This window comes from Ruegeria sp. CL5 (genome assembly GCF_056536485.1).
Window position 1 is genome coordinate 1 of record NZ_JBQFPS010000018.1, and the last position, 53,361, is coordinate 53,361.

The 53,361-nt window shown below is 54.4% G+C and carries 57 protein-coding genes and 1 pseudogene; 45 read left to right on the plus strand and 13 right to left on the minus strand.

Annotation, left to right across the window (positions count from 1 at the left end):
• Nucleotides 1-99: 99 nt before the first annotated feature.
• Nucleotides 100-207: pseudogene (locus ACR0IU_RS21045) on the minus strand (helix-turn-helix domain-containing protein); the annotation flags it as partial.
• Nucleotides 208-434: 227 nt separating this feature from the next.
• On the opposite strand from ACR0IU_RS21045, the gene ACR0IU_RS21050 reads away from it, so the two are divergent.
• Nucleotides 435-785 carry a hypothetical protein gene (locus ACR0IU_RS21050; RefSeq protein ID WP_170474391.1) on the plus strand — a complete coding sequence of 117 codons (351 nt, stop codon included), beginning with the start codon at nt 435-437 and terminating at the stop codon, nt 783-785.
• Here ACR0IU_RS21050 and ACR0IU_RS21055 read toward each other — a convergent pair.
• Nucleotides 723-1,139, minus strand: a complete 417-nt coding sequence (locus tag ACR0IU_RS21055) for a MerR family transcriptional regulator (RefSeq protein ID WP_170474389.1) — start codon at nt 1,137-1,139, stop codon at nt 723-725. The genes ACR0IU_RS21050 and ACR0IU_RS21055 overlap by 63 nt on opposite strands.
• Nucleotides 1,140-1,212: 73 nt before the next feature.
• On the opposite strand from ACR0IU_RS21055, the gene ACR0IU_RS21060 reads away from it, so the two are divergent.
• Entirely contained in the window at nt 1,213-1,848 is a 636-nt protein-coding gene (locus ACR0IU_RS21060; protein ID WP_170474386.1) for a cation diffusion facilitator family transporter, read from the plus strand.
• 484 nt (nt 1,849-2,332) lie between these two features.
• Here the strand turns inward: ACR0IU_RS21060 and ACR0IU_RS21065 are convergent, their stop codons facing one another.
• From ACR0IU_RS21065 to ACR0IU_RS21075, 3 genes are all read right to left on the minus strand, one after another.
• On the minus strand, nt 2,333-3,286 hold the full coding sequence (locus tag ACR0IU_RS21065; protein WP_170474383.1) for an autoinducer binding domain-containing protein: 954 nt from the start codon (nt 3,284-3,286) through the stop codon (nt 2,333-2,335).
• Nucleotides 3,287-3,494: 208 nt separating this feature from the next.
• Nucleotides 3,495-4,763: a helix-turn-helix domain-containing protein gene (locus ACR0IU_RS21070; RefSeq protein WP_170474380.1), complete on the minus strand. Its 1,269-nt coding sequence runs from the start codon at nt 4,761-4,763 to the stop codon at nt 3,495-3,497.
• A 366-nt stretch (nt 4,764-5,129) separates the two neighbouring features.
• Nucleotides 5,130-5,852, minus strand: a complete 723-nt coding sequence (locus ACR0IU_RS21075; protein ID WP_480717637.1) for a hypothetical protein — start codon at nt 5,850-5,852, stop codon at nt 5,130-5,132.
• A 155-nt stretch (nt 5,853-6,007) separates the two neighbouring features.
• On the opposite strand from ACR0IU_RS21075, the gene ACR0IU_RS21080 reads away from it, so the two are divergent.
• From ACR0IU_RS21080 to ACR0IU_RS21170, 19 genes are all read left to right on the plus strand, one after another.
• A complete protein-coding gene (locus tag ACR0IU_RS21080) occupies nt 6,008-6,364 on the plus strand; it encodes a hypothetical protein (RefSeq protein WP_170474374.1) in 357 nt (118 codons plus the stop codon).
• A gap of 48 nt (nt 6,365-6,412) precedes the next feature.
• Nucleotides 6,413-6,826, plus strand: a complete 414-nt coding sequence (locus ACR0IU_RS21085; protein WP_170474371.1) for a thermonuclease family protein — start codon at nt 6,413-6,415, stop codon at nt 6,824-6,826.
• A gap of 467 nt (nt 6,827-7,293) precedes the next feature.
• The gene (locus tag ACR0IU_RS21090) at nt 7,294-7,926 is read left to right on the plus strand and encodes a hypothetical protein (RefSeq protein ID WP_480522658.1); all 633 of its coding nucleotides are present in this window, start codon (nt 7,294-7,296) and stop codon (nt 7,924-7,926) included.
• On the plus strand, nt 7,923-8,348 hold the full coding sequence (locus ACR0IU_RS21095; protein WP_152460687.1) for a TSCPD domain-containing protein: 426 nt from the start codon (nt 7,923-7,925) through the stop codon (nt 8,346-8,348). The genes ACR0IU_RS21090 and ACR0IU_RS21095 overlap by 4 nt, the downstream gene beginning before the upstream one ends.
• Complete coding sequence (locus ACR0IU_RS21100; protein WP_480522656.1) at nt 8,345-8,989, plus strand: lytic transglycosylase domain-containing protein; 645 nt, start codon at nt 8,345-8,347, stop codon at nt 8,987-8,989. The genes ACR0IU_RS21095 and ACR0IU_RS21100 overlap by 4 nt, the downstream gene beginning before the upstream one ends.
• Nucleotides 8,986-9,267: an HAD family hydrolase gene (locus ACR0IU_RS21105; protein ID WP_152460685.1), complete on the plus strand. Its 282-nt coding sequence runs from the start codon at nt 8,986-8,988 to the stop codon at nt 9,265-9,267. Before ACR0IU_RS21100 ends, ACR0IU_RS21105 begins: the two co-directional genes overlap by 4 nt.
• 3 nt (nt 9,268-9,270) lie before the next feature.
• The gene (locus ACR0IU_RS21110; RefSeq protein WP_152460684.1) at nt 9,271-9,549 is read left to right on the plus strand and encodes a VirB3 family type IV secretion system protein; all 279 of its coding nucleotides are present in this window, start codon (nt 9,271-9,273) and stop codon (nt 9,547-9,549) included.
• Nucleotides 9,542-11,908 carry a VirB4 family type IV secretion/conjugal transfer ATPase gene (locus tag ACR0IU_RS21115; protein ID WP_480717638.1) on the plus strand — a complete coding sequence of 789 codons (2,367 nt, stop codon included), beginning with the start codon at nt 9,542-9,544 and terminating at the stop codon, nt 11,906-11,908. The genes ACR0IU_RS21110 and ACR0IU_RS21115 overlap by 8 nt, the downstream gene beginning before the upstream one ends.
• Nucleotides 11,905-12,042 carry a hypothetical protein gene (locus tag ACR0IU_RS21120; protein ID WP_170417970.1) on the plus strand — a complete coding sequence of 46 codons (138 nt, stop codon included), beginning with the start codon at nt 11,905-11,907 and terminating at the stop codon, nt 12,040-12,042. Before ACR0IU_RS21115 ends, ACR0IU_RS21120 begins: the two co-directional genes overlap by 4 nt.
• Nucleotides 12,042-12,788, plus strand: coding sequence for a type IV secretion system protein (locus tag ACR0IU_RS21125; protein ID WP_480717639.1), 747 nt, complete (start codon nt 12,042-12,044; stop codon nt 12,786-12,788). Before ACR0IU_RS21120 ends, ACR0IU_RS21125 begins: the two co-directional genes overlap by 1 nt.
• The gene (locus ACR0IU_RS21130; protein ID WP_152460681.1) at nt 12,785-13,285 is read left to right on the plus strand and encodes a hypothetical protein; all 501 of its coding nucleotides are present in this window, start codon (nt 12,785-12,787) and stop codon (nt 13,283-13,285) included. The genes ACR0IU_RS21125 and ACR0IU_RS21130 overlap by 4 nt, the downstream gene beginning before the upstream one ends.
• Complete coding sequence (locus tag ACR0IU_RS21135) at nt 13,282-14,337, plus strand: TrbL/VirB6 family protein (protein WP_152460680.1); 1,056 nt, start codon at nt 13,282-13,284, stop codon at nt 14,335-14,337. The genes ACR0IU_RS21130 and ACR0IU_RS21135 overlap by 4 nt, the downstream gene beginning before the upstream one ends.
• A gap of 26 nt (nt 14,338-14,363) precedes the next feature.
• The gene (locus ACR0IU_RS21140) at nt 14,364-14,999 is read left to right on the plus strand and encodes a VirB8 family type IV secretion system protein (protein ID WP_170624898.1); all 636 of its coding nucleotides are present in this window, start codon (nt 14,364-14,366) and stop codon (nt 14,997-14,999) included.
• Nucleotides 14,999-15,814: a TrbG/VirB9 family P-type conjugative transfer protein gene (locus ACR0IU_RS21145; RefSeq protein ID WP_152460678.1), complete on the plus strand. Its 816-nt coding sequence runs from the start codon at nt 14,999-15,001 to the stop codon at nt 15,812-15,814. The genes ACR0IU_RS21140 and ACR0IU_RS21145 overlap by 1 nt, the downstream gene beginning before the upstream one ends.
• Nucleotides 15,814-16,494, plus strand: a complete 681-nt coding sequence (locus tag ACR0IU_RS21150) for a hypothetical protein (RefSeq protein WP_152460677.1) — start codon at nt 15,814-15,816, stop codon at nt 16,492-16,494. The genes ACR0IU_RS21145 and ACR0IU_RS21150 overlap by 1 nt, the downstream gene beginning before the upstream one ends.
• Before the next feature lie 11 nt (nt 16,495-16,505).
• Complete coding sequence (locus ACR0IU_RS21155) at nt 16,506-17,339, plus strand: TraB/TrbI/VirB10 family type IV secretion system protein (protein WP_170575215.1); 834 nt, start codon at nt 16,506-16,508, stop codon at nt 17,337-17,339.
• 205 nt (nt 17,340-17,544) lie between these two features.
• Complete coding sequence (locus tag ACR0IU_RS21160) at nt 17,545-18,558, plus strand: ATPase, T2SS/T4P/T4SS family (RefSeq protein ID WP_152460675.1); 1,014 nt, start codon at nt 17,545-17,547, stop codon at nt 18,556-18,558.
• A 12-nt stretch (nt 18,559-18,570) separates the two neighbouring features.
• Entirely contained in the window at nt 18,571-18,729 is a 159-nt protein-coding gene (locus ACR0IU_RS21165) for a DUF4177 domain-containing protein (RefSeq protein WP_152460674.1), read from the plus strand.
• Complete coding sequence (locus ACR0IU_RS21170; protein WP_480717640.1) at nt 18,722-19,234, plus strand: type IV secretory system conjugative DNA transfer family protein; 513 nt, start codon at nt 18,722-18,724, stop codon at nt 19,232-19,234. Before ACR0IU_RS21165 ends, ACR0IU_RS21170 begins: the two co-directional genes overlap by 8 nt.
• 48 nt (nt 19,235-19,282) lie before the next feature.
• Here the strand turns inward: ACR0IU_RS21170 and ACR0IU_RS21175 are convergent, their stop codons facing one another.
• Nucleotides 19,283-19,966: an IS6 family transposase gene (locus tag ACR0IU_RS21175; RefSeq protein ID WP_480717641.1), complete on the minus strand. Its 684-nt coding sequence runs from the start codon at nt 19,964-19,966 to the stop codon at nt 19,283-19,285.
• A gap of 121 nt (nt 19,967-20,087) precedes the next feature.
• Between ACR0IU_RS21175 and ACR0IU_RS21180 the strand changes: the two genes are divergently transcribed.
• The 3 genes from ACR0IU_RS21180 to ACR0IU_RS21190 all read left to right on the plus strand — a co-directional run bounded on the left by ACR0IU_RS21180 (nt 20,088) and on the right by ACR0IU_RS21190 (nt 23,187).
• On the plus strand, nt 20,088-20,825 hold the full coding sequence (locus ACR0IU_RS21180) for a hypothetical protein (RefSeq protein ID WP_480717642.1): 738 nt from the start codon (nt 20,088-20,090) through the stop codon (nt 20,823-20,825).
• A 621-nt stretch (nt 20,826-21,446) separates the two neighbouring features.
• On the plus strand, nt 21,447-22,268 hold the full coding sequence (locus ACR0IU_RS21185) for a type IV toxin-antitoxin system AbiEi family antitoxin domain-containing protein (protein WP_394444460.1): 822 nt from the start codon (nt 21,447-21,449) through the stop codon (nt 22,266-22,268).
• Nucleotides 22,258-23,187 (plus strand): nucleotidyl transferase AbiEii/AbiGii toxin family protein, encoded by a 930-nt coding sequence (locus tag ACR0IU_RS21190; RefSeq protein ID WP_394444462.1) that lies wholly within the window; start codon nt 22,258-22,260, stop codon nt 23,185-23,187. Before ACR0IU_RS21185 ends, ACR0IU_RS21190 begins: the two co-directional genes overlap by 11 nt.
• A 183-nt stretch (nt 23,188-23,370) precedes the next feature.
• Here the strand turns inward: ACR0IU_RS21190 and ACR0IU_RS21195 are convergent, their stop codons facing one another.
• Nucleotides 23,371-24,321, minus strand: a complete 951-nt coding sequence (locus ACR0IU_RS21195) for a RepB family plasmid replication initiator protein (RefSeq protein WP_480717643.1) — start codon at nt 24,319-24,321, stop codon at nt 23,371-23,373.
• A 688-nt stretch (nt 24,322-25,009) separates the two neighbouring features.
• Here ACR0IU_RS21195 and ACR0IU_RS21200 point away from each other — a divergent pair.
• Both ACR0IU_RS21200 and ACR0IU_RS21205 read left to right on the plus strand, forming a co-directional pair.
• The gene (locus tag ACR0IU_RS21200) at nt 25,010-26,212 is read left to right on the plus strand and encodes an AAA family ATPase (protein ID WP_480717644.1); all 1,203 of its coding nucleotides are present in this window, start codon (nt 25,010-25,012) and stop codon (nt 26,210-26,212) included.
• Nucleotides 26,209-27,183, plus strand: a complete 975-nt coding sequence (locus tag ACR0IU_RS21205) for a ParB/RepB/Spo0J family partition protein (RefSeq protein WP_480717645.1) — start codon at nt 26,209-26,211, stop codon at nt 27,181-27,183. Before ACR0IU_RS21200 ends, ACR0IU_RS21205 begins: the two co-directional genes overlap by 4 nt.
• 378 nt (nt 27,184-27,561) lie before the next feature.
• On the opposite strand, the gene ACR0IU_RS21210 is transcribed toward ACR0IU_RS21205, so the two are convergent.
• A complete protein-coding gene (locus ACR0IU_RS21210; RefSeq protein WP_480717646.1) occupies nt 27,562-28,659 on the minus strand; it encodes a tyrosine-type recombinase/integrase in 1,098 nt (365 codons plus the stop codon).
• Between the two features lie 520 nt (nt 28,660-29,179).
• On the opposite strand from ACR0IU_RS21210, the gene ACR0IU_RS21215 reads away from it, so the two are divergent.
• Both ACR0IU_RS21215 and ACR0IU_RS21220 read left to right on the plus strand, forming a co-directional pair.
• Entirely contained in the window at nt 29,180-29,845 is a 666-nt protein-coding gene (locus ACR0IU_RS21215; protein WP_480717647.1) for a hypothetical protein, read from the plus strand.
• 838 nt (nt 29,846-30,683) lie between these two features.
• The gene (locus ACR0IU_RS21220; RefSeq protein WP_170717183.1) at nt 30,684-31,337 is read left to right on the plus strand and encodes a L,D-transpeptidase; all 654 of its coding nucleotides are present in this window, start codon (nt 30,684-30,686) and stop codon (nt 31,335-31,337) included.
• Between the two features lie 10 nt (nt 31,338-31,347).
• Here ACR0IU_RS21220 and ACR0IU_RS21225 read toward each other — a convergent pair whose 3' ends face one another.
• Together ACR0IU_RS21225 and ACR0IU_RS21230 are read right to left on the minus strand one after the other, a co-directional pair.
• Nucleotides 31,348-31,620: a hypothetical protein gene (locus ACR0IU_RS21225; protein ID WP_170474438.1), complete on the minus strand. Its 273-nt coding sequence runs from the start codon at nt 31,618-31,620 to the stop codon at nt 31,348-31,350.
• Between the two features lie 92 nt (nt 31,621-31,712).
• Nucleotides 31,713-31,985: a hypothetical protein gene (locus tag ACR0IU_RS21230; RefSeq protein WP_170474435.1), complete on the minus strand. Its 273-nt coding sequence runs from the start codon at nt 31,983-31,985 to the stop codon at nt 31,713-31,715.
• Between ACR0IU_RS21230 and ACR0IU_RS21235 the strand changes: the two genes are divergently transcribed.
• From ACR0IU_RS21235 to ACR0IU_RS21265, 7 genes are all read left to right on the plus strand, one after another.
• Entirely contained in the window at nt 31,975-32,565 is a 591-nt protein-coding gene (locus ACR0IU_RS21235) for a L,D-transpeptidase (protein ID WP_170474431.1), read from the plus strand. The two genes, ACR0IU_RS21230 and ACR0IU_RS21235, sit on opposite strands and share 11 nt — an antisense overlap.
• A 69-nt stretch (nt 32,566-32,634) precedes the next feature.
• The gene (locus ACR0IU_RS21240; protein ID WP_170474429.1) at nt 32,635-33,084 is read left to right on the plus strand and encodes a c-type cytochrome; all 450 of its coding nucleotides are present in this window, start codon (nt 32,635-32,637) and stop codon (nt 33,082-33,084) included.
• Between the two features lie 396 nt (nt 33,085-33,480).
• The gene (locus tag ACR0IU_RS21245; RefSeq protein ID WP_170474426.1) at nt 33,481-34,050 is read left to right on the plus strand and encodes a cytochrome c; all 570 of its coding nucleotides are present in this window, start codon (nt 33,481-33,483) and stop codon (nt 34,048-34,050) included.
• Nucleotides 34,051-34,059: 9 nt separating this feature from the next.
• Nucleotides 34,060-34,959 (plus strand): c-type cytochrome, encoded by a 900-nt coding sequence (locus ACR0IU_RS21250; protein ID WP_170474423.1) that lies wholly within the window; start codon nt 34,060-34,062, stop codon nt 34,957-34,959.
• Nucleotides 34,960-34,998: 39 nt separating this feature from the next.
• Nucleotides 34,999-36,369, plus strand: a complete 1,371-nt coding sequence (locus ACR0IU_RS21255; RefSeq protein ID WP_480717648.1) for a multicopper oxidase family protein — start codon at nt 34,999-35,001, stop codon at nt 36,367-36,369.
• Nucleotides 36,369-36,842 (plus strand): c-type cytochrome, encoded by a 474-nt coding sequence (locus tag ACR0IU_RS21260; protein WP_171724989.1) that lies wholly within the window; start codon nt 36,369-36,371, stop codon nt 36,840-36,842. The genes ACR0IU_RS21255 and ACR0IU_RS21260 overlap by 1 nt, the downstream gene beginning before the upstream one ends.
• A 1-nt stretch (nt 36,843) precedes the next feature.
• Nucleotides 36,844-37,572 carry a DsbA family protein gene (locus tag ACR0IU_RS21265; protein ID WP_414478956.1) on the plus strand — a complete coding sequence of 243 codons (729 nt, stop codon included), beginning with the start codon at nt 36,844-36,846 and terminating at the stop codon, nt 37,570-37,572.
• 37 nt (nt 37,573-37,609) lie between these two features.
• On the opposite strand, the gene ACR0IU_RS21270 is transcribed toward ACR0IU_RS21265, so the two are convergent.
• Nucleotides 37,610-37,807 (minus strand): heavy-metal-associated domain-containing protein, encoded by a 198-nt coding sequence (locus tag ACR0IU_RS21270; protein ID WP_170417905.1) that lies wholly within the window; start codon nt 37,805-37,807, stop codon nt 37,610-37,612.
• Between the two features lie 173 nt (nt 37,808-37,980).
• Here ACR0IU_RS21270 and ACR0IU_RS21275 point away from each other — a divergent pair, with 173 nt between their 5' ends.
• The 8 genes from ACR0IU_RS21275 (at nt 37,981) to ACR0IU_RS21310 (ending at nt 51,037) form a co-directional block, all read left to right on the plus strand.
• Nucleotides 37,981-40,491 (plus strand): heavy metal translocating P-type ATPase, encoded by a 2,511-nt coding sequence (locus tag ACR0IU_RS21275; RefSeq protein WP_480717649.1) that lies wholly within the window; start codon nt 37,981-37,983, stop codon nt 40,489-40,491.
• A gap of 15 nt (nt 40,492-40,506) precedes the next feature.
• Entirely contained in the window at nt 40,507-40,893 is a 387-nt protein-coding gene (gene cueR, locus ACR0IU_RS21280) for a Cu(I)-responsive transcriptional regulator (RefSeq protein WP_170474413.1), read from the plus strand.
• Between the two features lie 9 nt (nt 40,894-40,902).
• Nucleotides 40,903-41,436 (plus strand): hypothetical protein, encoded by a 534-nt coding sequence (locus ACR0IU_RS21285; RefSeq protein WP_170474410.1) that lies wholly within the window; start codon nt 40,903-40,905, stop codon nt 41,434-41,436.
• A 75-nt stretch (nt 41,437-41,511) separates the two neighbouring features.
• Entirely contained in the window at nt 41,512-43,707 is a 2,196-nt protein-coding gene (locus tag ACR0IU_RS21290) for an efflux RND transporter periplasmic adaptor subunit (RefSeq protein WP_170474407.1), read from the plus strand.
• The gene (locus ACR0IU_RS21295) at nt 43,704-46,883 is read left to right on the plus strand and encodes an efflux RND transporter permease subunit (protein ID WP_170474405.1); all 3,180 of its coding nucleotides are present in this window, start codon (nt 43,704-43,706) and stop codon (nt 46,881-46,883) included. Before ACR0IU_RS21290 ends, ACR0IU_RS21295 begins: the two co-directional genes overlap by 4 nt.
• A gap of 29 nt (nt 46,884-46,912) precedes the next feature.
• A complete protein-coding gene (locus ACR0IU_RS21300; protein ID WP_170474402.1) occupies nt 46,913-47,254 on the plus strand; it encodes a copper-binding protein in 342 nt (113 codons plus the stop codon).
• Between the two features lie 356 nt (nt 47,255-47,610).
• Nucleotides 47,611-49,896, plus strand: coding sequence for a copper-transporting P-type ATPase (locus tag ACR0IU_RS21305; RefSeq protein ID WP_480717650.1), 2,286 nt, complete (start codon nt 47,611-47,613; stop codon nt 49,894-49,896).
• 664 nt (nt 49,897-50,560) lie between these two features.
• Nucleotides 50,561-51,037 carry a DUF411 domain-containing protein gene (locus ACR0IU_RS21310; RefSeq protein WP_170474399.1) on the plus strand — a complete coding sequence of 159 codons (477 nt, stop codon included), beginning with the start codon at nt 50,561-50,563 and terminating at the stop codon, nt 51,035-51,037.
• Between the two features lie 211 nt (nt 51,038-51,248).
• Here ACR0IU_RS21310 and ACR0IU_RS21315 read toward each other — a convergent pair whose 3' ends face one another.
• Both ACR0IU_RS21315 and ACR0IU_RS21320 read right to left on the minus strand, forming a co-directional pair.
• Nucleotides 51,249-51,467 (minus strand): GDCCVxC domain-containing (seleno)protein, encoded by a 219-nt coding sequence (locus ACR0IU_RS21315; protein WP_247748072.1) that lies wholly within the window; start codon nt 51,465-51,467, stop codon nt 51,249-51,251.
• 4 nt (nt 51,468-51,471) lie between these two features.
• Nucleotides 51,472-51,795: a hypothetical protein gene (locus tag ACR0IU_RS21320; RefSeq protein ID WP_170474397.1), complete on the minus strand. Its 324-nt coding sequence runs from the start codon at nt 51,793-51,795 to the stop codon at nt 51,472-51,474.
• A gap of 145 nt (nt 51,796-51,940) precedes the next feature.
• Here ACR0IU_RS21320 and ACR0IU_RS21325 point away from each other — a divergent pair, with 145 nt between their 5' ends.
• Nucleotides 51,941-52,351: a MerR family transcriptional regulator gene (locus tag ACR0IU_RS21325; protein ID WP_170474394.1), complete on the plus strand. Its 411-nt coding sequence runs from the start codon at nt 51,941-51,943 to the stop codon at nt 52,349-52,351.
• A 357-nt stretch (nt 52,352-52,708) separates the two neighbouring features.
• Nucleotides 52,709-53,332, plus strand: a complete 624-nt coding sequence (locus ACR0IU_RS21330; RefSeq protein WP_480522662.1) for a transglutaminase-like cysteine peptidase — start codon at nt 52,709-52,711, stop codon at nt 53,330-53,332.
• Nucleotides 53,333-53,361: the final 29 nt, after the last annotated feature.

The following is a 53,361-nucleotide window of genomic DNA, read 5'->3' on the forward strand; positions in this document are numbered from 1 at the left end:
GTGGAAGGAAACCAGGTATCTATTCCTAAGAATACAGGACCCACTACACCCTGACCGTTGGGTTCAGGTTTTTAGCGGCTAAACCGTTGGGTAGACATTAGTTGCTTTCGAGCATTTCAACACACGTGCTATCTTTCGAACAGGGATTTTCGCGTGCCTCCAGCGCTCAATCCTACGCCGTTACTCAATGCCGAGTCGCGAATACACTGCGCCCGTGCTATGATCTACTCATTAGTTAACTCATTATTTTATGTAATTTTTGCTATTGGAAATAGCGCACTCCAGCTACGATTTATGACCCTCATAGGAATTTGTGGTAAATTCCACGATCTCTTAGCTCTCTATCTAAATACGGGATCAATTTCTCAAAGACGAAGGCGCGCAGTGGGAGAAAGCTCGACTACCTTCAACCTTCTGTTAGAAGCGACACTTGCTTGCCCATTGTTCCACGCATAACGCAAGCAATCGAAACGGTGAAAGCGCCAAGCTTTGCAGACAACCTCGGCAACCTCTTGATCCTGGTACTGATCAGCTCGGAAAGTGAGACCGAACTCGCCAACCTGGCGCGTCGCCTCTCACTTGACGAACTGGTCAACAGATTGATGCCGCTGTTCAGCGGCGAAAACGTAAAGATCAGTGTCCATTCGTTACTTGGGTCATTAACTGGCAAGAAGCGGACACAGCACCAATTCGCCATGTCTGTGCCAAATGCTGCTCTCGCGTTAGTGTTCGTGATTGCAAAGCTGGTGATCAGCCAAGGAAGCCAGTACGTAGCAGTCTTCTGACACTCCGTCACCGTCACAGCCTTTGGAAATCCGACCCAGCTCTTTTTCAAGTGCCCTAAGCCGTTTGATCTTGGCCCGGACATTGGCAAGCTGAGAAACTGCTATTTTTGTTGCGGCTCGGCACGAGCGATCTGGGTGGTCTTGCAATTCGATAAGTTCAGATATCGCCTCCAGCGAGAAGCCAAGATCACGCGCGTGCTTAATGAAACTAAGGCGTTCCATTCCCGCCGCATCATACCGTCGCTGATTGCCTTCGGTACGTTCTGGCGCACTGAGTAACCCCATTTCCTCATAGTAACGAATAGTTGGAATCTTGACCTTTGTGCGCTTGGACAGGTCGCCAATCGAAAACATCAAATTACCCCTTGAACCTCTAGTCACTAGAGACACTACACTATGCTAAAGACAGATTCAAAGAGGCCTCCCTATGTCAGGATGTTGCGGACACGACGCCAAGTTTGACGGTGTTTCAGATGATTACAAAAGGCGATTGTGGATCGTTATTGCCCTTAATGCTACGATGTTCGTGGTCGAGATGACCGCAGGGCACTATGCGAAATCTCAGGCACTACAGGCCGACGCACTCGACTTTTTGGGAGATGCCCTGACCTACGGTATCTCTCTGGCTGTCATTGGCGCCTCAATTCGCGCGCGCACCAATGCTGCCCTAGCCAAAGGCCTCAGTCTTTTTCTGATGGGTTCATGGGTGTTCGGGTCGACCGTATATCGGGTGTTCTACGTCGGAGTTCCGGAGGCTGAAATCATGGGGGTGGTGGGGTTCCTTGCACTGCTTACAAACCTTGCCAGTGTTCTTCTGCTCGTCAGGTACAAAGATGGAGACGCGAATGTCCGCTCCGTCTGGCTTTGTTCTCGCAATGACGCCATCGGGAACGTAGCAGTGATGTTCGCCGCTCTCGGCGTATGGGGCACAGCCACAGGATGGCCTGACCTCATCGTTGCGACGATTATGGCAGGATTGTTTTTGTCGTCATCTGTACAAATCGTGCGTCAAGCTCTGGCGGAGCGGCGTGATAACAAGCTCCATCAACAGATTAGCGCCTAGCGGAATGAAACTACTGACGCCAAATTGAGCCAGAGCAAGGATATTGTTTTGTCAGGCGTTAGCGTTTTGATTGACTCGTTCACCTTTCATTCAATTAGCCAGCCCCGGCAAAAGATGATCGCACAATTTAGAAGACCGTGTTGCCAGCACGAAAATCCGACAACACAACGAAACCCGATTTTCTGGCGGCGGCGAAAATAGCAAACGAACAACTCGGTGTGAATGCGGGCCGTGCGAAGTTGCTCCGATGTGCGGATCGCACCCTCGAGATAAGCCGCGGCTAGCCAGTAGATATCCGAAATTTAAGGATACAATATCGGGCCAAGTGTCTGCGTCCAGAAATTAACGGCACAATGACATGAGCCAAGTCAAATGCATGAATAACATGAAATAGATTAGGATCAGAATATGATCTGTAAGTGAAATTATTTGAAACTTGCGCCTGCGGTCTTTTCAAAGACAAAGCAGTGCGTTTTTGCCGAATTCAGAGATACCTAATCCGCAATCTTTGATCACGGTTACACGCAAGTTCCTCGACCACCTCGTTTGCACTCAAGTTAAACTCTCTCACGAGATCCGTGATCTGGACCGGCTGAAAGCTATCAGCGTTCCGAACCAGTCTGCCGTCTTCAAAAGCGATAAACTCGTGAGACCTGCCACCCCAACGGACGATCCCACCGCATAGTCGCTGACTTTCCATATTGACCAGTTCGGCCACAGGGTCGGCAAAGAAATCGCTCCACTTAAGAAATCCAGTACTGACTGCCCGCGCCACTGCCTGTTCAATCGTCCGGCTTTTAAGCTTGGTGGTGATCGAAGCAGTCAGTGCCTCTACCATTCGCGAAGAATGCCCTGTCTGCCTGGCAATGGCAGACGGAATCAAACCCGACGCAAGCATCTTCAACACATCCAGCTCATCGCCGGACAGGGAATCCGAGGGAAAGTTGAAAACGGTTTCAATGACATCTAGGGCAAGCAGGTGCAGAACCTGTGCTTCATGGCGCAGGGCAGGGAGCATGCTCCCGACCAAGGCGTCCCAGTCGGAACGGGGCAGGTTGGAGGTAACCGTAAAGACGCCACGCTCCCCAAACGGATTGATAACCGGAATGGATAGTCCGTGCTGACCCACACCAAACTTTCTGGCGGCGTCAAACAGCGGTGCGTGTTCACGCTGGTCGTCAAATACAGCCCAGTCAATTGGAGCAATCATTGCGGCGCCAAACCGAATGAGGGGATCGACCAAAACTAGGTCGTTTTCGACGTAGTGCCGGACCCATTCGGCTGAGAACGTGGTGCAGCCGTGGACAACATTATGATGTTTGTCGATATGGGCGTAGGAGGCGTTTTCAAACCCAAACCTTTGGCAAATCTCCTGAAGGCGCGCCTCCCCAGTTTGCCTGAAGTCCAGTTCAGAATTGCCAATATCCGCGATTTTCATTGATAATCTTCCTGTTCCGCGTCGCCTTCGCGACCAAGTAGCAACCTAAAGCTGAACAAACCACTCGGGAATTCCCGTAGCCAATCATAGATTTGTATACAGTTCTGTTCTGGAGGCGGAAACAGAGCAAAATCTTGCCGATGAGGCGCATGAATTTGCGAAGCTGGCAACATACCAACGGGCAGGGTTTGAACAACGATCTCGTGTCCTAGTGAAGTCCATCCTCATCCTCCCGCGCCCTTCGGGCCAACAAACCCATGAAACTGGAAATCAGGTTCAACTCCCCGCGCTCATCTGCGTGCACCATACCGCGCAGGTATGCGCCCGGATTAACCACTGGCGGCAACCGTGGATCGTTCAGCCTCGCGTCTGTGATCAACCCGGCAAGGATTGCACCCATCACGGTCAATCGGTCAATCGCAGTATGCCAAGCCGAGGCATTGGCGCCTATCTCCGACAATCGCGACCAAACGCCGGTCTCAATGGCGTAGAGCGACGGGCTGGAATTTTGATCTCCGCCACTGGCGATATCGATATGCATGCGCAGCTCGGGTGAGGCCAGTTCATACAGGATGCGATTGTTCACCCGAGGCAGATTTTGGGGCTTGTGTGATATCGGATCCGTCGGATGATTGCTTTCTAAGCAATGCACAGGGCCATCAGGCCCGGAGCCAAAACAATTTGGTTCCGAGGCTTCAGCCGAGGACATTGTCATTTCGCCATCGGCGTTACAGGACAGAATCTTATCTTCAATTTGGTCTTGTATATGGCACCCGAAACAGGCTTCGGGTTCACCCGAAATTCCAGCGTGTTTTGCGACATGATCTTCGATCCGTTTCCAAAGGTCATGAGCCGCCTGAACATGTGATCTGAGGGCATCCAATGACAGGTATTTTAGCTTGTCAGCGCGCGGCCAGGATTGAAGCTCCTCCATCATGTCTTCCAGGCTTTCAGGAGGGCAGGGGAGTAAGAGAAGCACAGCCAGACTATGTTTCACATATCGGTAAAGCCGTGATCGATCCCCGCGCAGCTCGTCATGCTCTTTCTTCTCAGACTTGCTTTGCACGTCCGCTTCGAGCATCTCTGGAATGAGGTTCAGGGCAGGGGTCAGGAAGAGGCCAAGCCCTTTGCGCTTACAGCGCCCCCCATTTGCCCCCAGCCTGCGGTCAATCAATCCAATGGCTTCTAGCTCACGTTCGTGATTATGGATTGTTCGATCTGTCACGCCACGTCCGGCAATCAGTGTTTCCTGGCGCGCGTAGCAAAAGGGTTCCTGGGACGGGTCTCGAAACGCGCAGGGCGAGATCATGTCGATGATGATCTCCAATGTGCGAATACACTGGGCCGATGCGCCCCTGATTTGCGCATAGCTCACACAGAGTTGCCGAAACCTGTCACGGTTCCAGCCCTCGGGAAGACCGTTGTGGAAGCGTATGTTTTCGTGGTGGCGGGTAGATGCGATCTGCCGCAAGCTCATTGTTTTGGCTTCCTTTAGCAATGGTCAGTGTCGATATCGCGGCTTCGCGGGGCAGGGTGTTCGGAATGGTTCAACGGTCTCATGGTCTGCTTCTCATTGGGGAAGCAAGGCAGGTTGAACCTCAGCGAATAAACACAGAAAAACCGTTCGCACAGATGCGTCTATCCTTGTCAGTAGTTTTGGATTTTCCTATAAATCAGGTGATCAAAAGTGACTTAGGAAGATCCCCGCTGAGGCCCCGCCTTGCGGGGGTTTTTTGTTTTGGGATAAGGATGTTCCTCTGGCCAAGAAGGCCTGGTTGCCAATGTGGCTGGCGCGTTCACTGGCTTCTGAGGGGCAACGCATTCATCCACTGTGAAAACAACGTCAGTATCGGATGAGCTCGTATTCGCTGAACCCGAATATGTCGTTCCACTCGACACCAACGCCACGGAAATAGCTGGGAGGTTCACAGCGATTGCCCAGTGGCAGCCAAGGAGGGATTGGGGCAGGAGCGCGCTCGGACCATTGAAAGCTTACGTTGTCGTCATAGCTGCCAACGACCAGATCAAGCGAACGCTCGCAGTCGCCCTCTCGCGAACGACGGCGATAGCTGTAGTGGCGCACATCCCAAACCCTGATGGACCTCACAACGTCGAAATCGGAAGAGGAAAGATCGACGCTGATTGGCGTGGCTTGAAGACCGTCACCGTATTGGTTGTGAAGTGACGGGATCGCTTCCATCGAGATCGCTGCATCTACCACTAAGGTCTCAGCGGTTTCGTCAGATGGAAGCTCTGGAATAGGACTGGCACTGTTGCGTTTGATGGCGCCCAACCTTTCCATAGGACTCACGCCTGAGGAGCTTTCTGACGCGTTCATCGGACAGCGCCAGAGTTGGAGCGGAGGTTCGACCGGATAGGGTGTGACGCGCCGAATGAACTCCGCCTTGGCAGCGACGCAATCAGGCGAATTTGGCCAACCTCCGGCGAGGCAAAGGAATATGGCGCAGTCAATTGGATAGGCACGAGCCTGCGTGGCTGGCAGTGCAGCGAGTGCAACTGCAAGGGCCTTCGCGCGAGTTCGATTTCCGGATTTTGAGTGTTTCAAGATGGTCTCTCCTGCATGTGAATCGCCTAAGCAATACTCGGCCAATATGCCCCTGACAATCTAATATAGTATATTGGCGTGTTTTCTTATATTGACGTAGATTGTGTTTTAGTCCACAACTTTTGGATGTAGAAGACGGCCCATAGGGGGTCGTCATGGCGGACAACAAGAGACAATACACTGTGGTAACCATCGAGATGGTCCGGGGCCTGAAAGAAGATCAGGTTCCATTTACATGCCGCTACGAATTTATCGGACTCGCTTCCCTTGGACGACCTAAGTACCACTGCATTTATAGCTCTCCGAACTATGTCGGAGCCTTGTGCAAGTCGAAGATCTCTCGAGCGGGTGCTGAGCCCAGGGAGTTCGATCTTTGGCCGGGCCTTTTTAAGCATCACCAGGAATTTGGCGACGGGCGCATTCTCTGCGTCAAATCTGACTACACGATCGAGTCAATCACGCCGGCGGGTCTTGAAGCGGCGCAAGCTCTGGACGCGAAATCTAAAACCTGATCGGTCACGTTCGAGAACCCGGCTTCTCAAAATACTGGGACAGGGCGCATGAAACGGCTCTTGTTTCTCAGCACTGCGCTCGCGCCTTTGTTCATTGCTGCAGTTTGGATTGAACCAACCAAGCGAACAGAGACACTGAGCGCATCTGAGGTGATCGCCGTTGACGGTGACACAATCGACCATGGTGACGACCGGTATCGGCTTGTTGGGTTTGATGCGCCTGAGACCTACCGGCCGCAGTGCCTTGCGGAAAAGACTCTGGGATTAGAAGCGAAAGCAAGGCTGACAGAGCTCATCCAGTCGGCGGACCAGATAGAGCTGGTCATCCAACCAGATCTGGACGCCCATGACCGCTTCCTAGCGGTTGGGCGTGTCGCTGGGCAGGAGGTCGGGTCCATCCTGATTTCCGAGGGTCTCGCGCGCCCATACTCCGGCGGCAAACGCCGGTCCTGGTGCGGCTGAAGGAAAGGATCAAACAACGATTTAATGACAACAGAACAAAACCACTGAGAAATAAGCAGTCCTGTCGATTGCGCCAACAATCGACAGGACAAGAAACGCCCCAAATCCATCCGGGCATTCCTCCAACATCAAGAGAGAACTGTACTATGGTAAAAACAGTAGTCCTAGATGCCGATCCTAGATCGGACAGCACCGCGCCAGAGTCAATGGGTGCGGACCCTGGACAACATATCTGCGCCTCCGACCGCTTAGCGCTGTCTGGCGATTGAGGCGAGCGGGACATCCCGACATTTCAGTCAGACCTTCCGGCTGATTGATCCGAGCTGAACGCTGGCTTTCTACGAAGCTAGCGAAGGGCTCAGTGCTGTGTTCCGGCATCCAATTTCCTGCTGCTCAGATGATCCGAAACCGAACCCCATAATAGTAATTATGTAAAAACTACTGACCTATTTTTGAAAGGCGGAAAGGTGATCACAGTGGCCTTCGACACTATCGAAAGCAAGATTGATCGGCGCTGGGTGCCTGCCGCCCAGAGCTTCGAGCAAGCCCGTAAGGACATTCTCACCGTAATCCGCCACCTTGCCGGAGAACGGCCAACCATCAAGCGCGCAATGCGCGAATACTGGCTGGAAAGCGATGCCCGCGCCACGGCTTTCGGGATCGCGCTCGAAATGTTCCATGTCCTCAATGATCTTGGGTATGTCCGTGCAAATCGGCTCTACAAAGCCTTGAAGCTGCACGCGGACGTTAACAAGGCGTTGGGTCCGAAAGAGCTGTTCCGCTTCGCTTCACCGGAAAAGGCCGCTGCGCTCATCCAAAGCAGCAGCCGAGCGGACTATGCCAGCTCATACGCAACCCTGAAATTCGGTTGCGACCTGTCAGGCACAATCGACGCCGACACAGCGCGCGACGTTCTGAACCGGCATGAAGCCCTTTGGTTCGTTTACCCAAACGCCACCTATCACGTTCACCTGATCCGCGAAGGTGTCTGGCTGGACATCGTTATGCCGCTTGAAGTGGTCGATGAGCTGCGCCTTGACGTGGATTTCGCAATGCAAATCCGACAAGCGGAACTTGATGCGCAGGGAGCTTTGTCATGAACAAGCCTGCGCGCAAAGTTCTTCCTGATCGTCGGCTGGCTGAAACACGCCGCGTTGAAACTCCGCAAGGGCACACTGCCTTTGTCACCATCGGGTATGATCCGGCGTCGCCAATCAAACCCCGTGAAGTGTTCTATAGCGGTGGTTTTCGCTCTGGCAGCGACCTCGAATACCATCTGCATGATCTGTGCGTTCTGATTTCGCTGTTGCTGCAGCACGGCGTAGCAGCTTCGTTTCTGTCGCGCTCTATCGCTCGCAAGACTTCGGCCCTTGGTGGCGAAGAATACGCAAGTCTCGCAGGCTGGTTGGTGGATGCTGTCAGCATTCCGCCGTCCTGGACTGATGAGTACGTGGCCGCGACCGGCGACGAACAGAACCCCTCCAATTCCTCGCCAACTCAAGCAAAGGAGAAATCCGAATGATCGCAGCAATGCGGCCCCTTCTGCTCGTCTCCACGGCATTTGTGGCGACCGGCGCAAGCGCCCAGGTCATCGAGTATGAACCGGATGGCAGCGTGTTTCTCAACGGTGCGCGGGCAGAAATCGTCAACGGCGTCGTTCGCCCAATCAAGATGCGTGAGTACACGCTTGACGAAAAACCGGAAGCGCCGAAGGCCAAGCCACAGGAAAAGATCGAGATTGCGGGCAAGGCACCGCGGCCTCGCAAATCCTCGGGCGGCTGGTCACAGGAGCGCATCGTCAAAGAAATCCACGCAGCGGCGGAACGGCATGACATTCCGGCCGAGTTGTTCATGGCACTGGTCTGGCAGGAAAGCCGGTATCGCGCTGATGCTCTGTCGCCCAAGGGTGCCTATGGCTTCGCACAGCTCATGCCCGGAACGGCAAAAGACCTGGGCGTGAATCCAAAGAACCCTGCAGAAAATCTCGACGGTGGTGCCCGCTATTTGGCGGCGCAGTACCGCGAGTTCGGAACCTGGAAGCTGGCGCTTGCCGCCTACAACGCCGGGCCTCACCGCGTCGTCGAATATGGCGGCGTCCCCCCCTTCACCGAAACCCGCAACTACGTGCGGATCATCCTAAGCAAAGTGAGTAAAGACCTATGAAAAGAACCCACTTCTACCAGCAGATGGCGTTTTTCGCGATCACTGCGTTCATCATCACAGCAGCGCCCGCCTCCGCTGGCTGGCTGCAAGATGCCATTGGCGATTTCATCAACGAAACGCTGGCCGACTCGAAGGTCGTTGGCGTCAGCCTTGCCGCTGTCGGCTTCATCTGGGGCTGTCTCGCCTACGTGTTCGGCTGGGGTTCGCTGAAAGGCCCGGTAATCGCTATCGTCGTCGGCGCTGTTATCGGCCTCGCTGATACATTCATCGGAGGCTGATTGATGCCGCGCCGCAATACGGTCTTTCGCGGCCTGAGCCGCCCCGCAGAATGGGGCGGCTTACCCGTGATCTATCTGCTGGTGATCCTCGGGATGACCATGCTTTCGTTCTTCATGTTCGGGATAGCACCAGCAATCATTGCGGGTTTTGTTTTCTATACCGGGCTTCGCCTCTTTTACGAATGGGAACCGGCTTTCTTCCGCGTCCTTTCCGTAACCCTTTCCAAAACTCCGCGCACCAAAAACCGCCAGCATCATGGGGGAGATTACTATAGTGCCTAAGCCTGCTGCACAGGATTTGTGGACCCTTGCCCGCTCGTTGATCGAGCCGAGCTGGCGCAAGGATGAAATGAGCCTCTTTCAGATGTTGCCGTATGGCTATGTCGTGGACGATGAGGTCATTTCCACACGCAACGGTGGCCTTATCGCCGCTGCAGAAATCACCGGAATCAACGCAAACACGCTGGACGAAAACGAGTTCGAGTTCCTGGCCGAACGGTTTGAGCGTGTGTTGCGCACAACACCTAATGAGGTGGCTTTTTATGTTCATCGACTGACCGTCCCGGCTGAGACGGGTCATGTCATCACAGATCCAACCGGCTTTGCCGGTGCAGTGGCGCAGGCCATGCGCTCAGCGTCCGTCGATGCAGAGTTGAAAGAACGCAAGATCATCATCAGCGCCATTCTGCAAAAGCGGCAGGATGAGCGGGCAAAACAGATGTTCGGCATGTCGTCTGGAACGATAGACGAGGAGCGCCGCGAAATGATCGAACAGCTCGACGGTGTTTTCACAACACTGGCGGGCACGCTGGGCGAAAGCCGGGTGCGCCGGCTGAAGCTCAGCGAGGGGCGTTGGCTCGGCTATTATGGAATGCTGTTGAACGGTCGGTATCAGCCGATCATTCACACGAACATTGCAGAACCCATCGCCTTCAACATGCCGCAAGAGGATGTGCTGTTTCAGGGCAAGACCGGCAAACTGGTCACGGGCGACGATCAGGAACGCTCCATTCGTGTCTATTCCCTGAAGAATTACCCGATGGCTTCGTTCCCCGGCATCTTCGACGGGCTGGACCTGCCGGTTGACGTTGTGATTTCGCAATCCTTCCTGCCGATCAGCCGCGCCCAGGCGCAGGAAATGGAACGCCGCAAGTCGGGACAAATGCGCTCGGCAGGCGACAAGGCAAAGTCTCTCGAAGAGGATTTGTCCATTCTGGCGGACGGCATTGCCTCCGGCACCATGTCACTCGGCAAGCACCACCTGTCGATCTGCGTGTTCGGGAATGAGGAAGATCTGAAAACCGCCGAAAAGCACATCGTCGGTGAAATTCAGATTACGGGTGGCACAGTGAAGCGCGAAGCGATGTCGGCCCGTGCGGTGTATTTCGCGCAGCACCCCGGCAATTTCGCATTCCGCCCCCGTGAAGAACTGATCACGGACCAAAACTTTGCGGACATGGTTGCGTTCCACATGCGGCCCAAAGGGCTGGAAGCTGAAAAGCTTCCTTGGCCGGGGCCGATGGCGACGTTCCCGACTACGCACGGGGACAGATACGATGTTTCGCTGCACCTTCCCAAGACGAGCAACGACCCCGAGAATCTGCCCTCCGGCCACACAATCGTTCTGGGACCAAACGGTTCGGGTAAAACCGTGATTGCGATGCTTTTGGCGACCACAGCCGTTGCTCAGGGCGCACGGATCATCGCATTTGATAAAGATCGGGCGATGGAAGCCCCGATGCGGGCGCTCGGCGCACAGTACACCCGCGTGCGGGTGGGCGAACCCACTGGCATGAACCCGTTCCAAACGGAAACGGATGAGGCCGGTCAAAGCTGGCTGGCAAATTGGGTTACAGCTCTGATGAGCTACGACGAAAAACTGACAGCCGAACAGAAAGACGAGATTACCCAGGCGTGTCAGGCAAACGCGACGTTGCCGCCGCAACTGCAGAACTTCGATTCACTGGTGGAGCGGTTCAGAGCCTTTGATGATGGTAAGAACCTCTTCAAGCGCGCGAGTGAATGGGCGGGCGACGGTCGGTTGTCCTGGATGTTTGGCGAGGGTGGCACAGATCCTTTTGCCTCTGACGATCGGCATCTTGTGTTCGATATTTCCGAGGTTCTGGATGACGAGTTGGTCCGGTTGGCGTGGATCAGCTACGTCATGCGCCAGATCGAACGCCGTTGTGCCGCGAGAGTGCCCACTGTCTTTGTGATTGATGAAGCCTGGGTGATTGCTGGCAATCCCTACGGCGCGAAAATCCTCAAAAACGCTTACACCACTTATCGGAAGCTGAACGTCATGATGATGATGATGACGCAGATCCCCGATCACATCCTGTCGTCAGCGGCAAGTAAGTCGATCCTGGAAAACACCAGCACGCAGCTCTTGTTCCCCTCTCGATCCGGCAATGAAGCGGATTACCGGGCAATCGGCTTGAACGATTCAGAGCTTGGTGCGCTGAGGGCGCACTTTGGCGACCGCGTAATGCTCATGAAGAAAGGTGATGAGAGTGTTTGGCTCGATGTCGATGTCGGCGCTCTCGGCCCGCTTCTTCGTGTTCTGAGTGGATCAGACGGGAAATCGTTCCCTGATCCTGACTGGCGACAAAACCCCAACTTCTGGAAGGAAATCACATGAAAACCCGCCTTGTAATCGCCCTTGTTGTTCTGGCCGCCGTCTCGGCCTGCACCAGCACCTATTCGGGCTATCGCAGCAAATGCGCCTGCGACTTTGAGCGCATGACCCCCCCTGAAAACTTGGAGCTTGTCTGATGAATATTTCAAAGAAATTCCGCACAACCATTGCTGTTTCAGTTCTGGCCGCCCTGCCAGTTATGACGGCAGCCCAAGGTGTTCCGACCATCGACGCCACGGCCATTGCACAGGACGCAGCCAATTCGGCCCGCGAAGTCGCGGAAATGGTCCGCCAATACGAACAGCTGATGCAACAATATGAGAAGCTCGAGCAGCAGAGGGCACTGCTCGAAAACTCCCTCAAAACCATCAGTGGTCTGACGGATCTGGACCAGTTCAACAGCCGCAGCTTTCTGAAACTGGCAACGGCAGCTGACACGCTTGGATACGCCTTGAACGCGACCGAAGATACGATTGGCGATCTTCCAGGCGTCGCCGGACTCGCGATGGAACGCCGATCAATCAGCCTGGGGCTGAACAATGGAATCCTTAAAGAATTCAGTACGTCAGACGTGCCAGCCCGGCGCATTCTCTCGGAGCGAGGTGGCGCTGGCTTGATGGCATCGGCCTTGGGTGAGAATGGCTATGACATGGCCGGTCAGCTCTCCGAAGATGCAGAAAAGCTGCGCGGTGAAATCGGTCAGCAAGAAGATCTGAAGGATGCAATCGACTACAATACGGCGGTTCTCCTTAAACTCCTTCAGGTTGAAATTGAAATCTTACGCGCAACCTCGGCTAATGCTCTGGCGTCGGGCACGGATCTGGCTGCAACCGCTGCCGATCTTTCGACACTCAGCAACTATGTACGAGGAACCTCACAATGAAACTCCGCTCAACTCTCATCCTGACCATTGCAGCCGCCGCCGTTATGTCGGGGGCTGCATCGGCACAGGTGAAGCTGCGCCCATCACCCAAGGTCGATATGCCGTTCGGTGAATATCGTAAGTGCCTTGGGTACTCGGGTGCGCGTGAGTACGGTCGTCAATTCGTCAAAAACGATCAAGCGCGCATGGCCGAAGCGGGCCAATCCGCAGACAAGCAGCCTCTTGTGACCAACTGGTCGGTGGTGATCCTGAATGAACAGGTCATCGCTGCGCACGAGGCCACCATCGAGCAATGCATTCTGCGCAAATCTGGCGAGACCTTCAGCACCGAATGTCCGCTGGGCGGTTTAAGCCGTGAGGACGCCGCCCAAAAGGTCGGAGCTGACCAAGACGAGTTTTGGACCCAACCGTCCGACAATCTTGCCGCGCTGAAAAAAGAGCAACGGACCCGTCTGGAAGCTCTGCGCCCTGCAATTGAGGAGGCTTGTGGGCCGTGATCCAAGATTTCGTCAGCTCGATTGAGGCTGCGCTAAATAACTTCTCGCAGCAAGCATACAACAGCCTGGCGGCGGATCTAGCATCCGCCCTCTGGGCAATAGCCGCGCTGATCTTCGTGGCAATGCTGATCAACGGTGTGCTTCAAATCCGAGAAATCGGGTTTGGTGGCTATGTCGGCTGGATCATTCGGGCGACGATCATCATTGGTATGGCTTCTAGCTGGAGCTTCTTTCAACCCATTTATCAGGGCATTTCGAGCCTCCCAGACACGATTGCCGGAGAACTGACCGGCACAACAAATGTCTGGGAAGCACTCGATGACATTGCGCTTCAGTGTTTCTTGATGGGCCAGCAGGCTATTGAAAACGCAACCTGGGGTCTGAGCATCACCGGGGCTATTCTCTGGGTTGTTGGGGCTGTCATCGTTGCTTTTGGCACCGGCATGGCGCTGATCGCAAAAGGCGGTCTAGCGGTCCTGCTGGGTCTAGCGCCTGTTTTCATCGCAACGCTGCTCAGCTCGGCAACAGCCAATATCTTCGCAGCCTGGGCGAAAACGACTGTTGGCCTGATCATGGTCATCGTCGTTCTGACAGGCATCGTTTCTCTTATTCAGGCCCTTTTCAGCTCCGAACTGACCGCTGTTGAGGATGTGAACAATATGGAGGCCAGTGGCCGGTTTTTGGCGATCTGCATTGTTTCAATCGTGATGCTCACGCAGATCCCGTCGCTCGCGGGCGGGATGTCGGGTGCAATCGTTTCGGCATCCTCGGGTCTTGCCGTGGCAACTGGTGCTGCAGCAGCCGCAAGAAGTGCATTGGGCACTGCAAGCGACGGCGCAAGGGGTGCAGTAGCCGGTGGGAAAACTGCCGCTGCTATGGCTTCCGCAGCACGTGACGGGACTGGCGTTCGTGACAGCGCGTCTCGCGCAATGCAAGCGCGTCGGGACATAGCGCACAGAGCCCGAAATCAGGATGGGGCAGCTCGTCAGAGCTACGCCGCTGACCGTTACCGGCAGAGCATTCGACAAGCTCGCGCCAATAAATCTTCATAAATCGAGGTACAGAGCAAATGTCACACGTGACAGATCACGAAAAAGAACTCTTTCTGGGCGCACGCCGCGATGCCTTCAAATGGCAGGTATTCGGCATGGTCGGCATGGCAATGGGCGTGGCCTCTATGATTGGCTGGGCGATGCTCCTTCCCCTGAAGGAAATCCGCGCGGTGCCATTCTCCATTGATCCGGACACGAAACTGCCGGTCCTGCTGACTGAAAAAGTCGAAGAACTGGAACCTTCTGAGGCGATGGCCTTCCGTGAAGTCGCAAATTATGTGCGCGACCGGGAAACCTATGATGTCCAGGACAACAACGAGCGCCTGAAATCGGTGCTGCGTCGTTCTGATGAGCTGGCCGAAACGTCCTACCGCGAACTGTGGGACGGTTCGAACGACAACCATCCTGACGAAATCTATACGCCCAAGACAAAGGTGCAGACCGAAATTCTGGGCGTCTCGCCGGTCAACGATGAGACGGTGCAGGTCGAGATCCGCAAGTCCCTGATCGTGCCAAACCAAGCAACGGCCTCAGCCCGCTACGTGGTCACTGTGACCTACGGGTTTGAGGAAAAAATCGTGACGTCGATGGATGAGCTTCTGGAAAATCCGTTCGGCTTCGTCGTCACCAACTACCGCGTAGACGCCATAGGGAAGGTCTGATGCAGCGTTCTTTCAAAACACTCACCGCCACCGCCGCAGCAGTTTTGGCATTCTCTACGCCTCTGCTCGCTGAAATCACACCGACGCCAGACGGAAAGAATGCGGATCATCGCATCACGCATTTCCATTACGTCGAGAACCAGGTGTACCGCATCACTGTAGGTGAACGCCTGATTACCTATGTTCACTTTCCGCAGGGCGAGACCGTCCGCAGCATTGGCGCGGGCGACACTGAGAGTTTTCAGATCACCCGCCTGCAGGAAGGTCGCGTTATTGCGTTCAAGCCAGAAATCCTGAACTCGGATTCAAACCTGACCGTCCTGACCAATCGCGGGACATACAACTTCTATCTGGTTCCGGCCGAGAGCGCCGCCGAACGCAAACGTGTTCCATTTCGGGTCACGTTCTACAACAAAAACAACAGCGGCGGGACCACAACGCGTCGCGGCACAGTCGCTCGGAGCGAGCCGAAGCCAACTGGCCGGTTTGTGAACCAGAACTATTCGCGCTCGGGCAAAGCGGACTTTGCGCCCACCGCCGTGTGGGATGATGGCGTTCACACCTATATGCAAATCCCGCAGGATGCGGAGTTGCCGGGGATTTTCCGTGTCCTGCCTGATGGCCGCGAGCTGATGGTGAACACCACAGTCAAAGAGCGCGGCATTATCCAGGTGCAGGGCCTTTCCGACCTTTGGACACTGCGCATCGAAGACACTTCGATCTGTGTACGAAACGATGGCGACGCGTTTCAGCAGGCGAGTGCAACGGGCAGGCCCGTTACTTCACAGACAGTTAAACCGGGGGGCAGCAAGTAATGGATCGCAATCAGACAATTGCGGCACGGGCGGCGGCTGAACAGCCGTCGCAACGTGTCCGGAAGAAGTTCGACCCAAAGAAGCTGATAACCGTTGCGATCGCAGGAGCGGTGTTCCTGGGCTTTGTATGGTTTGTCATGGGCCATGAAAACAAAAGCACGAACACGGGTGTCCGCGTTGACGCTTTGCAACAAGGTGGTGGCGAGCGATACGGGCTTTTGACCGCACGGGGACCAGAGGCCGATGAGCCGGAACCAGAGGCTTTGCCCGAGGAAATTGAGGTGGCAACACCGGCAACAGTGCCGCAGGTCGATTCCGAAGGGCTGAAACAAGCCTTGAAAACTATCGAGCAACAGAACGGTCGGATTTCCGATCTGCAAGACGAGCTGACGGACGCCAAAGTTTCGCTGTCCGAAAAAGACGGTGAAATCGCAACGCTGAACCTGACCAATGAACGCCTTCAGGTCAGATATGATGAGCGAGAGAAGAAGTTCCAGACGGAACTTGCCCAGGCCATCGCAGATGCGGAGGCCCGGGCACTTGCCAGCGTAAGCCACCTTCAGGCGCAAGGTCTGACCGATGACGAGCGGCGCAGACTCGAAGAACTGAAGAAGATGCGCCAGCGGCAGAACCAGTCGGACGGCATTGTGTTCGATGAAAACCCATACGGCAGAAACTGATGGAGCTGACGATGAACAGAACAGCACTCACCCTCGCCCTGGTCACGTTGGCCTCAAGCGCGATGGCACAGGACGCACCCGGTCAAAACTACCAGCCGATCAATGGTGGATCGCAGCCGGTCATTTTCCAACCCTTCCCTGCAGCGCCGCAGCCGGTTCAAGTCCAGCCAGACGACACCCGCCTGCCTGAAGATCAACGCGGCTATCAGGAAAACCAAAACACGACATGGCAAAACAATCTGGTCGAAGAATATCCCCCCATCGTCGGGGCCTCGATCATTGACGATCCGTCGCGCACCCTGACGCAAGGCACGGTTTTGTCGGCTGTGTTCGGTGGCGCGGTCAGCTCGGAGTTGCCCGGCAGTGTCGTGGCGACGATTACACGTGGCGTCTACTCGATGGACGGCACGCGTTTGCTTCTGCCGCGCGGATCGAAGCTCTTTGGCGAGTATCGAGCGGACACGACATTGGCGCAAACGCGCATCATGATCGTTTGGAGCCGTGTCATCACGCCTGACGGCCTGTCAACTCAGGTCGGATCGGCTGGTACGGACGGTCAAGGCCGGACTGGTGCGACCGGCAGGGTGAACACACACTTTGGGAAACGGTTCGGAACTGCAGCGCTGTTGTCCATCATCGGCATTGCGCCGGTGGCACTGGTCTCTGACAACGATAGCAACAACTCGGTTCGCACTGATCTGGCAACGCAAGTGGGGTCTAACCTGCAGAACGCTACGGCAGCGGCGCTTGATGAATACCTGCGCATTACTCCGACAGTCTTTGTCGATCAGGGCAGTCGCATCAACGCCATCCTGCAGCGCGACGTTGTGTTCGATAGCTTCTGAGCGCGAGCCAATGAGCCGACCGCCTCAGCAGTCTTTCCGGCCGCTGCCAGCATGATCGAGTGCGGTAGCGGCCTTTTTTGAAGCAAATTCAGCACTTTTTGGAAGCAATGAATCTTATGTGGATGCCTTCGTGTTCGAGGCAAAGCCGAGATGCAGCGAAGGCAACCTCCAGTGTTCAAAAAAGTGCTCTACCAAGGACAAGAACATGAGCGGGCGGAACGGCAATAGCCTTCTGGAATACTATACAGGCAAGATCGAGCATCTGTTGCACGATGAAAGCCTGAGCGAAATTTCTGTGAATCCTGACGGATCGGTCTGGGTCGAAGAAATGGGCACAACACACATGACCAGGACAGACATTACTCTGAACAGAGATGATGTGGAAAACATCGGGCGCTGCGTGGCCGGATTCAGCGATGTGACATTCGGAGAAAAGAAGCCGATTGCGACGGCCAACGTGCCGACACAGCAGGGTAAAGCGCGGGTGCAGGTTGTGATTCCGCCAGCAACAACCGGCGTGGGGTCCGTGGCGATCCGCCTGCTCCGCGTGAAAACCGTCGATCTGGGCGCGTTCAGCTTCGCCAGCAAAGAGGCGGCGTTGGCAGAAAACAATGATCACAGCGCGCTTGAAAAGGCTCGGGCTGCTCTCGCTGCCGGAACAATGAACTTTGACGAGCTGGCCGACCTTGCGATGCTAAGCAAATGGAACGTGATCATTGCCGGGGGCACCTCGTCTGGCAAAACCACTGTTCTCAATGCAATGCTGAAGCGCGTCGATCCTGGCGAACGGATCGTGACGATTGAAGAAGTGGCCGAGCTGGACATCGAGCAACCCAATTCTGTCGATCTACTTGCTGACCGTTCCGAAGAAGATGGCCCTCGATCACCAACAAAGCTGCTGGAATCGGCGCTGAGGTTACGGCCTGACCGCCTCGTCTGCGGTGAAATTCGGGGCGACGACGCAAATATGTTCCTGGAACTGGTGAACACCGGCCACGATGGTTCTGTTTGTACCATGCACGCCAACTCACCAGTAGATGCCATTGGACGTATGAGCAAGATGGTGCGTCGCGGATCTCCGACCGTTCAAAAGTCAGAAGTGGTCGATGACATCCGGGCCACCATTCACATGATCGTTCACATGAAGAAAATCGGTGACGAACGGAAGGTCAACGGAGTGATCTTCCCACCCCTGATGACCGCTGATCAACTTATCTGAAGGAGAAATAGAATGAAAAAATTTGAGTATCGTAATGTCTTGATGCGGGTAGAGGAAAATGCAGGCGAGAAGTTTGCGAAGCTCGGGCAAGACGGTTGGGAAATGGTCGGCGTCGTACCTGCCGAGTTTGGCATCGTGTGCTTCTTCAAACGCGAGCTGACCGATGGCTGAGTTTCAGGATCTACCCAAAGGCAAGAAGGTCGCGATAGCCGGTACTATGGGCTTTATCGCTACCTCGGCTTGCGCGGTGTTGGTGGTCGGGCTGGCTCTCGAATACATCAACACCAGAGGCTTTCGCGGGCTGGACATCTGGGCGATCCCAGAGAAGTTCATGGCACAGCCTGCAGAGACGCAGCAGATCATGGGTCTGGTGGCGGTGGTCGCAGTGGGTGTTTTGACCTTTGCATTTGTGGCGGCTGCGCTGCGTGGTCCCTCAACGAAATACGGTGATGCGACCTTTGCAAAGGCCCCTCAGCTCGTCCAGGAAGGCTATGCGTCGGTTCTGAAGCTCAAAGACAAATTGGATAGTGAAATCGTGTTTGCCAAATTTGGTGAGCCAAAGGACAAAAACGCGATCTACTATAAGCCCGGCCCCGGTGTCCAAAAGCCGCACGCGATGTTCATTGCCCCGTCTGGTTCGGGCAAAACCAGCGGCTTTGTGATCCCGAATGGGTAGTGTCGCAAACTTTTTGAACGACCAAAGCCAGCGATATGCTAGACGCAGTTATCCTGCGATCTCAGCAAACATCCGAAAGCCGGAAGTCGTATCACTAGAGAATTGCCGCTTCCGGATCATGTTGGCGACCTCGATGCCGTCCAAAGTGGCGGAAGCGGATTCGAACGACTTAAACCCACACATGTGCCGAACACGCCGCTTTATGAACCGATGGTCCTGTTCGATCATGTTGTTCAAAAATTTGGACCTAATCGTCTGTACTTTGGCTGGGCAGCCGAACCGCTTCAGGATCCTGTTCACTTCTCGAATGCCAGCTGCATTTGCGCCACTTTTGTCGATGACGATTTTGTTTGGGATCCCGTTTGACGACATTGCTTTGGCAAAGAACCTGGTGGCTGCTGGACGATTTCGTCGCTCAGACAACATGAAATCAAGGGTGTTTCCCGCTTTGTCGACTGCTCGATAAAGATACATCCACTTGCCGCGCACACGGAGATAGGTTTCGTCCATGCGCCAGGAACTCAGCGTTGGTCGCTTCTTCGATTGCGCGCTCGCGGCGATCATCGACGAATACTTAACGACCCACCTGTTGAGAGTGGCGTGGTCCACCTGCACGCCGCGTTCGGCCATGATCTCTTCCAAATCACGATACGACACTGTGTACCGCAAATAGAAATACACAGCGTAAAGAACTGCATCCTTGGGAAAGTGGCAGCCTTTCAGAGAAATCATACTTAAAACCTGTTCGAAAACTATTCGACGGGAAGAGACTGCGAAACCTGAGTGCTCGTCAATCTCCGTTCAAAATTTGCGACACAACCCGATCACCAATCCTGAATGGGATTACCTGTCGATGATCCAAATCATCGACGAGGCGCACTATACTCTTCACGTGCTCTACGCCGGAGAGAGCGTTACGTTGACACCAGAAGACCTGACCACAGGACGCTACGTGTTTCTCAACATGCGGACAGGGTTGAAATCCACGGATGAGGCCGGACTTGCAGAGGCGCACGCGCATCAGGATGGCTTTATGGTCGAGTCTGCTTCGGCAGAGCCCTATTCGCCCAAAGGGTTCGATACCGAAAGCCTCGATGCCGTCAGGGCCTCGCTGGTCACGCGGGCAGGAGAAGCAAACAAGCCGGAGCTGTTCTTCGGCCGCCCGGAGGATGTGGATCCGGAAATGTTCCTTATTGCGACGGCCGTAGGTTGGGGCGGCTTGCCTTACAAGGATGCGGTTTACATCTCTACCATCGTTCCTGAGGGCGCGTCGGCGGAAGGTGCGTGTTCCGAAATGTCGCTGCCACGCCCACCTCTGAAGTTTGACGATGGTGCGTTTTTCTCGGTGACGACCTACAGTGCAGAAAGCTGGATCGTCGAAGAGAACTTTGCTCTGAACAATCGAGCGGCAAAGGAGAACGCGGACGGCTCAGTCACCTTCCGTTACAATTGCCCGGGACAGCCAAACAACATCGACGTGCAACCCGGCTGGACGCAGGTCATCCGCCTCTATCAACCGGAAAGTGCCGAAGCTATCACGGATTACGTGGCCCGAATTACCTCAGAGGTTAAGGTCGTTCCGGTCAAATAGCGAACACGCACCTGCAAGTCTTACAGATCACCGCCGGGCACTGCCCCTCCCCCTGATACGCCCGGTGGTTCCGGGGCGGTGCTCTTCCTGTCGCCGCCCCGTCTCAGACAGAGCGAAACTGGCGGATATTTTCAACGTTTAGCGCATTCTCAAAACGGCCGATCGAATAAACTCTTAGCAGTGATCCGTTCAGCCCTTTTGTCCGAGTATCCGACATCGGTGCCCCAAAGTTCTTTGCGCTGTGAATGAATGACCTCTTTTATTTTGCGGCGAAGTCATTGGATTTGGCAAAAAGTTCGCTGCATTTGCGAAAGGCGAACCAATAGCACCTCCGCTTCGGGCTCGGAGCCGCCCTGCGGCGGTGCAGAACAGAGCCCGGAAATTGCGCCGATTGAATGGCGGCTTCGATCATTGCAGCCAGGTTTGCTCGCGGCTGCAGCGAACTTCCGCTTCCCGCCCTTGACGCCGGAATCTTCCATTTATCCCGGGTATTCCGATGGGTTTCCGCGTGGCGCTGTGTTTTTAATAATGTGTTACTTTCAGCGCTATAGACGCTTTAAAGATGTACTTTTCAAAGAGAACCTCTTGCCTTTTCTTTTAAATTATATGATTTAGGGTGTCATGAACGCTGAAAGATCGCAAAATCTGAAGAAAGTTCTCGACTCAGTGCCCGCGGGATATCTCGTCGATGCCAACTGGCTCACCGCCCATGGCATAGCCTACGAAACCTTTCGCGACTATGTAAAACGGGGCTGGCTCGAACGCGTTCACCGCGGCGTTTTCCGCCGACCTGTTCCCAATCCGCCCGCATCAAACACCGTTGACTGGAAGGCCTGCCTGATCTCGATGCAACATATCATGGGCTATGATATTCATGTCGGTGGCAAAACCGCTCTCTCACAACAGGGCTACGACCACTACTTGCGTTTGGGCAACAACGCCCCCGTCTGGATCTATGGCTTCAAAATACCCAACTGGCTCACGAAGCTGCCACTCAATGCGCCTATAGAAACGCGCAATACGTCGCTGTTCGCTGACCAGGCACTTGGCGTTACAAATGACGACATAAAATCTGAAAACTCCCTCCCGTGGGACTGGCAACTGCGCATGTCGGCCCCCGAACGGGCGGTCATGGAAGCCATGGACGAATTGCCGGACCATGAGAGTTTTCACAACCTCGACATGGTGTTCGAGGGCTTGACGACGCTACGACCTAAGTTGCTCTCAGCGCTCTTGCTGAGCTGCAAGAAAATAAAGGTCAAGCGCCTCTTCTTTGTTTTTGCGGATCGCCACAATCACCCCTGGCGCAAACGACTTGATGCTGACGCCTTCAACCTCGGGACGGGGGATCGAGCATTGGTCGAAGGGGGTCGGATACATCCGCGATATCGCATCATGGTACCCGAAGAGTTCGTCACGACAGGGGCAGAAAATGGCGCGTAGGAATTATGAATCCCAGGTCGCCCTTCTCGTGCGTGTATTGCCTTACGTCGCGAAGGAAGAGATATTCGCGCTCAAGGGCGGGACAGCAATCAACCTCTTCTATCGCGATCTACCGCGACTCTCGGTTGATATCGACCTGACATATCTGCCGATCAAAGAGCGTGAACAGAGCCTCGCCGAGATCAACGAAGCCATGGATCGTATCGCTAAGTCGATCGAAAAGGGTATCAGCGGGGCGAAGGCTCAAAGAATAAAAGGAGGTGGGGGCGGCGCCACCCGCGTGCTTGCGCGTCTGGAAGGTGCAGAAGTCAAAATCGAGACCTCGCCTGTCACACGCGGCGTTGTTCATGACCCCGAAACCCGGGCGATCTCCGACGCCGTAGCAGACGCGTTTGGCTATGCAGAAATGCAGATCGTCTCATTCGAAGATTTGTTCGGCGGTAAGCTCCACGCAGCCGTGGATCGCCAACATCCACGCGATCTTTATGATGTAAAGCTGCTCTACGAACACGAAGGACTGACGGATGATCTGTTCCGGACTTTCCTGATCTACATCGCCTGTTCGGCACGTCCGGCACACGAATTACTGAATCCCAACCTGATCGCCCTAGATCAACCTTATGTGCGTGAGTTCGAGGGCATGACTAAGTCAGCCGTCGGCCTGGATGACCTACTAACGACGCGCAACCAACTGATTGCGGATATCCAATCTCGCTTCGACAAACCCACCAGACAATTCTTGCTCAGTCTGCAGGATGGCGCGCCGGATTTCGCCGTAATAGATCGACCGCAAGCCACCAATCTTCCCGCCGTGCGTTGGAAGCTTCTCAATCTGGAGCGCCTGATTCGGGACAACCCGAAAAAGCACGTCGAGCAAAGGCAAGAACTCGAGAAACTCCTAGGTCGCCTCTTCGACTGATTTAAATTCAGAGTCCGACCAATTGAAAGCGCGGGGACATTTCCGCGCCGCTTATTGTCACTGCGAATAATGCCGAGAAATTCGAACATCCCATTACGATTCAGGGGGCTCATTCTTCTCCGTCATGGGAGCCACCTGCCATCATGTCAAGAATCGTCAATCGGTAGGTAAGCCGTAAGGAAGTCAAATTGGGTTGGCTTCAGCGAATTTCCGAATGTACGCGAGAAATGCACGGTCGGGATCTTTGGGTGGTTCCATTCCTGCAGACCAGTCACGCCATTGGCCCTCAATGTAGTAGATGTCATACCCCGGATGGCGCAGACGAGCAGTTTCGTAGGTTTCGGTCTTTAAGGCGTCACCTCTTTTTTCTAGCCAGGCCGGACGCGGCTTGATGCTTGGAGCAACAGGCACTTGAACGTTTTCTTCCTGTTCTTGTGCTTTTGCCTTACGTCCAACGGACGAAAATTTTAGAGCACGTTCCGCAGCCCCCTGCCCTTCTCCGTCCTTTTTCCACCAGCGCATTTCGACGTGAGTCACACGGCGCCCGGTCTTTATCGGATCGATCGCCACCATGTAATCCGACAGCGCATTGACTTCAGCAATTGCAGGTTCGATCGCGCGTAGCTTCAGGTTGCTCCAGTTGGTTAGCTTACCCTTTGGTACACCTAGAATGCCGCGCAGATCATCGACGGAAAAATTCTCGGATGAGCGCCAGCGCAGATTGCCGCGCTTCTGTACGATCTCATACAACGTCAGCGCATATTTCGAACTCAGTGCGAACATGATCTCGCGCTGTAAACGGGCAAAAACTGTCGAATTGGAAATAATTTTGCGCAACCGCGCTGGGATCTCGTATTCAATTAGCCCGTCGCTTCGCACTGTTTCCACGTTGCCACCCAACAACTGGACCCGCTCGACCGCAGGTTCGCCATCCCATACAACTTCCACTTTCACAATGGCGGACATCAATCGCTCAATAGACTCCCCTACCCTGTCGTTCGAATTATGCGACCCACGCAGCATGGATTTCTGGATAACATGGCTGACAGGCTTGTCGATCGCATCCCAAGCGTTTTCCAAAAGCTGATTGTAAATCCGCCGATCGTTAAGCGTCAGCGGTGTTACCTCAATCACGTCTACAAGCTCACCAGGCTTGACCAGGCTTTCAGAATTTGGCCGTGCGTCCAAAGTGCGGTATGGTTTTTTTGACATGTACTGCCCAACACCTAATTATTACTTTTGTATGGCGTATGATGTAAGCATAGACATCACTGTTGTCTCGGTCCAGCACCCAATCTGTAATTTTTCGAATCAGCATCGAGTCTCGCGTGATTCGAAGGAAGTCTCACAAACCCCAATAAAACAAGGGTTTTTCGAATCAACTCACCCGTCCCCAAAAGTAGGATTTAGGCCCGTCCCGAAATGTAAGCTTTAACCATCCGAAACGTAAGGCAAAGCACCCCAATCTGTAAGGATTTGCGCCCGATATGTAAGGGAAACATACCACAAAGCATTGATTTTAAAGCAATACCACTCGTATGAACAATTGAATCCAAGAATCTTGAACAAGATTGTTTTTTATATTTGGTTTTTTGGGGGATTGGTACCAGGCAACATCGTCAGACATCAACTTCACCCGTATTAGATGTTCTGAGTTAGAATGTTGTTACTAATGACCTCCGGTTACCTCCAATTTCCGCTCCTGTGGCCTTTGCCTTCGAATTTCCCATTTTTTACGTGATCTGCCTCAAAAACCACACTTGAGCCGATTCACCATTCCGGGCATGATTCACGAAAGGCAGATTTCTACAGGACAAAACCTATGACCACCTCCCCCTTGCCTCCTGTTGGGCTGGATGAGATTGAGCAACTATCTGATCGTGCAAGTACCGTGATGGAGCGATTGCGCGATCGAGTATTCTCCCCCGATACTGAGAAAACGCTAAACCTAAATTTTAATGTTCGCTCCGCTGCCGAGATGGTAGGTCGATCAGAGAAGTTAATCCGTGATGCTGAAGCGGACGGCCGCTTGCCTGAGCCGGAAAAAGACCCAGTCACTGGAAGAAGGACCGGGTACTCACTGTCTGACATAAACCGGATGCGGGAAGTGTTCGGTACACTACCTCATCGTGCAACAGATGATCCAACACTGGTTTTGTCAGTTCAGTCATTCAAAGGTGGCGTTGGAAAGTCGACGGTAACGACCCATCTTGCCCAGTTCCTTGCGCTTAAAGGCTATAGAGTTTGCGTTATCGATTGCGACAGCCAAGCTTCAACGACTTCGATCTTTGGCCTGAATCCTGACATTGACGTGGATGAGACTGAAGATACGCTTTACCCATTCTTTCAGCATGGTGGGCCGCAGACGCTTCATTATGCTTTACGCGCTACGTATTGGCCTGGCATTGCGCTCATCCCTGCAAACCTCGGTCTCTATGACGCTGAGTATGAATTCGCAGCTCGGATGGCCAGGGATCAAGTTTTTGTGTTGGACCGTTTGCGAGATGGGATCAGCACCATAGCCGATCAATTCGACGTAATCCTTCTGGACCCGCCACCTGCGCTGGGAATGATTTCTCTTTCAGTGCTTCGAGCAGCAAACGCGATGGTGATCCCTGCCCCGCCGAATAATATTGACTTTGGGTCTACTGCCCATTTTTTGAAGATGATGGGCGCAACGTTGAATGAACTAGCCCAACATGGCGGAGCTCGTGATTATTCATTCGTCAAGATTCTGGCCACCAAGATGAACGACAACAAATCTGCGCATGCAGCCATCAAACGAATGATGGACGCGGTTTTTCCCCAAGACATGTTGGCCAGTGTTCTGAAAGACAGCGCCGAGATTGATAACGCCACAGCGAACTTGGGCACGGTGTACGAGATTACGGGACCAGCAGCTCGTACAGAAACCCACAAACGCTGTCGGGCATATCTGGACGCGGTGGGACGCGAGGTTGAAGTTTTGATGCGCAAAACCTGGCCCAGTCACCATGCTGCATTGCGCAAGGAGGGAGTGTTATGAGCAAGAAACATGACGCAATTTTCGATGACGTACTAAGCGGTCTCGATAGCGGCCCTGCCCCCAAAGCCGAACGCGCTGGCGCTCGCTTTCTAAACCGCTCTAACAGGGTTGCGGAACGGATGTCGGGGGATATCGAGGAGAAGTCCCTGAGGTGGGTTGATCCCGGAGAATGCCGTATGTGGGAGCGACATAACCGGGCGTATGACCTACTATCGGAGGACAACTGTCGAGATTTGATTGACGGAATCCGCAGTCAGGGTCGGCAAGAGTTTCCAGCTATCGTGCGCAAGACAAGCGATCCAAATCAGCCGTATGAAGTGATTTGCGGTGCACGGCGGCATTTTGCAATCAACTGGCTACGCGCAAATAACTATCCACAGTTTCGCTACTTGGTGGATGTTCGAGAGTTGACCGATGAAGAAGCTTTTCGATTGGGCGATATCGAGAACCGCGACAGAGAAGATATCTCCGACTATGAGCGTGCTCGTGACTATGCAGACGCTGTGACTCGTTACTACGGTGGTAAGCAAAAGGCGATGGCCGTACGGCTAGAGGTCAGTGAGGCTTGGCTTTCACGTTATCTGCAACTGGCCAAGTTGCCGAACGAGATCGTTGAGGCATTCCCTTCGATCCGAGAGATCAAAGAACTGCACGCCCGTACGCTAAAACCGTTTCTGGGTCGGCCCGAGGATCGTGAGAAACTGTTAGAAGCTGCGAGGCAGATGGCGACGGATGGGGTCAGCCGTGACGGCGTGCAGGTCATGAATGTCTTCAAGGCAGCGTTGAAACCTCCTGCTTCGACAAAAGCAGATCCAGTGACTCTTCAATCGTCACCCGAAAAGCCTGCGATGACATACAAGCGCAAAGGCAAAAAGATCGTGTTGGAGTTTCCGACCGACGTACGCAAAGATGAACTGCAAGAGGTCTTTTCGATCTTCTTGAACAGGCATTTTGACGCAGATCGAGACTGATCTACCGAAGCGAAACCGGAAATTGCCAATTGGCAATTTCCCTGCAATGTCGGTCTTTCGAAAAAAGTTGCCAATTGGCAATTTTGGTAATCCCCTCACTCAGAGGTCGTTTTAACCACTCGAACTGGCTGCATATCTGCCGGCGCAACCGAAACATTTACCTCAGCCATTGAAGAGGCTTTTATCCGCGACAAGTCCAATAGCTGAAGATTGGAATTTGATCTGCGTAACTTGAATAGAAGCCAGATGAGCGATCGCGCTTCAGAAATGGATCCAACTAGTGCGCAATCGAATTCTTGCCAGCGAATATTCGGGTTCGGAGCAGTTGGGAGGGAGTAGGGCGGCCTTATGGTGCGAGTTGGTTTTTTTGGCGAATGGTTACCCCAACAGGTCCGTCGCCGGGTTTTCTGCGATGTCGACGTCGTCATAGTACTTCTGCGCCTGGGCCATGGAGCGGTGCAGCGAAAGGCGCATGGCAGCCTGGATTGGGGCGCCGTCCAGTGCGGCTTGGGTTAGGAATCCGGACCGCAGACCGTGCGGCGAGGCGAAGTCCTCCGGCAGCCCGGCCAACTGGAGGCGATGTTTGACGATCTGATAGATAGCGTCGGGCGAAAGCCGACGTTTCAGCACACGATCCGCTTTTGAGACTGGTCTGAACAGTGGTCCGTTCTTAATCTGTCCAACCTCGATCCAATGCACCAGCGCTTGGGCTGCGCGTCCCTTCAGGACCAGCCGCGGCGTTTCACCTTTGGTTGTCGTCTTGGTCTCCAGCAGTGAAATCCAAACCAGGCTTTTCTCGTCGAACTCCTTCAGCGAGACGTCTTCAAACATCAACCCGGTGATCTCCGAGCGCCGTCTACCACCAGAAGCCCAACCCAGCATCAGGATCGCCCGATCGCGGCAATCCCTCCGGGACCCCCGACAGGTGGACAACAACTGCTCGAGCACATCGCGGGTAATTGGATGCTGTGACTTTGGGGCAGGGGGCCGGGCGGCGGCGCGACGCGCCTTGGCGCGGGCCTGTTTCACCTGCGGCGCACCGAAAGGGCTGGTCAGGTTCTTCATTCGATGAAAGGCAAGCCAGGAGGCGATGCGCCGGTCCAGCGTCGAGGGGGCAGGGCAGGCGAGGGACTTGCGCAGCCCCCGAGTAATCAGCGCTTCTGCGGTTTCACGCGCCACATCCGTTTCTGGTGCGTCATTCAGATCGCGGGCGTGATCGAGAATGAAGGCCAGCGCCGTGGCCTCAGATTCCGGCCAGTCCAGTGGCGACCCGAAGCGCGCCGTTTTCCAGGCCGTCACATAAAGCAGATCCCGTTCATAGGCGCGCAGCGTGTTGGCCGGCGTGCCGCGCACAAAAAGATCAGTGAGCGCCTCCTGGTCTGTGTCCGAGAGGGCAGGGGCGGTGGCGGGGAGGTATGGGGCAGGGGGCTTCATGCACCCATTCTGCGTCAATTTGGGCCAGATTTCAAATAACATGATAAGCGGGACTTATCGAATGTGATAGAGATTTGATAGCACCTTAAGAGTAACGAGCAAAAGTAATATTTTTTGCGCGCAAAGTGGATTGGACAGTTTGAAACACGATAAAACCAGGAACATATCGTCACGATACGTTAAGTGCTCGACGCTCACTCAAAAGGGGTCGAGCTAAATCAGTTATTGACTGTGTAGAGTTTGTTGTACGGCTCACTTGGCACTGGGCCAGCTTACGCAAATGGTCCGTAATCTACCTTTCTTGCTGTGCCAAAATGGAACGCCGTTTGTTCAACCGCTGAAAAACGATGTGTTCGACGCAATTCATTGCAGTGATCCCTCAAGGCGACGTAACTCTGCCCTAGACTAGGCGATCTCTCGTTGTCGAGCGCGGACTCAATCTTACGCGCATCCCGATCGAACAGATCTCGTTGCCGCCGGATTAGTGTTGACGATCGCAGAACTTGCAGCGTTAGCCCTTTGAGTATCGACGTGGAGGTGCCCCGGAGGCAAACTGAGCGAAATGGATAGATACTTCACGATCGACATGCCTTTCTGGCGCTTCGCGCGGAATACTCTAATCGTCAGTTTGGTTGCGCTGATCCCTTTGTTGCTGATCTATGTCTTGCTCACACCTGGCTTTGCAACACACCTGCTGAACAACGATGCGGCATCCGGTCGGTTTGTGCGTCAAGTAGTCACGAACGGATTGCCTGTAGTGTTTGCAGTGAACTATCTCAGTTTTTTTCTTCTCGCTGTTGGTGCAAATGCGCGGGGTAGGGGCCCCATGCCGACGTTGTATATACTGATTGATCTGCTGCTCCGGACCATTCTGTTCATCACACTGCATGCGCTGATCTATGCACTGTCCGCCGACTGGTTCGGATCCTTCGGTGGTAGTCCCGCGGTGGCACTGCAGGTGGTCGGACCAACGCTGGTGAGGTCAGCCTATTTTGAGAACATCTCGGGTGTTTATCTATACGCCACCTTAGTTGGAGCGCTGCCTCTGTATTTCACAGTTATTCAAAGCCAGATCAATCATGGCCTAGGAACTCTGGCGCAATTGGAGCGCCGCCTACCCAGGCAAGCCGGACCTGCAATTCTAGCCCTGATATTGATGGCAGTGTCGGTGGCAGTTCTCACCGGAGTTGCTGCGCTGATAGTCCGCTTTCAGTCGATTCGGAGTTGAACAGTATGACTATCATGCGGATCACGAACGACACCGTGTATCCGCGTCTAAGCCAGCGCCCATTAAGATCCTTGTACAGTTAGATCGTGCCCTCAGTACCCAACGTTGCGGCCGCCAATGCACCCGAATCTGGCACTGCATACCTTACCCTGATCCCAACGCAATATAGCTAGTCGATGCGTGGGGTCAGGTGGGAGCTGAAATTCTCAAATGGCTGATGCGACGCCACGGCCTGACGGACGGTCTGTTCACCGACCGGTTTTCTTCCTACCATGCCGATCTGCTGGAAATCGCAATGGCAGACCTGAAACGTACAGATCGACGGCACAACAATAGCGCCCAGAATTCACACTTGCATTGCAACGAAGAGAAAGCGCGATGCAGCACATACGTAGAGTGCGGAGTTTGTGGAGAATCGCTGCGATCTTGGTTTCGGTCTGCAACCTGTTCATCTCGAAACGTGGGCTCTGTTCCAGACACAACTTCGCTATCAATCGTGCACTTATTCTTGCCGTGTGGCGCGGTTTCCTTTCGGCACATGGGACAGCCATTCTGCCGTTGGAGAGAATGTCTGGCAGTTGTCTGTAGGCCCTCTATGAGGGATTAAAGGTTCAAAATTGCTTCAAATACATGGTGTGTTCAAATCCGCGAGCGTTTCGGGAATAAAATCTGCGCATTGCGAGTAAAGTGCCCAGATTAACATGTAACTTGAATGCAAGTTACAGAAATACCATTGGATTCGAACGAATAATTGAGTGGACATATTGTGTTTTGCAGTTGATTGTCCGCACCCATCTGGAAGATCCGGAAATTAAATCAAGCATCAGGAGCGCGATAGATGCTGACCAGACGACATTTTGTTGCAACTTCGCTCGCCATTATCTCTCAGCCGGTTTTGGGAGTGTCGTCGGCGGCGGCCACGCAATGGTCGGAGTGGGATGCGCAAGTAACGCCAGCCAACTTTGATCCCGCAACATCCAACCCTTGGGGGTTACACCCACGTTTCCTGCCTCAGCGTGTGCAAACCAATCGACCACTCGTTCCCGGTGACATTCATGTCGATGCGGTGGCACGATATCTGTATTTCATCGAAGACGGAGGTACGGCTATGCGTTACGGCGTAGCCATTGCCCGAGGCAATCTTTACGAGCCCGGTGTCTACGCAATCAAGCGAAAGGCCAAATGGCCGCGTTGGACACCCACCGCCGAAATGATTGAACGCGACCCAGATGACTATGCTCAATTTGCGGATGGTGTGCCCGGTGGGCCGACAAACCCATTGGGATCAAGGGCGTTTTATCTGTACGAAGGTGGTCGCGACACATACTTGCGAATTCACGGAACGCCTTATCCAAGATCTATTGGAGGTCGCGCAAGTTCCGGCTGCGTAAGAATGGCGATGCCACATATCATCGGACTGTATGATCGTGTCCGGCCAGGTGCCACAGCGCATCTTTACCCTCCCGAGCGGCTTCTGACCGCGACCAGCTGATAGGTACTTGTCAGGCGCGCGTACAGATTGGGCGCCCTTCAATCGTCCTGAGTGGCAGGTAGGTCGTTTCAACCGGCCCAACGTAGCGATACCAATAGCAACCGTCCTCGGGCATGATTTTCACAGCGTTCAGGTCCTGGCCCGGAGCAGCAATCTGGGCAACGGCGTCAGGAACTCGGGAAAGCGTTCCGGGCTCGCTATCTGCAGATATTGACGTTGTTTCGGAACAAGCGCCGACGAACAAAAGTACGCCCAGTGCTTGGAGTGCTTTCTTCAAGGACATGGTATTTCGCCCACTGTGATTATCATTTTGTAGTATCTGATACCTTCGCATCGGTGGGTGATCACATCAATTCACCAAGATCTAAGCGATTGTTAGCGTTGCTTTTTTGTGTTCGGCCGATACAAAAAAGCCAAGTTTTTCTCAAAGCAATATGGGGTTATGCCGAAGAAATGTTGCTTTTTCACAATGGCTTGATGATGTGAAGCCACCTTGAAAAACAAAGCCTCTGTGCCGACGGCAACGACAATCCAGACGAAATATCCCTTACGCAAAGCCTGTTGCTTGTTGACCTTCCAGCGCGGGAACCCGGCATACGAGCACTTTGAGTCGCGAACCACAAAAAGATCGTTTGGGATGGCAGGCATGAAGCAGACCAAGGAAAGAATGGTTGTTACGCGACGCGGAGTGATTGCCGCGTTTGCTGCAACGACGCTTTTTCCAGCACCGGCCGTTTGGGCCCAATCAACGGCAACTGAGGGGACGCGCCGCAATGTGTCGTCTTTCCGTGTTGCTAAATGGCAGGACCACTTTGATACCTTGAAAAACGGGGTGATCCTGTCCGATACACAGTCCAAGGTTCTGCAATATTGGTCAGAAGATGAAAGCGTCTATCGGCTGTATCCGACCAGCGTACCGCTGACGGAAGACCTTACAAGGCTGGGATACACCAAAGTTATTCGCAAGGTAGAAGGGCCATCTTGGCGACCAACGCCGGCAATGAAAGAGCGCAATCCCGCATGGCCTGACTATGTAGGCCCGGGTCCTGAGAATCCTCTGGGGACACATGCGCTCTATTTGAGCTGGCAATACTACCGCATCCACGGCACCAACGACACGCGCAAGATCGGGAGAAGATCCTCCAACGGCTGTATAGGCTTGTACAACGAGCAGATCGCAGACTTGTTCGAATTGGCCACTGTGGGCACGCAGGTAAAACTGATCTGACCTTGGTCAAGATGATTACTCTGGACAGGTGCTAAAGTTCGGCAACTGACAACGACGTGAAAAACTGAGATGGATAAACTTACACTCTTGATAGGCGGAGTAGCGATCGCAGGTGCCGCCGCTATCTTCTACAATCTCAATCAGCAACCAACTGGCCATTCGATGACGCCACCTGATACGTCGATGCTGGAGCCAGGAGACCCAATCCAAAACGTCACTTTACCGGAGCAGCTGAGCGAATTTGCTGCCGTCGGTAAAGTGGCATTCGACGCCAAATGTGCGGCGTGCCACGGCGTGAATGCAACTGGTCTGGAAGGGCTCGCGCCACCATTGGTGCATAAGATCTATGAACCAAGCCACCATTCGGACGAGTCATTTTTTGTCGCGGTCCAGAATGGAGTTCGGGCACACCATTGGAAGTTTGGCAATATGCCTCCGGTCGATGGGTTGACCCGCGCAGATGTGAAAGGCATCGTGGCGTACATCAGAGAGTTACAGCAGGAAAACGGGATTTTCTGAAAGTGACAAGCCGAATGCGCAGTGCAATTCGTTACATCATCCTGTCAATGGTGCTGACCATTGGCGGGTTCCTTGTGACGGCCGGCTCTGCTCATGCGCACGGTGGCAGCTCTCATCATGTGAGTGCTCAAACTGACTCAATCGATGTAGAGCATATCAAGCAGGGTCATCCCGGGCATTGCCATGGCGGAATGATTTGCGGTGCTGTCGGACTGTTCTTGACCGGCCCGACTCCGCCTTCTCCGCTTAGCGCGAAAAAAAGACTTTCAATTCCGCGAGCCCAATACCGGGTTCTTGGCATCACGGCGTTTGACCCACCGCCACCGCGTGTCCTGATCTGACCAGTCGAATTGCGCCCAACGCGGGCGCGTCGAAGCAGACCACAAGGACAAAACAATGAAAATTCTAAAAATGACCACTGGCGTTGCCCTGGTTTCTCTGATTGCGGCAGCCGCCTTGGCGCATGGTGGCGCAACCGGCATCGTCAAAGAACGCATGGACGGTATGTCCGCGATGAAGGACAGCATGAAGATCCTTACGCCGATGATGCAGGGGAAAACGCCTTACAATGCGGAAACCGTGCGAAGCGAAGCCGAGAAGATCGGGCGTCACGCTGGTGAGAGCATGACAAAACTGTTTCCAGAGGGATCTGATGGTAAACCCTCGGAGGCGAAATCGGAGATCTGGCAGGATTGGGGATCCTTTGCAGAATTGGCCAGCCAATTGGCAACCTACTCTGAAGGCCTTGCGCTTGCGGCGGACAACGGGTTGATGGAGTCCGGATCGGGCCATGGTTCGGGCATGATGGGCGGCGCATCCATGATGGGTGGCGGTTCTATGATGGGTGCCGGAATGATGGGCGGCAGTTCCAACCAGGCACAGCTTTCTGAAATGCCGGCAGATGGTGTGTTCATGATGCTGAGCCAGACATGCTCGGCATGTCACACGCAATTTCGGTCGGAATAGGAATGCGTCATGAGACCGATATTCCGATTGGGCCTTGCTGCCGCCGTAACGGCGTCAGCGGGACTTGTCGCCGTGATGGCTTGGCCGATTGGCCAGCCCTTACAAGCTCTCGACATTCAGGGTGACGTTAACCGCGGGGCTTATCTGGCAAGGGCAAGTGGCTGTATCGCGTGCCACACAGATTTTGCCAAAGGGGGCGCGCCCTTGGCCGGTGGGGTGGAGTTGGATACCCCGTTCGGCACGCTCTATTCACCGAACCTGACCACAGATCCTGACAACGGGATCGGTGATTGGACGGTCGAGGAATTTGCCCGCGCGGTGCGTCAGGGTGTGTCGCCTGACGGAGAACCCTATTACCCGGCCTTTCCTTATCCGTTCTATGCCAACTTCACGGATCAGGACATCGCCGATCTCTGGGCCGCCTGGCAAACGGTTGCACCGGTAGCGGAACCGTCAAAAGAGCAGGAAATGGCGTTCCCATTCAATCAGAGATGGGGCCTGAAGCTGTGGCGCGCGGCTTTTCTGGAACCACCCCGCACTGATCCCGTGCCGGGCAATGACGAAGTGTGGAACCGGGGTCGGCTACTGGTCGAAGGTGCCACGCATTGTGCGGCCTGCCACACCGGGAGGAACCTGGCTGGCGCAAGAAATTCGGACACGGAACACTTCAAGGGAAGTGACTCCCTGCCCGGCGGTGACAAGGCGCCGGCCATCGACCTTGAGACCCTGGAAAAGCGTGGTTGGACGGTAGATGATTTGGCCTACGCGTTGCGCACCGGCGTCATGCCTGATGGCGATGTCTTCGGCGGCGCCATGGGAGAGGTCGTAAACTATGGCACCAGCTTTCTGACAGACGAAGACCGGAAGGCAATGGCGACTTATCTGCTGGATGTGCACGACGGAGGGTAATCGAGTGAGAGATCAAATTTTCTTTGGAGGGAAGTCCTCATGAAGCTCAATCGCAGGCAATTCGTTGCAGGCACGTCGGCACTAATCGCAATGCCGACTATCGGGAGGGCAGCTACCGCCCCCCGAATAATCGAGGCGCGCTCAGGATTGGCACGTGTTGCCCCCGACAGCTATCCTGAAACCGAGATATGGGGATATGATGGCGGTGTTCCGGGCCCCGAAATTCGTGCCCGGCAGGGCGAAACGGTTCGCCGGACACTCCTGAACTCACTGCCTCAGCCTACGGCAATCCATTGGCATGGACTGCGGGTTCCAAACAACATGGATGGGGTGCCGGGTCTTACACAGGAGGCTGTACCAACAAGCGGCGAGTTTCAGTATGACTTGCCTCTGAAGGATGCAGGAACCTTCTGGTACCACTCTCATAACCAGTCAACGGAACAAGTGGCCAGGGGCCTTTACGGCGCGTTCATCGTCGACGAAATGGACCCGCCGGACACGGATCATGACATTACGATCCTGCTGGATGACTGGAGGTTGGGTCAGGACGCCCAAATCGTCGATGATTTCGGCGCGATGCATGACTGGACGCATGCAGGCCGAATGGGAAACTACGTTCACGCACACATATCGCCCATGACAGAAGTTCTGACAAACCAGCGTTTGCGACTTCGAATGGTCAACGTGGCAACTGATCGGATCATGTATGTCTCAGTAGGTGGCGCAAACGGGAAACTGGTCGCTTATGATGGCATGCCTGTAAGGCAGCCAGAGGATTTTGAAACCCTTGTTTTTGGGCCTGCACAGCGAGCAGACTTAATTGTTGATGTCACAGCGGAATCGAACGAAGCCGTTCAAATAACTCTTCACGAACGCGATGAATCGTTTGTCATTGCTGAAATCCCGGTTTCGGGAAGCGGTGCATCCGCAAACCGCGGTGCAATAGAAGCCCTGCCACCCAACCCTGTTTCCTTTCTCGAAGATGTTTCTGACGCTTTGACAATCCCATTAGTGATGGAAGGCGGGGCGATGGGCGGACTGCGTCAAGGCACTTTTAACGGCCAGGTCATGAGCACCAATGAATTGGTTCAGGAAGGGCAGATCTGGACATTCAACGGTGTCGCCGGGTTACCTGAAAACCCCCTTGCTGCCGTTTCGCGTGGCGACATAGTCCGGATTCAGATGCAGAACGACACCGTCTTTCCGCACGCTATGCACTTGCACGGGACGCACTTTCAGGAAGTTCTGCCAAACGGCAACCTAGGGCCGCTGCGGGACACAATCCTGGTTGACCGGATAGAAAAGCGGGAGATTGCGTTCGTTGCGGATAACCCGGGGGATTGGCTGTTTCATTGCCATATGCTGTCGCATCAGGCCGCTGGTATGAAGACCTGGCTGAGCGTGGCATGATGAACAAGAGTTCGGCGAAATGGGTGTCACTGGCTGCTGTAGTGATCATTGTCGCGGTCGCTGGCTGGGGCCTGAGTGGGCGTGCGCAGAACAGTGCATCAGCGGATTCGGCACGTGGTGCAGTTTTGTACGCCGAAAACTGCGCGTCATGCCACGGGGCAAATTTGGAGGGTCAGCAGGATTGGCAAACACCTGATCCGGATGGCGTCTTGCGGGCGCCCCCGCATGACCGAACCGGGCATACCTGGCATCACGGCGACAAGCTGTTGTTCGACTATACAAAGTTTGGCGGGGACCAAACTTTGAAACAGATGGGTGTCGCTGACGTCAAAAGCGGCATGCCAGGCTTCGGGGACACTCTGTCGGATCAGGATATCTGGGACATCCTCGCCTTCATCCAGGAGAGTTGGCCGGATCGGGAACGCAAGCTGCAAGAGCAACGCACCGAAGCAGAACAAACGGAAGGAAACTGATGTGAAACGAATACTTGCAGGCTTAGTCGCTATCGCCATGTCGATTGGCATTCCTATGGCACGCGCCGACGAGCTGTCTGACTCCGATGTAAAACGGCTGGCTCTCGAAGCCATTTTGGAAAACCCTGAGATCATCATGCAGGCGATTCAATTGCTTCAACAGCGCGAGGATCAGGCAAAAGCCGAAGCAATTGGAAGCGTCTTGGAAAATCAGCGTGAATTGCTGGAACAGGATCCGAATGCGCCTGTAATCGGAAACCCGGAAGGCGATGTAACCGTGGTCGAGTTTTTCGACTATAACTGCCCATATTGCAAACGCGCTGCCCCGGTCGTGAAGAACGTAATCGCGGGCGATTCCGATGTGCGAATTGTTTATCGAGAATGGCCCATACTTGGAGAAGGTTCCGACTTCGCGGCACGCGCTGCGCTGGCCTCACGAAACCAGGGAAAATACGAAGAATTTCATTGGGCGCTTATGGCTCTGAACGGTCGTGCCACTGAGGCCAGTGTACTGAAAGTTGTTCGGGAACTTGGCCTGGACGAGGATCAATTGCGCGCAGATATGGAAGCGCCGGAAGTCGACGCGCATATTCAGATTTCCATGGAATTGGCCCGACAGCTTGGCTTCAGTGGCACTCCTTCGTTTGTGATTGGAGATGCGCTTGCCCCGGGTCTGATCACCGAAGATGAAATGACCCGGTTAATCGTGGCAGTCAGAGACGCAAGATAGAACCAAGGGGGCGACAGCATGTGCGCTCCTAAGTTTATCATGCGATCGTGGCTTCGTATCCCTCGGACTTCAGCGCTGCAAGGATATGATCAAGTGAATTGGTGCTTAAGACACGTACCCTGCGGTTTTCCATGTCAAAGTCCAACTGTGCGGAGGAATCCACCGTGGCAACGGCTTTTTCGATAGCTGACTTGCAGTGCCCGCAGCTCATATCCGGGATATTTAGGGTCGTCATGGATGTTTGCTCCTGTGTTCCGTCGTCCCGGCTAAAGTATTCCAGCACAGGAAGGTCAAGTCGTGATTATTGGATCGTCAAAATTAGTGGCAAAGAAAGTCAGCCCCATCCCTTGACCTTCCACTTGCTGGAACCCTTATGTTTCCCGTCAGCAGAACATTGGTGGTGACAATATGACTGAAATTTCACATGCAAGGTTTCAAGTTCAGGGTATGAGCTGTGCGTCCTGCGTAGGGCGGGTTGAGCGCGCGTTGAAAGATGTGCCAGGGGTAGATGCCGCTTCGGTTAATCTCGCCAGCGAAAGCGTTCAGGTCGATTTCCGCGATCCAGCCGATAAAGCGGCCATTGCTGATGCGTTAAACAGCGCCGGATATCTGGCACGGACGGAAGAGGTAACGCTGGATATTCAGAACATGTCCTGCGCATCGTGCGTGGGGCGCGTTGAACGGGCATTGCAAGCAGATGATGGCGTCTTGTCCGCGTCGGTCAATCTGGCCACCGAAAGTGCAACTGTACGTTATGCTGAGGGAGTCACAACACCCGAAGCCATCGCGGCGCTTGCGGCATCTGCTGGCTATCCGGCGAGCCTGCGATCCGCGACGCAGACCGAACCACAAGACCGCAAAGCCAAAGAGATTCGCCAATTGGCCCGGCGAACAAGCTTTGCCGCCTTGCTCGCTTTGCCGGTCTTTATCCTTGAAATGGGCTCGCATGTTATTCCGGGCATGCACCACCTGATAGCGAGCACGATCGGCATCCAGAACAGCTATTACCTGCAATTCCTTCTAACCACGATCGTTCTTTTTGGGCCAGGTTTGCAGTTCTATACTAAGGGATTCCCTTCCTTGTTCAAAGGCGCGCCGGACATGAATTCTCTGGTGGCTCTGGGCACTTCGGCGGCTTATGGGTTCTCGCTTGTTTCCACCTTTGCGCCGGGTGTTCTTCCCGCCGGAACCGCAAACGTCTACTACGAGGCCGCAGCGGTGATCGTGGTTCTCATATTGCTGGGGAGGTTCCTCGAGGCGCGCGCCAAGGGGCGAACTGGTGAAGCGATCCGAAAACTGGTCGGTCTGCAGGCAAAAACAGCGCGCGTTGAGCGCGACGGATCGGTTGTCGAGCTACCGATCGAGCAGATCGTTGTAGGGGATATTGTGCACGTTCGACCGGGCGAAAAAATCGCGGTGGATGGTGCCGTAGTGACCGGCGCGTCATATGTCGATGAAAGCATGATCACCGGCGAGCCGGTTCCTGCCGAAAAGACCGAGGGCGCAACTGTGGTCGGCGGAACAGTTAATGGCGCGGGCGCATTGACGTACCGGGCTGAAAAGATCGGCGCAGACACTATGTTGGCCCAGATCATTCAAATGGTCGAACAAGCACAGGGTGCCAAGCTTCCGATTCAAGGCTTGGTTGACCGCATCACGCTGTGGTTCGTGCCGGTAGTGATCGCTGTGGCCGTAATGACTGTGCTGGTTTGGATGTTGTTCGGACCCGATCCTGCGCTCAGCTTGGCGTTGGTAGCCGGGGTTGCGGTACTGATCATTGCTTGCCCCTGCGCCATGGGGTTGGCCACACCCACCTCAATCATGGTCGGCACCGGCCGCGCGGCCGAGATGGGTGTCCTGTTTCGAAAGGGCGACGCCTTGCAAATGCTGCAGGAAACCACCGTTGTTGCGGTGGACAAGACGGGGACCTTGACCGAAGGGCGTCCGGAGCTGACCGACCTGATTGTGGCCGAAGGATTGGCCGAGGATGAGGTTCTGCGCCTTGTTGCTGCCGTTGAGGTCACATCCGAACATCCGATCGCCACGGCCATCGTGCGCGCGGCTGAAACCCGTGGTCTGGAGCTTTCGAAGCCAGAAGACTTCACGTCGATCACCGGTTACGGGGTAAGCGCCTCAGTCGAAGGCCATACAATCCTGATCGGGGCCGACCGCCTGATGAGTCGCGAAGGGGTTGAAATGGGCGCGTTGTCTGATCGGGGCGCTGAACTCGCAATCAACGGAAAGACTCCACTTTATGCCTCCGTAGACGGAGTTATCGCAGCCGTCATCGCCGTGGCGGACCCAATCAAGACCACCACGCCAGACGCAATTGAAGCTTTGCACGGACTGGGGCTGAAAGTAGCGATGATTACCGGCGACAATACCGCTACAGCCAAATCCATCGCGGCGCAGCTTGGCATCGATCATGTCGTGGCCGAGGTTCTGCCAGAGGGTAAAGTATCCGCGTTGCAAGATCTGCGCTCAAATGGCGGAAAACTGGCCTTTGTGGGTGATGGCATCAATGATGCCCCCGCTCTGGCGGCGGCTGACGTAGGAATTGCGATCGGGACAGGCACTGACATCGCCATCGAGGCGGCTGACGTCGTTCTGATGTCAGGCGACCTGACAGGCGTGGTCAACGCCTTCGATATTAGTCAGCGCACCATGCGTAACATCCGCCAAAACCTGTTCTGGGCTTTCAGCTACAACACGCTGCTCATACCGGTTGCAGCGGGGGTGCTCTATCCGTTTGGCGGCCCGTTGCTGTCGCCGGTTTTGGCTGCAGGTGCCATGGCGCTGTCCAGTGTATTTGTCCTGACCAACGCGCTGCGGTTGCGCTGGGTAAAGCCGATCAAAGTTGGGCGAGAACAAATCTCACAGAACACCGGTCAAGTGCTGCGTTCAGCGCCTGCTCAATAGAATAGGAGAACCGCTGTGAATATCGGAGATGTAGCAGAACGTTCGGGTCTGCCTGCCAAAACCATCCGCTATTACGAAGATATCGGATTCATCAAACCCAGGCGCGGCCTAAATGGGTATCGCCATTTCGACGAAAAAGAACTGCATAAACTAGCCTTCATCGGGCGGGCCCGTTCCTTGGGCTTCACTATCGAGGATTGCCGTTCACTACTGGCGTTATACGAGGACAAAGAACGCGCAAGCGCAGACGTTAAAGAAATAGCCAAACAGAACTTAAAAGAGATCGACGATAAGATTGCCGATCTGAAAGCCATGCATGAAACGTTGTCTCATTTGATCGATGAATGTGCCGGAGACCACCGTCCCGACTGTCCAATTCTAAAAAACCTGGGCCAAGCATAGTTGCCCTCGTTGTTTGATCTGCCTCCAAGTTGGGCAATCATTTTCTTCAGCCGCGGCAATCCGCCGTTTTCGAATGATTGCGGAATTAACAAATGTAGTTTTGTTGGCTTCGGGCTTGTACGTTTGCCACGATCGCACTACGTCCAAGGCATGGTGAGTGAGTTGATCACTGTTTTGAGGAAAACGCTTTTGATGTGCGTCTGCCTGGCGATGACAATCGTCGGCACGGTTGCCTATGCAAACAATAATTTCAAGACTTCAGACACACACAACCAATACGACGTTTCGATCGCATCAAAAGCATCAGAACTCAAACACGACCATAGCCGTTTACATTCTACAACTGACCAATATCACGCGGATGACCACGTGAACCACGGCGGGGAATGCCATTCCGGTATCTGTTGTGTTGGTGAATATCCGACTCGCTTAGGACTTGCGGTTTTGGCTGAAGCCTTTAGCCAGAAAAACCGTAACATGGATACTGACATCCATAACTCTCAAGCGCCTCTGACGCCCGACCGACCTCCACAAATCTCCTAACATCCACAGGCCCGTCAGCGCGGGTCTTCATGTTGTTTCGGTTCGAGCATGCACTGCGACCGTCGGGAGATTATTATGCGTGGAAGATATGCGGCACTATCAGTTCTTGCCTTGGCGTTTGGCCTGGGTGGAGGTGTCACTCTTGAAAGACTGTACCTGAATCCAATTGATCAAGGCCAGTCGAACGAACCAGAGGTCCTCTATTGGGTAGCACCGATGGATCCGAATTTTCGGCAGCCTGGACCTGGAAAATCGCCGATGGGTATGGACTTGATCCCTGTTTATTCTGGGCAGGAACCTACCGGCGACCCTGAAGAAGTCACCCTGAGCGCTGCCGAAATCAACGCAATTGGTGTGCGAACTGCGGTTGCACGCATGACGGATATCGAGCCTCGTATCGAGACAGTAGGTTTCGTCGGCTTTGACGAACACCTGACCAATCACGTTCATACACGCGTTGAAGGTTGGATTGAGCAACTGAAAGTTCGCGCGGTCGGTGATCGCGTTGAGAAGGGGCAAGTTCTATTCGAACTCTTTTCACCGCTGATCGCCGCTGCAACCGGCGATCTTGTACGCGCAGTCGAAGCTGGTGACCCGCGTATTTTGGACGCGGCGCGCAACAAGTTGATCAGCCACGGTATGTCCGCACGTCAGGTCGCAGAGATCGAGGCGGGCGGTGAGTTGGTTCGAAATGTGGAAATCGAGGCGCCTCAAAACGGTGTTGTCATAGCGCTGAACGCCGCTGATGGAATGTACCTGCAGCCAGGCACGCTTGCGTTTTCGGTCACCGATCTTTCCGAAGTATGGCTGATCGTCGATGTTTTCGAACGAGATATTGCACGTTTGTCGGAAGACATGCGCGCAATAGCAAGGTTCGAGCACCTACCCGGTCGCACCTTCGAAGGCGAAATCGACTATGTTTACCCTGAGCTTGATCCGCAAACCCGAACTCTTCCCGTCAGACTGAGTTTCGATAACACCGACGGCGTGCTGCGGCCGGGCATGTTTGGCAGTGTTAGCCTTATACCGGATGAAAGCCGGAATGTTCTCACTGTTCCATCAGAGGCGCTAATTCGTACTGGTTCGGCGGAACGCGTCATCTTGAAAACAGGCGATGGTACCTTTCGCCCGAGACTGGTGACTACAGGTCTTCGAGACAGTTTCGGCGAGGGGGGACGAACAGAAGTTCTACAAGGGCTTGAACCCGGCGAGGAAGTTGTCGCATCCGCACAGTTTCTAATCGACAGTGAAAGTGCTTTGAGCGCCGGCTTCACGCGTATGGCACCAACGGACACCGAACCAGCACGCGGGGCAGGTACCCTGGTTTCACTCGATGCCCAAAATCGTATGGCAACTGTTCGTCACGACGTTCTCGAAAGCCTTGATTGGCCCGCAATGACTTCGGAGTTTCCGGTGAGGTCTGGTGTTTCGCTCGACCGTTTGAATGCTGGCGACGCGGTTGCTTTCGTGATCGCGCGTGGTGCGGATGGGCTTCTGAGCCTGATGGAGCTTGCACCAGACGATGGTATTGCCGGCACTGGTGCCGGAATTGCGCGCGCCGTCACTTCAGACGGCAAGTTGACGCTTGAGCACGGACCGATCCCCGAGCTCGGTTGGCCGGCCATGACAATGGATTTGCCTGTTGTGGGAGTAGATCTCACTACCGTGCCAATCGACATGCCAATTGAGTTTGATCTGGCTGAGGGAGAAGGGGGGATGTTCTCGATTGTGGCAGTTCGCGAAGAGGGCTCGCCGCCGACGGATTCAGTTGAACCCGAAGAAACCATCACGCCTTCTGCTCCACCGATTGTAGTCACCGGCACGATCAACCTCGTTAATGCTGAGGCAGGAACTGCAACCATCACTCACGGGCCGATGACTGAGATTGGGATGCCGGGCATGACCATGGATTTCCCAATAGAGCCAACATTGGACCCAAACATGCTCGAAGTCGGTTCTGAAATGACTCTGACTTTCGCGCGTGCAGATGGCATGACAATGGTGTTGGCTGCGGCAACGCCTATTGCACCGCCGCTTCAGGTTTCTGGCCGGATTAACAGTATCGACCCGAACGCGCGTACCGCGAACGTAACACACGGTCCAATGGTCGAGATCGGCATGCCGGGCATGACCATGGACTTCCCAGTTGCGGAGGGGATTGAGGTTTCTAACTTGCCTGTCGGGATTGATGTTTCTTTGATCCTTCGCCGCAATCCCGACTTTTCGATGACGCTGTTAGAGGTCGCGCTTGATGGGAGTGTTACGCAGTGATCACGGCCATCATTCGTTCTTCTCTCGCCAACAGGTTCGTTATCTTGGCCCTCGCATTCATGATAGGAGTTGCGGGTATTTGGGCCATTCGTGAGACGCCGGTTGATGCAATCCCGGATCTGTCGGATGTCCAGGTAATTGTTCGCACGCCATATCCCGGGCAAGCGCCTCAAGTTGTCGAAAACCAAATCACATATCCACTTGCGACAGCCCTATTGGCCGTACCCGGTGCAAAAGACGTTCGCGGGTTCTCGTTCTTTGGAGACAGCTTTGTATATGTCGTCTTTGAGGACGGGACGGACCTCTACTGGGCTCGGTCGCGTGTGCTCGAATATTTGGGCCAGATTACCGGCAGCTTGCCTGAAGGCGTGTCACCACAACTTGGCCCAGATGCGACTGGGGTCGGGTGGATTTATCAGTATGCGCTGGTTGACAGAACCGGAAATCATGATCTGGCTCAGCTCAGGACTCTGCAGGATTGGTTTCTGAAATACGAATTACAAGCCGTGGAAGGCGTCTCAGAAGTCGCCACCATCGGCGGAATGGTCAAACAGTACCAGGTCGTCGTCGACCCAAACAAACTACGTGCCTATGACATAACACTTGCGCAACTGAGGACGGCTATTCAGGCGGCCAACCGCGAGACGGGCGGCAGCGTCATTGAGATGGGTGAAGCCGAATTCATGGTCAGGTCATCGGGCTACATCGATGAATTGTCAGACCTTGCAAGCGCGCCATTGATGGTCAACGAGCGCGGCGCCGCTCTGACGCTTGGAGACGTCGCTGAAATCCGCCTGGGGCCTGAAATGCGCCGTGGTGTCGGAGAGCTCGACGGGCAAGGAGACGCGGTTGGCGGAGTGGTCATCCTGCGATGGGGTGGGAACGCGTTGGCGACGATCAAAGCGGTGGAAGCGCGCATAGAAGAGTTGCGCTCAAACCTGCCGGAAGGGGTCGAAATCATAACGACCTACGACCGATCTGGTGTGATCGAGCGCGCTATCGATAACCTCCAGAAGAAACTGACGCAGGAATTCATCGTCGTTGTTCTTGTGTGCGCGGCTTTTCTACTTCATCTGCGGTCATCCCTCGTGATTCTTCTGTCGCTCCCGCTGGGCATCTTTGCCGCATTTATTCTGATGAAGGCGCAAGGAGTAAACGCAAACATCATGTCGCTCGGCGGCATAGCCATCGCTATTGGTGCGATGGTCGACGCATCGATTGTGATGATCGAGGCGATGCACAGGCGGTTGGAAAAGGAAAAGCTCACAGCAGAGAACAGATGGCGGATTGTGCAAGAGTGCGCTTCTGAGGTGGGACCAGCCCTGTTTTATTCTCTGGCGATCATCACGGTTAGTTTTCTGCCTGTCTTCGTTTTGGAAAATCAGGAAGGTAGGCTCTTCTCGCCACTCGCTTATACCAAGACCTACGCCATGGCTGCAGCCGCCATCCTTTCGATAACGCTGGTCCCGGTTTTAATGGGTTACTTTGTAAGGGGGCGTATTCTACCTGAGCGAAAAAATCCGCTAAATCGTTTGGTCGTGTTCGTGTACCGCCCATTTCTGGACGCGGCAATTGCCTGGCCATGGGCAACAACACTTTTGGCTGGCGTTTTGGTGACGTCCATGTGGTACCCGTACCAGAGAATTGGCTCTGAATTCATGCCCGAGTTAAACGAAGGCGATTTTCTCTACATGCCGAGCTTCTACCCCGGGATCTCGACGGGAAAAGCCCGTGAGGTGCTGCAGCAGACCAACCGCCTGATCGCGACCGTGCCTGAAGTCGAAACTGTTCACGGTAAAGTTGGGCGTGCGGAGACTGCAACCGATCCGGCACCACTGACAATGGTGGAGACAACTATCCAACTCAAGCCGGAAAAAGAATGGCGACCGGGCATGACAATGGAGAAAATCCGAAATGAGCTTGATCGTATCGTTCAGGTTCCGGGCGTCACAAATGTTTGGATCCAACCTATTAAGAACCGCATCGACATGCTTGCAACGGGTATCCGTACACCTGTCGGTGTCAAAATATCCGGCACCGACTTGGAGGTCATTACAGATATCGGGATCGAAGTAGAACGTGCGGTCGCTGATATTGATGGAACGGCTTCCGCCTACGCAGAGCGACCTGTTGGCGGGCGTTTCATCGAAATCGACGTCAAGCGAGATGCCGCCTCCCGATACATGATGAGTGTTCGAGAAGTTCAGGACGTAGTTCAGACCGCAATTGGCGGTATGCAAGTGTCGGAATCTGTGGAGGGGCTGGAGAGGTTTCCGATAAACCTACGGTATCCTCAAGCATGGCGAGACAGCCCGGAACGGCTCGAAAATCTTCCTGTCGTCACACCGTCGGGTGCTCATGTGCCACTGTCCGCTCTCGCCGATATTCGAATAGTTGACGGGCCGGGAATGATACGATCGGAGAACGCTCGACGAACCGGGTTCGTGTTCATCGACATCGCGGGGCGCGACCTGGGCGGCTATGTGGCCGAAGCACAAGAGGTGGTTGCAGAAAAGGTCGACCTGCCTCCAGGTTATTCGCTAACTTGGTCGGGGCAGTATGAGTACATAGAGAGAATGCAGGACAGGCTGACGATCGTTGCCCCTGCAACCCTGTTAATTATCACGCTCATGCTTTTCCTGGCGTTCAATCGGGTGATTGAGGTCGGGATAATTCTTGCGGCGCTCCCGGTCGCATTGGCCGGTGGGGTTTGGTTCCTTTGGTATCTAAACTTCGATATCTCAATTGCTGTGCTCGTAGGCTTCATCGCGCTGGCGGGAGTTGCCGTGGAAACAGCGATTGTCATGTTGTTGTACCTCAATCTTGCTTGGGAGAAACGTCGAGGGCTGGCGCAATCGGAACAGCGAAAGCTGACACGTGACGATATCGAAGACGCGGTGTTCGAAGGAGCCGTTCTTCGGGTTCGGCCAAAGGTAATGACCGTAGCCACGATCTTTGCAGCACTGATACCCATCATGTACGGCACCGGTACAGGCTCTGAAATCATGCAGCGGATCGCTGCGCCGATGATTGGGGGCATGGTGACAGCGACCCTTCTTACGCTTTTTGTCATTCCCGCAATATTCGTGATTTGGAAACGGCTCGCGCTCAGTCGCGTGAACCGAGAGATCTCCCACACGATTCAGGAAGTGCCCCCTGCGCTTCCGGCAGAATAATACCCACAACCTTGAAACAGGAGCATCTGATGAGAACTTTGACTGCTATTGTGGCCTTATTGGCCGTGTCTACGACAACCAGCATCGCGCAAACGAACCAGGGCATGGACCATTCCAACATGCCCATGTCTTCCGAACAGATGGAAGGGGCGGTTCACGCAAAAGCTTTGGTGAACTCAATTGGCGACGAAACCGCTAACGTCAGCCATGATCCGATCCCCGAGATCGGGTGGCCGGCGATGACGATGGATTTGCAGCTTCTTGAGAATGCCCAGATGATGGGTGAGATTAGCGCCGGTGACGAAGTCACACTGATGTTGGTCAAAAGTGATAATGGTATGTATGCGATCGGCGCGATTATGAAGAATTAAGACAACTTCTACGGCAGCAAACTCCGGGAAAATTGAGTGCACGGACGGTGCACTCATACACCCATGACGCTTCGAACTAAGAACAAGTATAGTGGGAGCCTGCCAAAAATAGGATCGTTTTCCTACGATCTGTAGGTCCGCTCAAATGAGTCGGTGCATAGTTTGATTAACATGTTTTTTGCTTCCTGATGGGTGATTGAAAACTCCTTGGATTCAGCGCTTTCCGACCGTTCTAAGAGGATGATTTAGACCATCAGTTCGGCATTTAGGCTCAAATGAGGGATCAAGACATGACAAAAGACCATGAGATCGGAATCCACGCGAACGGCCCGACCGAGGTCGCTTACGTCTGCCCCATGCATTCTGAGGTGCGTCAATCTGGGCCCGGCGACTGTCCCAAATGCGGGATGCACCTTGTGCCCGAAGGCGAGGTGGATGCGCATGCGCATCACCACCATTCCGCGCATCATGGCGCGACGGACGACAACGGTGAATATGACATCGTTCCGACAGGCTATGAAGGACCCGTATATACCTGCCCGATGCATCCGCAGGTGCGGCAAACCCATCCCGGGTCCTGCCCACTCTGCGGCATGGGGTTGGAGCTGGAAAGCGCGGCGATGGTGGACGAGGGGCCGAACCCGGAACTGGTGGATTTCACCCGGCGCCTATGGGTAGGTGCGGTTCTGACGCTGCCGCTTTTGGTTTTCACGATGGGCCCCTACGTTGGGCTGTCTGGCGTGCGAGCGGTTTTTGGTGAGCGTACAACGCTATGGATTGAACTTATACTTGGCACTCCGGTCGTTCTTTGGTGCGGTTGGCCATTTCTGGAACGGGGTTGGAATTCGTTTCGCACCATGCATCTGAACATGTTCTCGTTGATTGCCATGGGGGTTTCGGCCGCGTGGCTTTTCAGCGTTGTCGCCGTATTGATGCCCCACATATTCCCGGACGGTTTTCGAGATTCACAAGGCCATGTTGGGGTCTATTTCGAAGCGGCCGCAGTCATAATTACACTTGTTCTTCTCGGTCAGGTGATGGAGTTGCGGGCCCGCGAAGGCACCGGGAAGGCGATCCGCGCTTTGCTGGACATGGCCGCAAAGACCGCCCGTATTATCCGCCCTGACAGTAGTGAGGAGGAAATCCCGCTTGAAGAAGTACAGGTAGGCGACCGCCTTCGTGTACGCCCCGGCGACAAGGTGCCAGTAGACGGAGTAGTGCTCGAAGGACGCTCATCTGTTGATGAAAGCATGATCTCTGGCGAGCCGGTTCCGGTTGAGAAGGTACAGGGAGAGCCGGTCACAGGGGCGACAATCAACGGCACCGGTAGCCTTGTGATCGAAGCAACCCGAGTGGGCTCTGACACAATGCTGTCCCAGATTGTCGAAATGGTGGCCAACGCGCAACGCTCGCGCGCACCAATTCAGAAATACGCTGACAAAGTGGCGGGCTGGTTTGTACCGGCGGTCATAGGTATGGCTGCGTTGGCCTTTATTGCATGGGCAATTTGGGGACCGGCTCCGGCGCTCTCCTACGCCTTGATCGCAGCGGTGTCGGTACTGATCATAGCTTGCCCGTGCGCGCTTGGCCTGGCCACTCCGATGTCGATCATGACGGCCACGGGGCGCGGGGCGCAGGCCGGAGTGTTGATCAAAAATGCCGAAGCGCTGGAGCGGTTCGAGAAGATCGATACTTTGATCGTCGACAAAACCGGCACCCTGACCATGGGCAAGCCGAAGCTTGTGGCTGTATTACCCGAACCTGGCCATGACGAAGTCGAGGTGCTGCGGCTGGCCGCAACGCTGGAGAAGGGCTCGGAGCACCCGTTAGCTGAGGCAATTGTCACAGGAGCCGAGGAACGTGGCGTGGCCCTGTCCGACGCCAGTGACTTCGAGGCGGTGACTGGTAAAGGCGTGAAAGGCACGGTGGATGGCCGCCCCGTCGCGCTCGGCAACCTGAAACTGGTCACCGATCTCGGACTCGAGGCGGCCGAACTGACGGCCAAGGCCAATGCGCGTCGGGATGACGGCGCAACGGTAATGTTCGTGATGCTTGATGGCTCAGTGGCGGGGTTGGTCAGCGTCGCCGACCCGGTCAAAGAAACCACACCATCCGCACTCAAGGCGCTGCACGAGCTCGGCTTCAGGATCATCATGGCGACCGGCGACAACGAACGTACGGCAAAGGCGGTGGCCGAACGTCTGGGTATCGACGAGATCCGTGCCGACGTTCTACCAGAGGACAAGGCCCGCATAATTCGCGAACTGCAGGAGAAAGGCGCAAAGGTCGCCATGGCCGGTGACGGGGTGAACGACGCACCCGCATTAGCGCAGGCCGATGTAGGCATCGCAATGGGGACCGGCGCCGATGTGGCAATCGAAAGTGCAGGCTTCACGCTGGTCAACGGTAGCCTCGATGGCATCGTGCGCGCCCGAAGGCTGGCTCGCGCGACCATGCGCAATATCCGGCAGAATCTATTCTTTGCCCTGATCTACAACGCCTTAGGCGTTCCAGTGGCGGCAGGCCTTCTGTTCCCGCTTTTCGGCATCCTGATCAGCCCAATGTTCGCGGCCTTCGCTATGAGTGCTTCTTCGATTTCAGTGGTGTTGAATGCGCTGCGCCTGAGGGGGGCGAAGATTTGAGCGCGCACAAGCATATGACACACGAGGGCGTAGGCAACTAGAAATCAGGTTCGATATCGCTGATCGGTTTTACCTATGCGGTCAATCGGTCGGGAACCGTTCGGTGGGTTTGTGGTCCATCATCATGTCGGCACTCAAGATCGGCTGGATCGCTTTCTTTGGCTTTGCGCGGTGAAGTTGGGCACTTGCAGGGGATAGATCCGTTCGGACGCACAGGAGGAACAATGTGTCTGATTTTCTAAAAAAAGCCGCACGCCTAGCAACCTCGATCTGCCCCAACACGAATTTGTCACCGACACGCGGGTCAAAATTGGATGATGGTGTGCTGAAATTCAAAACTGTTCGACCACAGGCGCCATCGAACGCAGCTGTGGGAAATAGGCGCAATTCGGGCCTTGAACGGAGTGTGGTGGTGTTGCTCGCGAGTCTGGCTATCGCAAGGCCGGACCCAGAGTGGCAGGTGATGAAAAGGATGAGATCAAGGATTCCGTTTCCGAGCTGAGTTTGAGCTAGATCATTGTGAAAAATCCCTGTGCAGCCCAAAAAGCCATATCTGATGAGTATCGAAGGGTGGCGGACACGGTGGCCCTATTATTGCGGTCCACTATTAATCATACCAGTGCGATTATATATCGGTTTAAGACAAGCTTACCCAAGAGGGAACATGACAATGAATAACCTGAGCCGCCGCCGCTTGATGCAAGGAGCCGCGGCCCTTGCGAGCAGCGCGGCGCTTCCCGCGTTCGCCAAAACAAGCCCCTCAATCCATGTCCTGAAGGATCCGAATTGTGGGTGCTGCGGATCGTGGATCAAAATCATGCAGGCGGAAGGCTTTGAAGTAGGCGTGGAAAACAGTGCTTGGGAGGCCTTGAACGCTTACAAAACCGCCAATGGGATTCCGGAGGGCATGATGTCATGCCACACGGGCCGCGTGGAAGGCTACATGATCGAAGGACACGTCCCACCCGCTGACATTCGGCGCCTGCTGGGCGAACGCCCGGATGCTGTCGGACTGTCGGTTCCGGGAATGCCTTTCGGCTCACCTGGCATGGGACCGGAAAGCGAACGCGAAGCTTTTGACGTCTTCCTGATCCGCAAGGATGGAACCACAGAGGTGTTCGCCAGCTACCCGGCGGCATGAAGCACCGGTAGCGCTGGCGAGATCCTGAAAAACACGGCGCACGCTTCTTCTGCCCGGTTTACGTGACATTCTTCACGGCAAACCAATTGATCCGTGACTTTACGCCCGCCTTGTCCTATCGGGCAAGTTCCAGCCTACGGTGAAAAAATACCAGCGTCCGCAAAGCCTGATGACCGGCTTTGCGGACAAAACCGACATCACGGTCGCCGTATCAACCGCAGCATTTGTCGCCCGCCTGAATTGGCGGGCATGGGGCCGATCCGTAGGAACAGTAGACGCAGCAATCGCCGGGAAGTGGCTTCAGGACTTTTCCGCAAGATGTGCATTCGTAGAACCACTGGCACGCATCTGTTGGCATCGTTTCAGGTCTTGAATGTCCACATTCCGGGCAGATGATCGTGCTGACAAGGTTCGGGCGTTCTTCACTCATGGCGTCACATTAAGGTTATCAGGAAATCATTTATTCGGGTTTCGTGGAGTACGATAACCCAAGCGATAGTCGTCAACGCAAAACTGCCTGTCAGCCACCATTTGAGGCGGTCGAGTGAACCATGGCGGTACGCGACGATGCCAGAGAGAAACAGCAGGGCCGTCGAACCGCCGAGCACGTAATAACTCGCGGCGGCGATCTTGCCAAATACGGCCAGCCAGCTCCCTCCCAAGCCAAGTAAAATCAAGGCCATCGGCAAGATGCAGCAGGTCGCAACGCCAAATGCGGTAAACGATCCAAGAAAACTCGCCCCTACAAACTTGCTCATACTCAGCTTTCTCCGACTTTGACGATCTTGAGCGGAAGCCGGTTCGGCTTCCTCGATTTTTGCTTCATGCGATTTGTGAAACTCGACATCACGACCGACAACATGCAACCTGTAGTGGCTACAGGTTCAAGGGAATGGTCATCACATGATTGCGATTGGCGAAGCGGCGAGATTGTCCGGCCTGTCGGTCGAGACGATCCGCTACTACGAAAGGGAAGGCATAGTCGAGAAGGCCGGTCGAACCGCCTCGGGGCGACGTGCTTACACGGAACGGGAAATATCCGAGCTCAGATTCATCAAACGCTGCCGCGATCTTGGCTTTGCCATTCAGGATGCATGCGCACTTCGCGATTTGTCCAAAGCGCCTGAGCAAGCTTGTCGCAACGTCGAAGGCGTCGCAACAAGACACCTCGACAACGTTAGGTCAAAAATCGCAGCTCTCCAACGGATGGAGCAAGCATTGGTAGAACTTGTGCAAACCTGTACTGAAGGAGCAGTTGCATGCCCCCTGCTAACGGCGTTGCTCAACGAGCCTGTCGTCAAAACATGTCATTAGCCGCCATTAATTGCAGCGCCCGGAAAAACCGAAACTGCCTATCTCAGTTTGTGGAGGAGCGGCTTCATTGTCCCAGTATTTCGTAACCTTAAGCGATGATGGCCGATCTCTGTTGTATTTTGTTGTTTCAGAGAATTGCGATCAGCTTTCCCTCTAATTCGCTCTGTTAGCTATGCCGGACTGGTGATGGCGCGGATGCTCTAATGCTGTCAACTAAGGAAGAAATACCAAATAATCTGCAAATTTTTGCCGCTTTACCCCTAGAGGCTAAGAAGCTGTTGCAATGCAACAAAGCACATGAAGGCTTGGAATAAAGTACATTGGTCCGGAAAGTTTGGATACCTTAGAGGAACGAGCATGGAGAAGGCAGATATGACAAATCCCACTTTATTTCTGGGAGTGTTATCGAAAAACCTGCTGGGTTATCTTCCAATGGTCTGTTTTACATGCAGCTTTTTTGTGTCTGCCGCTACGTCGCAAGCCTCTGAGCTTCCCTCGATCGGTCTTGATAGAAAGATTGAAGCGCCATCGGGTGCCAAAACACTATGCAAAGATTATACGTGGGCGTGCGCGAGCGCTCGTAGTTCTGGTCTGTCCGTGGCACAAGAAAATCAGATCGTTAAAACGATCAACACGCGCGTCAATCGAAGGATTCGTGCCGTTTCGGATCAAAGCCAATATGGGACAAAAGAGTACTGGACACTGCCGACACAAGGGTCAGGAGATTGCGAAGACTTCGCTTTGCAAAAGAAGTTTGAACTTGTGCAGAATGGTTTGGATCCTACGAAGCTACTAATTGCGACTGTCTTGGACACCAATCGCAATGGCCATGCTGTTCTTGTCTATCGCTCGAGTGAAGGCGACTTGGTTCTGGACAATGTTACCAACAGGATCAAAACGTGGAAGGAAACCAGGTATCTATTCCTAAGAATACAGGACCCACTACACCCTGACCGTTGGGTTCAGGTTTTTAGCGGCTAAACCGTTGGGTAGACATTAGTTGCTTTCGA

Excerpts from the sequence above, each read along its gene's own strand:
- ACR0IU_RS21225 (WP_170474438.1), bottom strand. The coding sequence starts at position 31,620 with ATGTCCTTGAAGAAAGCACTCCAAGCACTGGGCGTACTTTTGTTCGTC.
- ACR0IU_RS21145 (WP_152460678.1), top strand. The coding sequence starts at position 14,999 with ATGCAGCGTTCTTTCAAAACACTCACCGCCACCGCCGCAGCAGTTTTG.
- ACR0IU_RS21080 (WP_170474374.1), top strand. The coding sequence starts at position 6,008 with ATGGCGGACAACAAGAGACAATACACTGTGGTAACCATCGAGATGGTC.
- ACR0IU_RS21160 (WP_152460675.1), top strand. The coding sequence starts at position 17,545 with ATGAGCGGGCGGAACGGCAATAGCCTTCTGGAATACTATACAGGCAAG.
- ACR0IU_RS21180 (WP_480717642.1), top strand. The coding sequence starts at position 20,088 with ATGATCCAAATCATCGACGAGGCGCACTATACTCTTCACGTGCTCTAC.
- ACR0IU_RS21190 (WP_394444462.1), top strand. The coding sequence starts at position 22,258 with ATGGCGCGTAGGAATTATGAATCCCAGGTCGCCCTTCTCGTGCGTGTA.
- ACR0IU_RS21165 (WP_152460674.1), top strand. The coding sequence starts at position 18,571 with ATGAAAAAATTTGAGTATCGTAATGTCTTGATGCGGGTAGAGGAAAAT.
- ACR0IU_RS21305 (WP_480717650.1), top strand. The coding sequence starts at position 47,611 with ATGCATTCTGAGGTGCGTCAATCTGGGCCCGGCGACTGTCCCAAATGC.
- ACR0IU_RS21235 (WP_170474431.1), top strand. The coding sequence starts at position 31,975 with ATGGCAGGCATGAAGCAGACCAAGGAAAGAATGGTTGTTACGCGACGC.
- ACR0IU_RS21065 (WP_170474383.1), bottom strand. The coding sequence starts at position 3,286 with ATGAAAATCGCGGATATTGGCAATTCTGAACTGGACTTCAGGCAAACT.
- ACR0IU_RS21315 (WP_247748072.1), bottom strand. The coding sequence starts at position 51,467 with ATGAGTGAAGAACGCCCGAACCTTGTCAGCACGATCATCTGCCCGGAA.
- ACR0IU_RS21170 (WP_480717640.1), top strand. The coding sequence starts at position 18,722 with ATGGCTGAGTTTCAGGATCTACCCAAAGGCAAGAAGGTCGCGATAGCC.
- ACR0IU_RS21185 (WP_394444460.1), top strand. The coding sequence starts at position 21,447 with ATGAACGCTGAAAGATCGCAAAATCTGAAGAAAGTTCTCGACTCAGTG.
- ACR0IU_RS21155 (WP_170575215.1), top strand. The coding sequence starts at position 16,506 with ATGAACAGAACAGCACTCACCCTCGCCCTGGTCACGTTGGCCTCAAGC.
- ACR0IU_RS21330 (WP_480522662.1), top strand. The coding sequence starts at position 52,709 with ATGGAGAAGGCAGATATGACAAATCCCACTTTATTTCTGGGAGTGTTA.
- ACR0IU_RS21125 (WP_480717639.1), top strand. The coding sequence starts at position 12,042 with ATGAATATTTCAAAGAAATTCCGCACAACCATTGCTGTTTCAGTTCTG.
- ACR0IU_RS21130 (WP_152460681.1), top strand. The coding sequence starts at position 12,785 with ATGAAACTCCGCTCAACTCTCATCCTGACCATTGCAGCCGCCGCCGTT.
- ACR0IU_RS21325 (WP_170474394.1), top strand. The coding sequence starts at position 51,941 with ATGATTGCGATTGGCGAAGCGGCGAGATTGTCCGGCCTGTCGGTCGAG.
- ACR0IU_RS21100 (WP_480522656.1), top strand. The coding sequence starts at position 8,345 with ATGATCGCAGCAATGCGGCCCCTTCTGCTCGTCTCCACGGCATTTGTG.
- ACR0IU_RS21120 (WP_170417970.1), top strand. The coding sequence starts at position 11,905 with ATGAAAACCCGCCTTGTAATCGCCCTTGTTGTTCTGGCCGCCGTCTCG.
- ACR0IU_RS21245 (WP_170474426.1), top strand. The coding sequence starts at position 33,481 with ATGAAAATTCTAAAAATGACCACTGGCGTTGCCCTGGTTTCTCTGATT.
- ACR0IU_RS21250 (WP_170474423.1), top strand. The coding sequence starts at position 34,060 with ATGAGACCGATATTCCGATTGGGCCTTGCTGCCGCCGTAACGGCGTCA.
- ACR0IU_RS21085 (WP_170474371.1), top strand. The coding sequence starts at position 6,413 with ATGAAACGGCTCTTGTTTCTCAGCACTGCGCTCGCGCCTTTGTTCATT.
- ACR0IU_RS21175 (WP_480717641.1), bottom strand. The coding sequence starts at position 19,966 with ATGATTTCTCTGAAAGGCTGCCACTTTCCCAAGGATGCAGTTCTTTAC.
- ACR0IU_RS21150 (WP_152460677.1), top strand. The coding sequence starts at position 15,814 with ATGGATCGCAATCAGACAATTGCGGCACGGGCGGCGGCTGAACAGCCG.
- ACR0IU_RS21095 (WP_152460687.1), top strand. The coding sequence starts at position 7,923 with ATGAACAAGCCTGCGCGCAAAGTTCTTCCTGATCGTCGGCTGGCTGAA.
- ACR0IU_RS21290 (WP_170474407.1), top strand. The coding sequence starts at position 41,512 with ATGCGTGGAAGATATGCGGCACTATCAGTTCTTGCCTTGGCGTTTGGC.
- ACR0IU_RS21055 (WP_170474389.1), bottom strand. The coding sequence starts at position 1,139 with ATGTTTTCGATTGGCGACCTGTCCAAGCGCACAAAGGTCAAGATTCCA.
- ACR0IU_RS21220 (WP_170717183.1), top strand. The coding sequence starts at position 30,684 with ATGCTGACCAGACGACATTTTGTTGCAACTTCGCTCGCCATTATCTCT.
- ACR0IU_RS21110 (WP_152460684.1), top strand. The coding sequence starts at position 9,271 with ATGCCGCGCCGCAATACGGTCTTTCGCGGCCTGAGCCGCCCCGCAGAA.
- ACR0IU_RS21240 (WP_170474429.1), top strand. The coding sequence starts at position 32,635 with ATGGATAAACTTACACTCTTGATAGGCGGAGTAGCGATCGCAGGTGCC.
- ACR0IU_RS21070 (WP_170474380.1), bottom strand. The coding sequence starts at position 4,763 with ATGAGCTTGCGGCAGATCGCATCTACCCGCCACCACGAAAACATACGC.
- ACR0IU_RS21275 (WP_480717649.1), top strand. The coding sequence starts at position 37,981 with ATGACTGAAATTTCACATGCAAGGTTTCAAGTTCAGGGTATGAGCTGT.
- ACR0IU_RS21255 (WP_480717648.1), top strand. The coding sequence starts at position 34,999 with ATGAAGCTCAATCGCAGGCAATTCGTTGCAGGCACGTCGGCACTAATC.
- ACR0IU_RS21060 (WP_170474386.1), top strand. The coding sequence starts at position 1,213 with ATGTCAGGATGTTGCGGACACGACGCCAAGTTTGACGGTGTTTCAGAT.
- ACR0IU_RS21310 (WP_170474399.1), top strand. The coding sequence starts at position 50,561 with ATGACAATGAATAACCTGAGCCGCCGCCGCTTGATGCAAGGAGCCGCG.
- ACR0IU_RS21200 (WP_480717644.1), top strand. The coding sequence starts at position 25,010 with ATGACCACCTCCCCCTTGCCTCCTGTTGGGCTGGATGAGATTGAGCAA.
- ACR0IU_RS21210 (WP_480717646.1), bottom strand. The coding sequence starts at position 28,659 with ATGTTATTTGAAATCTGGCCCAAATTGACGCAGAATGGGTGCATGAAG.
- ACR0IU_RS21205 (WP_480717645.1), top strand. The coding sequence starts at position 26,209 with ATGAGCAAGAAACATGACGCAATTTTCGATGACGTACTAAGCGGTCTC.
- ACR0IU_RS21260 (WP_171724989.1), top strand. The coding sequence starts at position 36,369 with ATGAACAAGAGTTCGGCGAAATGGGTGTCACTGGCTGCTGTAGTGATC.
- ACR0IU_RS21300 (WP_170474402.1), top strand. The coding sequence starts at position 46,913 with ATGAGAACTTTGACTGCTATTGTGGCCTTATTGGCCGTGTCTACGACA.
- ACR0IU_RS21270 (WP_170417905.1), bottom strand. The coding sequence starts at position 37,807 with ATGACGACCCTAAATATCCCGGATATGAGCTGCGGGCACTGCAAGTCA.
- ACR0IU_RS21230 (WP_170474435.1), bottom strand. The coding sequence starts at position 31,985 with ATGCCTGCCATCCCAAACGATCTTTTTGTGGTTCGCGACTCAAAGTGC.
- ACR0IU_RS21320 (WP_170474397.1), bottom strand. The coding sequence starts at position 51,795 with ATGAGCAAGTTTGTAGGGGCGAGTTTTCTTGGATCGTTTACCGCATTT.
- ACR0IU_RS21105 (WP_152460685.1), top strand. The coding sequence starts at position 8,986 with ATGAAAAGAACCCACTTCTACCAGCAGATGGCGTTTTTCGCGATCACT.
- ACR0IU_RS21215 (WP_480717647.1), top strand. The coding sequence starts at position 29,180 with ATGGATAGATACTTCACGATCGACATGCCTTTCTGGCGCTTCGCGCGG.